The following is a 57,671-nucleotide window of genomic DNA, read 5'->3' on the forward strand; positions in this document are numbered from 1 at the left end:
CGTCACCATCCTGCCCGCGATGCTGGTGACGATCCCGTTCGGCGCGGTCATCGCCCTCCAAGTGGGCGCGCTCATCCAGCAGTTCGGCGCCCAGTCCTTCACCGGGGGCGCGAGCGTGCTCGTCCTGGTCCAGCAGGCGAGCCCGCTGATCGTGTCCCTGCTGATCTCCGGGGTCGCGGGCTCGGCGATCTGCGCGGACCTGGGCGCGCGGACGATCCGCGAGGAGCTCCAGGCCATGGAGGTCATGGGCGTCTCCCCGGTGCAGCGGCTCGTGGTCCCCCGGGTCCTGGCGGTGATGTCGGTCGGGCTGCTGCTCAACGGCCTGGTCTCGGTGGTCGGGACGCTCGGCGGCTACTTCTTCGCGGTGATCGTGCAGCACGGCACCCCGGGCGCCTACCTCGCCAGTTTCTCCGCGCTCGCCCAGCTCTCCGATCTGCTCATCGGGGAACTCAAGGCGGTGCTCTTCGGGTTCATCGCCGGAGTGGTCGCCGCCTACCGGGGACTGAACCCCAAGGGCGGCCCGAAGGGTGTGGGCGACGCCGTCAACCAGTCCGTCGTCTTCACCTTCCTGATCCTCTTCTTCGTCAACATGGTCCTGACGGCCCTGTACCTGCGGCTCGTCCCGGCGAAGGGGCTCTGACATGGCGCTCCTGGACCGGGCCCGGGGCCGCGCCCGCGAGGACACCGGACCCGGCCCGCGCGAGCCCAGCAGATGGCTGGCGTGGCTGGACCGTCCCGGCGACGAACTCCTCTTCTACGTCCGCGCCCTGCTGTGGATCCCGCGCGCGGTCCGCCGCTACCCCAAGGAGGTCCAGCGCCTGTTCGCCGAGGTCACCTTCGGCAGCGGCGGTCTGGGCGTCATCGGCGGCACGGTCGGCGTGATGATCGGCATCACCGTCTTCACCGGGACCGTCGTCGGCCTCCAGGGGTACGCGGCGCTCAGCCAGATCGGCACCGACGCCTTCACCGGGTTCGTCTCCGCGTACTTCAACACCCGCGAGATCGCCCCGCTGGTCGCCGCGCTCTCCCTCTCCACCACGGTGGGCGCCGGTTTCACCGCGCAGCTCGGCGCGATGCGCATCAACGAGGAGGTCGACGCGCTGGAGAGCATGGGCGTACGGCCCCTGCCGTACCTCGTCTCGACGCGGATCGTGGCGGGCACGGTCGCCATCGTCCCGCTGTACGGGATCGGGCTGCTGGGGTCGTTCCTGGCGTCCCGGATGGTGACCGTCCTCTTCAACAACCAGTCCACGGGCACCTACGACCACTACTTTCACCTCTTCCTCGCCCCCACCGACGTATTGCTCTCCTTCCTCAAGGTGCTGGTCTTCAGCGTCCTGGTGCTCATGGCGCACTGCTACTACGGCTACCGCGCCACGGGCGGCCCGGCCGGCGTCGGCGTGGCCGTGGGCCGGTCGGTGCGGACCGCGATCGTGCTGATCAGCGTCGCCGACTTCTTCCTCAGCCTGGCGCTGTGGGGCGCCACGACCACGGTGAAGGTGGCGGGATGAGCGCGCCCGTGCGGCAGAGGCCGGCCAGGGCTCCGGTGAAGGCGCGCCCGGCGGACACCGTGCTCGCCCGCCGCCGCAGACTGGCCGGGCTGCTCTACCTGCTGCTGCCGGTGCCCCTGGTCTGGCTGTCGCTCGCCTTCTACCACCACGACTTCGAGGACACGGCCCGCGTGGTCGTGGAGGCCGGTGCGGTCGGGGACGAGATGCGGCCGCAGGCGGACGTGAAGCTGCGGGGGGTGGTGATCGGCCGGGTCGAGAAGATCGACACCGACGGCGGGACCGCCCGGCTCACCCTCGCCATGAAACCGGGGCAACTGCGCCGGGTGCCCTCGGACGTGTCGGCCCAGCTGCTGCCCACCACACTCTTCGGCCAGCGCTATGTGGCGCTCGTACCGCCCGCGCGGCCCTCCGCGCGGGCGCTGGCCCCCGGCAGCGTCATCCCCAAGGACCGCAGCCGCAACGCCGTCGAGCTGGAGACGGCGCTCGACCACCTGCTGCCCGTGCTCACCGCCGTACAGCCGCAGAAGCTGTCGGCGACGCTGACGGCGGTCGCGGACGCGCTGCGCGGACGCGGCGACCGGCTCGGCGCCACCCTGGAGCAACTCGACGGCTATCTGGGCGAGTTCAACCCGCTGCTGCCCGTGCTCAACCGGGACGTCAAGGAGTTCGTCCGGGTCGGTGAGGGGTACGCGCGGGCGGCGCCCGACATCGTCGACGCGCTCTACGACGCGACCACCACCAGCGCCACCCTCGCCGCCGAGCAACGGCGACTGGCGGCGGTGTACGGATCGGTGACCACCTCGTCGAGGGACCTCACCACCTGGATCCGGCAGAACCGCGACAACCTCATCCGGGTCACGGCCGCGAGCCGCCCCTCCCTCCAGATCTTCGGCCGGTACGCGCCCGCCTTCCCCTGCACCCTCAAGACCCTGGCCGACTTCGTCCCCGCCATGGACCGGGCGCTGGGCAAGGGCACCGACGAGCCGGGGCTGCACGTGGACGTGACGGTCGTCCCGGACCGGGGCGCCTACCGGCCCGGCCACGACACCCCGCGCTACACCGCCACCGGCGGCCCCGCCTGCTACCCGGTGCCCTACGGCGGCGGCCCGGCGTCCGGGCGGGCCCCCACCAGCGCCGCCGCGCCCCTCGCGACGGTCGGCGGCGGCCTCGGCGTCGCCAACTCGCCGCAGGAGAACACCCTGGTGAACGAGGTGCTCGCGGCCGGCGAGAGGCGGACCCCGGACACCCTGCCCGACTGGTCGAGCGTGCTCGCGGGACCGGTGCTGCGCGGCACGGACGTGAGGCTGCGGTGAACGCGGAGACCAACGGGAGGAGGACGGAGGTGAGGACGAGGTGAGCCGCGCGCCCCTCACCGGGCCGCTGATCAAGTCGGCGGTCTTCGTCCTGGTCACCGTGGTGGCCACCGCCGTGCTCGCCCTGAGCATCAGCGACACGGACGTGGGCGGCAAGGACACGTACAAGGCGTGGTTCACCGACGCCACCGGGCTCGGCGAGGGCGACTCGGTCCGTATCGCGGGCGTCGAGGTCGGGCAGGTCGAGTCCGTCGAGATCGTCCAACGCCGGTACGCGCAGGTGCGGTTCTCCGTCCGGCGGGGCCGGACCCTGCCCGCCTCCAGCACCGCGGCGATCAAGTACCTCAACATGGTCGGCCAGCGCTATGTCGCGCTGGAGCGCGGCACCGGCCCGGTCGGAGAGCCGCCGCTGCGGCCGGGCGGGACGATCCCGCCGCGCCGCACCTCGCCCGCCCTCGACCTCACCCAGCTCTTCAACGGTTTCCAGCCGCTCTTCCAGGGGCTCTCCCCGGCCGAGACCAACAAGCTGGCCGGCTCGGTCGTCCAGGTCCTCCAGGGCGAGGGCCCCACCGTGGACAGCCTGGTCACCAGCATCGGGTCGGTCACCAGCACGCTGGCCGCGAAGGACGCGGTGATCGGATCGGTCGTCGACAACCTCACCACCGTGCTGCGGACCGTCAACACCCGCGAGAGCCGGCTCACCGGCCTCATCGACACCCTCGACGAGCTGGTCTCGGGCCTCTCCGGCGACCGCAGGCCCATCGGGCGGGCGGTCAGCTCACTGGCGGCGCTGACCACCAGCACCGCGGGACTGCTGACCGAGGGCAGAGAGCCGCTGCGCGAGAGCGTCGACCAGCTCGGCCGGGTCTCCGCCACCCTCGCCGACAACGGCCCGCTGCTGGAGGAGTTCCTGCGCCGCACCCCCGCCAAGATGCGGGCCCTGACCCGCGCCGCCTCGTACGGCAGCTGGCTCAACCTCTACCTCTGCGAGGCGAGGGTCACCGGCGTCACCACCGACGACGGCAGCCCGCCCCCCACCGGCCTCGCGCTCAAGGACCAGAGGTGCCGCCGATGACCCCCGTACGCGTCCGTGGCCGACGCCCCCCGAAGCCCGCCCGCAGACCCCTGGCCGAACGGCACCCCGTGGCGATCGCCGTCGTCGGGCTGCTCACCATGGCCCTTGTCGGACTGCTCGTCTACGACGTCGAGGCGCTGCCCTTCGTCGGCGGCGGCACCCGCTACACCGCCGACTTCAAGGAGTCGGCCGGACTGCACCCCGGCGACGAGGTCCGGATCGCGGGCGTGAAGGTCGGCGAGGTCAAGGCGGTCGGGCTCGACGGGCCCAAGGTGAAGGTGGACTTCACCGTCAAGGACGCCTGGGTCGGCGACGCCAGCACCGTCGGCATCGCCATCAGGACGCTCCTCGGCTCCAAATACCTCGCGGTCGACCCGCGCGGCACCGGCGCCCAGGACCCGCACCGGCGCATCCCGATCACCCGCACGACCTCCCCGTACGACGTGCTCGACGCACTCGGCGGACTGGGCGAGACGGTCGGGGAACTCGACACGCGCACCCTCGCCAAGAGCTTCGAGACGCTCGAAGCCACCTTCCGGAGCACCCCGCCGAACGTCCACCGGGCGGTCACCGGTCTGGCCGATCTGTCGCTGGCCATCGCGAGCCGCGACGAGCAGATCACCCGGCTCCTCAAGGGCACCGACCAGGTCACCAGAACCCTGGACGGAAAGAAGGACCGGGTGCGCGACCTGCTCACCGAGGGCGGACGTCTCCTCGCCGAGGTCGGCTACCGCAGGGACGCCATCCACGGACTGCTCACCGGCGCGCAGGACCTGAGCGTCCAGCTCGGCGGCGTCGTCGCGGACAACCGGGCCAGGCTCGGCCCCGCGCTCGACTCACTGGGCCGCGTCACGGCCGTGCTCTCCAGGAACAAGGCGAGCCTCGACCGCATCCTGGCGCAGGCGGGCCCGTACTACCGGCTGGTCGGCAACACCCTCGGCAACGGCCACTGGATGGACAGCTATCTGTGCGGCCTCGTCCCCAAGACGTACCTGCCCCCGGGCACCACACCGCCCCGGGGCTGCATGCCACCGAAACCGGCGAAGGGGAGCGGCAGTTGAGACCTCCACGCATCACGCTGCCCCCGGCGCGCAGGGTCCTCGTCCTCGGCGTCACCCTCGTCCTGCTGGTCGCGGCCACCGTCTCGGCCGTCGCCGTGCGCGTCCTGGGCGACGACGGCTCGCTGCGCCTCACCGCCTACTTCGACCGGACGGTCGGCGTGCACGAAGGGTCGGACCTGCGCGTCCTGGGCGTACGGGTCGGCAGCGTCGGCCGCATCCGCCCCGAGGGCACGCGGGTGCGGATGAGTCTGCGCGTGGACAAGGGCGTACGGATCCCCCAGCTCGTCCAGGCGGTCGTGGTCGCCCCCAGCGTCGTCTCCGGCCGCTTCGTGCAGCTCAGCCCCGCCTACAGCGGCAGCGGACCGGTCCTCGCGGACGGCGCGGTCATCCCGCGCGAGCGGACCGCGACCCCCATGGAGGTCGACGAACTCGCCCGGAGCGTCAGCGGTCTTGTCGACGCCCTCGGGCCCAAGGGCGCCAACAGCAAGGGCGCGCTCTCCGGCCTCATCGACACCGCCGCCAAGAACCTCAAGGGCAACGGCGACGCCGTCGGCCGTACCGTCCAGCAGCTCGGCGGCGCCGCCAAGGTCCTCGGCGGCTCCAGCGCCGACCTGGTCAGGACCGTGCGTCAGCTCCAGTCGTTCATCACCATGCTGAAGGAGAACGACGGCACGGTCCGCACCACCGAGCGGCAGCTCTCCGACGTCACCACCTTCCTCGCGGGCGAGAAGGACGACCTCGCCGCCGCGCTGCGACAGCTCGGGACCGCCCTCGGCCAGGTGAAGACCTTCATCCGCGACAACCGGGGCAGGCTCAAGCAGCAGGTCGACCGGCTCGCCACCCTCACCCGGTCGCTCGTCGACCAGCGCGCCTCCCTGGGCGAGGCACTGGACACCCTGCCGCTGGCCGCCGCCAACCTGGAGAACGCCTACAACCCGGCCACCCGCACCATCGACGGCCGCGCCGACCTCAACGAACTGGGCGTGCTGCCGCTGCCCGCCGCCGAGACGTACGGGAACGGCACACCGGGGGCCGGGCGATGAGGCGGGGCGCGGCGCGGGCCGGGCTCGCGCTGTGCGCGGCGGCCGTCGTCACCGGGCTCGCGATCGTGCCGGGCGGGCTCGGGCCGCCGTCGTTCCGGGGCATCCAGGACCTGCCGCTGCCCGGCGGCGCCGACCTCGGCAGCCACCCGTACCGCGTCACCGCCGTCTTCAAGGACGTCACCAGTCTCTTCCCCCAGTCCGCGGTGAAGGTCAACGACGTTCCCGTCGGCCGGGTCGAGAAGATCACGGTGGGCGGCGACGACTGGCTGGCCCGGGTGACCATGCGGGTCAACGCCAAGGTGCGCCTGCCCGCCGACGCCTACGCCAACCTGGAGCAGTCCAGCCTGCTCGGCGAGAAGTACGTCCAGCTCGTCGCCCCCCAGGGCCTGGCCCCCCGCCCCGACCTCGACACCACCACCGGCCCCCGCGCCGCCTCCGCCCCGCGTGACCTCGCGCCGCTGGCGGACGGCGCCGTCATCCCGCTCGCGCGCACCAACCGCAACGCGGAGGTCGAGGAGGTCTTCGGCGCCCTGTCGATGCTGCTGAACGGCGGCGGAGTCCAGCAGATCAACACCATCACCCGCGAACTCAACCGCGCCCTCGACGGCCGCCAGTCCTCGGCCCGCTCCGTCCTCTCCCGGATCGCCGCCTTCGCCAAGAACCTCGACGCGCACCGCGGCGACCTCACCGACGCGCTCGGCGCCCTCGACCGCCTGTCGTCCACCGTGGCCGGCCGGGACGCCCGGATCGGTACGGTCCTGGACCGGCTGGGCCCCGGCCTCACGGTCCTCCGCGACCAGCGCGGCTCGCTCGTCACCATGCTCAGGTCCCTCGACACGCTCTCCACGGCGGCCGTCGCGACCGTCGACCGCACCCGGGCCGACCTGGTGGCCGATCTGCGCGCGCTCGCCCCCACCCTGAAGGGTTTGGCCGACGCGGGCCGGAACCTGCCGGCCTCGCTCCAGGTCCTGATGACCTTCCCGTTCACCGACGAGGTGCTGAGCGGCGTGAAGGGCGACTACCTGAACGTGTACCTCAAGGTCGCCGCCGCCCCCGGCACGATGATCCTGCCCGAGCACGGCACGCCCGCACCGACCGGGAACGCCCTGCCGCTGCCCTCCGTCGGGGGAGGCGGTGCCCGGTGATCACCCTCGGCACCCACGTCAAGAACCTCGCCTTCCTGCTGCTCGGCGCGCTGGTGCTCGGCTACATCGCGGTGACCTACGCGGACCTCGGACGCCTCGTCGGCGCGCCCGGCTCGTACACCGTGCGCGTCCAACTCGCCGAGACCGGCGGGCTGTTCACCGGATCCGGCGTCACCTACCGGGGAGTCGACGTCGGCCGGGTCCGCGGCATCGCGCTGACCCGGGACGGCGTGGAGGCGCGCCTCGACATCGACGACGGCACCCCGCCGATCCCCGCCGACCTGGACGCCAAGGTGGCCGGTCTCTCGGCGGTGGGCGAGCAGTACCTCGACCTCGCCCCCCGCACCGACCGCGGCCCCTACCTCCGCGACGGCGACACCATCGCCCGCCGGGACACCAGCACACCCGCCCCCATCACCCGGCTCCTGACCGGCATCGACTCCCTGGCCGCCTCGGTGCCGACGGACGAACTGCGGACGGCCGTCGACGAACTCGGCAAGGCCTTCGCCAACCAGGGCACCAACCTCCAGGTGCTCCTGGACGCGGGCAGCCAGTTCCTCAACGCCGCCGACCAGGCCCTGCCCGCCACCGGCCGACTGCTCACCGACGGGGAGACCGTGCTGAGAACCCAGGCCGACAGCACCCGCGCCCTCACCTCCTTCGCCACCGGGGCCCGCGCCCTCGCCCGGCGTCTGAAGGACTCCGACTCCGATCTGCGCCGCGTCATCGAGGAAACACCGGACACCGCCGAGGAGTTCACCGCGCTGCTGCGGGACACCGACCCCGCTCTGAGCGTGCTGCTCGCCAATCTGACCACCACCTCCGAACTCCTGGTCACCCGGCAGCACGGCACCGAGGAGTTGATGGTGCGGCTGCCCCGGGTGGCCGCCGCGGGCTCCAGCGCGGTCGGCCCGGGCGCCGTGGACTTCGGCATGGTCACCACCTTCTTCAAGCCCCTGCCCTGTACGACGGGGTACGAGGGCACCCCCTACCGGGACGGCCTCGACACCTCCCCGGGCACCCGGGTCAACACCGGGGCGCGCTGCACCTCCCCGGCCGCGAGCGGCCAGAACGTCCGGGGCTCGGGCAACGCCCCCAGGAGCCCGGTGCCCGCCCCGGCCGTACCGGGTTCGCTGTCGGGGCTGTCGGGGCTGTCGGGGCTGTCGGGGCTGTCGGGGCTGTCGGGTTCGCCGACGGGTTCGACGGCGGGCTCCGCCGGGGCAACGGGCGTACTGGGCGCGCCCTCCGTACCGCCGCGCAGCCCCGCGGACCTCGCCGGGCTGCTGGGGCTGGGGGAGTGAGGGCATGAGAGGCATAAGAGGACGACGGCTCGCTCTGTCCCTGGGGCTGGTGCTCGCCCTGGCCCTGTGCGGGGTGTCCGGGTGGACGTACGCCCGCGCCCGGGGCGACGCCGATCTCGCGTACGCGCACAGCCGCGACGCGGCGCTCGCCGACGGCCGCCGCCACCTCGCCCGGCTGAACTCCCTCGACGCCCGCGACGTCGACGCGGACCTGGCCGGCTGGCTGGAGGCGACGACCGGCCCGCTCGGCGACGAACTGCGCGCGACCCGCGCCAAGAGCGCCCAGGTCCTCAAGGAGCAGGGCACCACGACCCACGCCGAGGTCACCGACGCGGCTCTCACCGAGCTCGACACGCGCTCCGGAACGGCCCGGCTCATCGCGACCGTACGCGTCGAGGCGCGCCCCCGCACGGGCGCCCCGGCCACCGACCGCAAACGCTTCGAGGCGGGCCTCGCGCGCACGGGCCACGGCTGGAAGCTCACCTCCCTGACCGCCGTCGCGGTCGGGACGGGCTGAGGGAGGCGGCGATGACCACGACCGAGGAGCAGCCCACGGCCCCCGCCGACGACGGGGCCCCCGCCGACGACGGGGCCCCCGCCCGCCGCCCGCGCCGCTCCCTGCTCCTGCTGCCGCTGCTCGTCGCGGCCCTGCTGGCGGCGAGCGCCGTCCTGCTGCTGCTCGCCGCGCAGTCCGGGCACTCCCCGGCCACCGCCAACCGCGCCCTGACCGACCGCGCCGCGACCGACGAGGTGCTCGCGGAGGTGGGGACGGCGGCGGCCCGCGTGTTCAGCTACGACCCGGCCACCCTGACCCGCACCCACGACGACGCGCGCGCAACTCTGCGCGGGCAGGCGGCGAAGGAGTACGACGCGCTCTTCGCGCAGGTCCGCCGGCGCGTGGCGGAACAGCGGCTGACGCTCACCACCCGGGTCATCCGCGCCGGGGTGACCCGGCTCACGGCCACCCGCGCGGAGCTGCTGCTCTTCCTCGACCAGACCAGTGTGCGGCGCGGCGGCAGCGCGACGACGGTGGCCGCACAGCTCTCGGTGTCCGCCGCGCGTGAGGGCGGCCACTGGCGGATCACAGCGATCAAGGCCCGTTAGGGCGAGAGGGGAGGTGCCATGGCACGGAGGACATCGGCGGCGCGCGGACGGCCGCCGCTGACGGCCGCGGCCGGGCTCGCGGCGGCGCTGGCCTGCGCGTTCGCGGTATGGACGGGCAGTTCCTGGTACGCGCAGGCGCACGACGAGCGGGCCGCGTTCGCCCGTACCAGGGACGAGGTGCTGCAAGCCGGAGAGCAGGGCGTGCAGAACATGAACACCCTCGACCACGGCGATCTGACCCATGGCCTCGACCTCTGGGAGGAGTCGGCCACCGGCGACCTGCTCAAGGAACTCAAGGACAGCAGGAAGCAGTTCGCGCAGCAGGTCGAGAAGGCCGGGACCACGACCACCGCCAAGGTGCTCTCCGGGGCGGTCACCGAACTCGACGAACGGGCGGGCCGGGCCCGGGTGATGGTCGCGACCCGCGTCACCGTGGTCGCCGCCGACCACCGGACCAGCACCAAGGACAGCCGGATGCTGGGCGAACTCACCCGCACCCCGGAGGGCTGGAAACTCAGCCGGCTGGGCCAGGCCCCGGTCGGCGACGCGGCCGCCCCCTCCACCACCCCGTCCGTCCCCTCCACCACCCCGTCCGCCCCCTCCACCACCCCGTCCGCCGGGACGCCCACCCCCAGCGGCAGCTGATCCGGAGGCCCGCGATGTCGACCACCCGTCACCTCGTCAACCGGCAGCGCCGCCTGGCCGCGGCCCGCCCGCCCGCCTCCCGGCCGACCGGCCCGGGGGCGGCCGATCCGGGACCCGCCCCGCCCGGACAGCACCGGGCCGGACGCACCCCCGGGCGTACCGCCCGCGGAAGGACCCGACCGGGCCCCCGGCCCGCGACCCGGCCGGGGGCCGGGAACCGGTTCCCGCCCTGGCCCACGGCCCTCACCGCCCTGGCCGTGCTGCTCGCCGCGTTCTCCGTCCTCGCGTACGCCCGGGGCGGACACGGCGAGAAGGACGGCGCCGGCCGCAACACCGCGCTGGCCGACACCGCCCGGACCAGCGAGGTGAAGGGCGCGGTCGAGGAGGCCGTGCAGGGGATCTTCTCGTACGACCACACCGACCCCGCCAGGACCGAGGCGGCGGCCGCGCGCCGGCTGACCGGCGCGGCCGTCACGCAGTACCGGGGCCTGATGGGGCCGGTCCGCGAGCAGGGACCCCAGCAGAAACTCGTGCTGACCACCACGGTCACCGACAGCGGCGTCGAGGTCGTCGACGGGGACCGGGCCCGCGTCCTGGTCTTCGCCGACCAGGCCAGTACCCGGACCGGCAAGGGCGGCGGCACCACCGTCGCCGCCGCCATGTTCGCCGTCGACGCGGTCCGCCGCGACGGCATCTGGCGGATCGCCTCCCTCGACACCTTCCAGCGGGACCCAGGGGCCCCGGCCGGCCAGGGCAAGGAGTGAGAGCCGTGTTCCCCCGACAGCTGAAGCGGGCGGCGGCGCGCCTCGCGCTGCTCGCCGCCGTCACCCTGCCGGCCACCGCGTGCGGCTCCTCGGCGCAGCCGCCGCCGGAGGTGGACTGGGCGGGGGGCGTCTGCGCACACCTTGCCGACAGCGGGGCCGGACTCGCGGTGCCCACGGTCGACCGGACGCAACCGGTACGGGCCAAGGACCAGATGGTCACCTTCCTCACCGCGCTGTCCCAGCGGCTCGGGGCGCTGCGCGCGGACCTCCAGAAGGACGGAGCGCCACCGGTCGACGGTGGCGCGAGCACGCTGGACACGGCCCTCGCCCGGCTGGACCGGGCGCGTACGTCGGTGGGCGCCGCGGTGACCACGCTCTCCCGGGCCAGGGTCACGGACGAGAGGTCGCTGAAGTCGGCGCTGGACGCGGCGGGTTCGTCCCTGCAGGCGGTGAACGCCTACAAGGGGCCCGCCGACGACCTCCGGACCGACCCGAAGCTGAGGAAGGCGTTCGACGACAACCCGGACTGCACGGCGGCCGTCAAGGCGGCCGGGGGCGGGGAGGGGACGCGCGATGGTTCATGAAACGGACGGCGGTACGGGACGCTCCGGGGCCGAGCGCTCCGGGGGCGACCGTCCCGGGTCCGCGCGCGGCGGTACCGAGGGCCTCGGACCTGAGCGCCTCCACCCCGAGCACCTCGAACCTGAGCACCTCGAACCTGAGCACCTCGAACCTGAGCACCTCCGACGCGAGCGCCTTGACCCCGAACGCCTCGGCCCCGAGCACCTCGAACCCGACCGCCTCGGCCCCGACCCGCGCGAGAGTCTGCGGGATCTGTCGTCGGGGCAGCGGCTCGCCGTCCTCGTCGCGGCGGGGGCCGTCGCCGTCGGGCTCCTCGTGCACACCGGTGCCACCTTCCTGCACCTCGCCCCCCGCAACGCGGCCACCGACGCCATCGGTGACACGGTCAACGCGTACATGGCGCCCGAGTTCTCCCAGAGCTGGCAGCTCTTCGCGCCCGACATCACCCGCACCATGACGGCGGTCGCCGCCCGCGTCGAACTGCGCGAGGCGGACGGCACGACCCGCACCGGCCCCTGGCGGGACCTGACCGCGCGGGACCTCGCCGAGCTGCGCGGCAACCCCCTGCCCAGCCGCATCCGCCAGCAACTCGCCACCGCCTGGACGAAGATGCTCGCCTCGCACGACCCCCAACAGCGGCCCATCGGCCTGGCCGGACTCGACAGCGAGCAGTACCTCAAGCGCCTCGCCCTGTCCCGGATGCCCGCCACCCCGCCGGGCGCGCACCTGGAGCGGATCCAGTTCCGCTCGACCGACACCACCGTCCCGCCCCCGCCCTGGAAGACACACGCCCCCCGCACCGCCCCGGTGGTGCGCGTCTACCCGTGGTGGCCGGTGGGCGCCGCCGACTTCGCCGAGGGACGTACGTCATGAGACCTCAACCGGCCGCCGGAAAGGCGGAGTCGACGCTCGACCGAATGCTGGGGCGGGCGTGCGACCCGCGCGTGTGGGCCCACCAGAGCGCGGCCGTACGCATCGGCCTGGCCGGGATCTGGCTGCTGCTGCTCGTCCACGAGTTCTGGCGGCGCCGGCGGATCTGGGGGCCGGACGCCCCGTGGAGCTGGCGCCTCGCGGAGCACGCGCTCGACCGGAGCCATGGGTTCAGCGTGCTGCGCTGGTCCGGGAGCGCGCTGTGGTTCGAGGTGTTCTACCTGCTCTCGGCGGCCGTCGCGGTGGCGCTCCTGCTCGGCTGGCGCACCCGGACCACCTCCCTGCTCTTCCTCGTCGCCGTCCTCTCCCTCGACCACCGCAACGAGAACGTGCTCAACGCGGGCGACACCATCTTCCGCATCACCGCCGTCTACCTCGTCTTCACCCGGTGCGCCCAGGTGTGGTCGCTGGACGCACGCCGACGCGAACGCGTCCCGGGCCCCGGCCCGAGCCCGGACCCGGACGACCGGGACCGTACGGGCGTGGCGTTGTGGGCGGGCTGCGGCCTGGTCCTCCTCTGGGCGACGCTCCCGGGGCTGCTCGGCGGCGGCTGGGCGCTGCTGCTGTGGGGCTGCTGGGCGGGCCAGGCGGTGTGGCGCGGGGTGCGCGGCCGCCCGGGAGCGCGTCGCACCCTGGAGCTGATCGGCCATCTGCTGCACAACGGCGCGGTGGCGATGATGATGATCCAGCTGTGCCTGCTGTACGCGTCGGCCGGCTGGTACAAGATCCAGGGCGCGCCCTGGCAGGACGGGACCGCCGTGTACTGGTCGGCCGGGCTGGACTGGCTGGAGCCGTACCCCGCGCTCTCCCACGCCCTCTCCTCGCACGCCCTGACCGTCCTCGCCCTGACGTACGGAACCGTGCTCGTCCAGGTCGCGTTCCCGTTCAGCCTGCTCGACCGGCGGGTCAAGAACGTGCTGCTGGCGCTGCTGTTCGCCGAGCACATCGGCATCGGGCTGCTGCTCGGACTGCCGTACTTCTCCCTCTCGATGATCGCGGCCGACCTGGTGTTCCTGCCGACCGGGTTCCTGGTGGCGGCGGGGGAGCGGGCGGGCGCGCTGCGGCGGCGCCTGACGCGTGACAGACGGCCGGCCCCCGACGCCCGGGGCGCGGAGGCCGGCCTGGCGGCCCGCTCGGAGGAAAGGGAGGCGGTCACCCCTTCTTGGCGAGCGTCATGCTGATTGTGTTGCCGGGACCCGAGGTGAAGGCGCTCAGGACGTCGTTGAGCATCCCGCAGCTCTTCAGCGGGGGCAGGGTGTAGGTGCCCTTGAGCTTGCCGCCGCTCAACGGGTCGAACCTGCCGTCCGAGGCGAGGTTGACGTCGGCGGGGGTGCCGCTCTTGCAGTCCGCGCCGCCGCCCAGCGGGATGCCGAAGACGGCTATCTCCGGGAGCTTCACGTACATGCTGGACCTGGTGGTGAGGTCACCGGCGGTGTTGAGCGTGCCGTTCGTCCGGCCCACCTGCTGGAACTCGATCTTCGCGGTCGCCGGGAGGAACCCGAGGATCGAGAACTTCCCGGAGGTCGGGTTCAGCGTCAGATCGGCGTTGTACGTGCCCGAGGCGAGGTCGAAGTCCGCCTCGATCCCCCCGGCCAGCGCGGCGGTCCCGTTCGCGGCCTTGATGGTCGAGCTACCGGTGAGGCCGTAGCTCAGGTGGACGGGCGGGTTGGGGTTCGTCGGGTTGGTGGGGTTCGTGGGGTTGGTCGGGTTGGTCGGGTTGGTCGGGTCAGTGGGGTTGGTCGGGTTCGTGGGGTTGGTCGGATCGGTTGGGTTCGTCGGGTTGGTGGGGCTGGTGGGATCTGTCGGGTTGGTGGGGTTCGTTGGGTTGGTTGGGTCGGTCGGGTTGGTTGGGTCAGTCGGGTTCGTGGGATCCGTGGGGTTGGTCGGGTTCGTGGGATCTGTTGGGTTGGTCGGGTTCGTGGGGTCGTTCTCCACGACCTTGAAGCGGTGCAGCGTCTTGTCCGTCGACGTCAGGGTGCATGCCGCGTCGAACGTGTCCTTGCCCGTGACCAGTTGCACCGGCTTGCCGTTGGCGTCCCGCGCGATCATGTCGTGCAGCGAGATGTTGTTGACGTCGATGCTGCCGTCGCCGGTCCGGTCGAAGGTCAGCGAGGGCGCGTGGCCGGTGGCCATGACCGCGAAGTCCGCGGGCGGGCTGGGGATGTTGCCCTTGGCCACGTCGTTCTCGACCTTGATCCCGGAGAGCGGTCCGGACGGGGTGTTCACCGTGACGTCGGCGGTCGCCTTGCCCTCCAGGGTCCTGGCGCCGACCAGTCCGAGGCCCTGCGCGGCCCGGGAGCTCACCAACGTGTTCGCGTCGATTTCGAAGGCCGGGGTCGCCTGGCCCTTCGGGATCTCGGACGGGATGTCGGCCGTGATGGTGATCTTGATCGGATCGGCGCCGATCAGGGGGAAGACGCAGGAGTAGTCCTGCACCAGCTGGGCGGGTGCCGCCGTCGCCGTCCCCGCCGCGGTGACCGACACCGTGGTGGCGACCACACCGATGGCCGCGGTGACGGCCAGCGTGGACAGTGTCCCCTTGGTCCGCTTCCTCTGCATTCTCATGAGTTGCCTCTCGCAGTGGTGAAACCATCGTTTCCGGACCGGAAACTACTGAGCGGTAAGGTGGGGGTCAAGGTGAAAATCGGTACCCGGCGACCGTGAATTGCTAATTGGCAGAGCCTGATGAATCGGGTGGTCTTTTTTCGTTGTCCGGTGCGTGTTCTTCCCTGCGTACGGACGTGATTCGGACGCGATTCGGGCGCAGGGGGAACGGGCGTGAAAGGGCCGTTGACCGCACTTCCCCGACTCCGTACTTTCCTGGGAGTATGGGAGTCCCCAAAAGCAGGTCCACGGTGAAATACGCGTTCGGCGCTCCGGCGGCCCTCGCGCTGGCGGGCGGCGCGCTCCTCTCGTACGGCGCGGGCGGCGCGGCGGCCGTGGAGGCGCGGCTCTCGCAGACGTACACGTGCGCGTTTCCGCTGATCGGGGCGGATCCGCTCACCGTGGCGATCACCGCCGAACTGCCCGCCACGGTCCCGGTGAACACCCAGACGGGCGCGATACGGATCGACGCGCTGTCGACGGTGAGCTCACGGGCGGCCCAGGGCCTCGGGCTCGTGGGGGCGAAGAGCGTGGAGGGCGTCGCCCTGGCCAGTGCCACGGTGAACCTGCCGGGCGGCGACCAGCTCGACGTCGGCGTGGACACCACCGTGGCGAAGGCCGACATCCCCAGTCCGCCCAGGGACTTCGCGGTCAAGGCATCCGGCACGGCCCCCTCCCTCTCCTTCCGCAGGCCCGGCGCGGCCACCATCGACGTCAACGCCCTCACGCTGAAGCTGACGGCCCGGGACGCGGCGGGCAGGGTCGTCCGGCTGCCGCCCTACGGGGACGTGTTCGAAGCGCCGTGCACGCTCAAGCCGGCCGACCAGAACAAGACGCTGCACCGGTTCACCATCACCGGCGCCGACCCCACGGGCCCCACGCCCTCCGACCCGGGCACCCCCACCCCCACCGGCCCCTCCCCGACCGGCTCCGCGACGGCCGGACCGACCCCGACCGGTCCGACCCCGACCGGCCCCAGCCCCACCGGCCCCGGCGGCACCGCGGGCCCCACCGCGACAGCAGGCGGTCCGGGCGGCGCGTCCGTCCCGCCACCGGGGACGGCCGGCGACACGACCGGCGCCTCCGGCGGCACCGGCCTGGTCACCCACGTCAACGGCCCCCGCGGCGGCGGCGGAAGCCTCGCGGGCACCGGTGCCGCCACCGCGGGTTGGCTGCTCACCGGGGCCGGAGTGCTCGGCGCGGCGGGCATCGTGGCCTTCCACTACGCACCGCGCCGCATCCGCGGCGAGAGCGACGACACCGCCGCGTGAGCGGTCCGCGCGCACGGCCGCGTCGCGTACGGCCCCTATGCGTACGGCCTGCGCGTGAGGCCCCGCACGTACGGCCCTGCGCGTAAGGCCGTGCGCGCCGTCGGCTGGGACAGCTTCCGGCCCGGCTCGGCCCGGCCCGGACCGACCGGCCCGGCCCCGCTCACTCCGCCCGGGCCGCCGCACGCCGTCGCAGCACCAGCCACACCGCCGCACCGGCCAGGACGAGCCCGGCGAGGGCGACGACCGTCCAGTTCACCGTGGCGTAGCCGACCTCGGCGCTCTCGACCAGGTCGCCCGTCGTGTCGGCGGCCGTCACCTCGACGTTCCCCCAGTCCACGAGGGGTGGACCGACCCACTTCTGGGTCACTTCGACGCGCTGGCCCGGCAGCAGTTCGGCGGGCAGCCGCCGGCCCGGCGGTTCGAAGGCGGTATGTCCGAACACCCCCTTCGCGCGCAGGGTCACCTGTGGCGAGAGCATCACGTTCCCGCTGTTCACCAGCGCGTACGAGATGGTCGCGGCGCGGCCGGTCCCCGGCACCAGCGGAGCGGAGTAGCGGAAGCGCACGTCGTCGATCCGCAGCCCGCGTACACGGGCGCCGTTCACCTTCAGATAGACGCGGGCGCCGACGGCCTGCTGGACCGCGACGCCGTTCCCGTCGGAGCGGCCCAGCCGGGTGTCCAGGGCGACGATCGCCCCCGGGTGGTCGCCGGGCTCGGCGCCCGCGGGCACGGTGAGCGTGAACGGGACGGTGACCTGACCACCGCCGGGAACGGTCACCTCGGTACGGTCCAGGCGCGTCCAGGCCCCGACGCCGGTCATCCGCTCGGCCTTGTTCCGTACGGCGAAACCGCCGTCGCGCGGGGTGTTGTAACCGTCCGTCCCGTACAACTGGAAGGTTGCCGTCCGGGCGTCGAGGTTCTTGATCGTGACCTTGTCGCGGACGGTGGCTCCCCGGTCGGCGGCCATCCGGAAGTACGCACGGGCCGGGGCTTCGGGCGCGCCCCGGCGCACCGGGAACACCGACCAGCGGCCGTTGTCGGCGGCGTGCGCGGACGGCGCGGGCAGCGCGGCGAAGAGCGCGAGCAGCCCGAGGACGACGAGGAGCGGCGCCGGGCGCCGAGGAGTGCTGCGGTGGCTCATACGGTTCCCCTCATGGGGCCGGAAGCAAACGGGGACGGAAGTGGGCCGGTCGCTGGGTGCGACCGGCCCGGGGGAGGCGCGACTCACGTCAGGGTGAGGGTGAGCACGGCCTTGTAGTCGCCTGCGGCGGTCGTCGCGGGGATGTCGAGCGAGAGCGCGCTGTCCACGGTGAACCGGCCGCCCGTGGCGGGGCCGTCGGGCGCTCCGGCCAGGGTGGCGCCCACGGTGCCGACGGGGCCCTCGGTCCCGGCCACGCAGTTGCTCTTGGAGCCCGGCGCGGAGACGCACGAGGGCTTCCAGCGCAGCTTGTCGGCCGTGATCGAACCGGCCGTACCGGTGAAGTCGGTGACCTTGCCGGTCAGCGACCAGCCGCTGGCGCCGTTGCGCTCGTCCTTGACGGTGACGGTCTGGAGGTTGCCGCTGGAGACGCCGCCCACGCCCTGGTCCACGGCGGACAGGGCCACGTTGTCACCGGGCTGGCTCATGGAGAGCGTGCCGGCCGCGGCTTTCACCTGGGTGCTCAGGTTCTGCTGGGCGGTCGAACCCGAGGGCGCGGTGGGGTCGGTTGGGTTGGTCGGGTCCGTCGGGTTGGTGGGATTCGTGGGGTTGGTGGGGTTGGTGGGGTTGGTGGGGTTGGTGGGGTTGGTGGGGTTCGTTGGGTTCGTTGGGTTCGTGGGGTCGGTCGGGTTCGTGGGGTTGGTGGGGTTCTTCGGCACGACCTTGAAGCTCGCGAGGACCTTCTGCGTCGACTTCAGCGTGCACGGCGCGTCGAACGTGTCCTTGCCCGTGACCAGCTGGATCGGCTTGCCGTTGGCGTCGCGCACGATCATGTCGTGCAGACCGATCCCGTCCACCTCGATCCGCGCGTCACCCGGGGTGTTGAAGGTGAGCGAGGGGGCGCTGCCCTTGGCGTTGACCGTGAAGTCGGCCGGCGGGCTCGGAATGCCGGTCTTCTCGACCGTGTTCTCCACCCCGATTCCGGAGAGCGGGCCGTCCGGCGTGTATACCGTGACGCTCGCCCTCGCCATGCCTTCGAGCGTCTTGCCGCCGACCAGACCGAGGCCCTGCGCCGCCCGCGAACTGACCTTCGTGGCCGCGTTGACCGCGAATGCCGGGGACGGCGTGCCCGCCTCGATCTCGGTCGGGATCTCGGCCGTGATGGTGGCCTCGATCGGGTCGTTGCCGATCAGCGGGAATACGCACTCGTACTGCTGGACGAGTTTCGCCGGTGCGGCTTGCGCGGCCCCGGCTCCCGCGAAGCCGAGAAATCCCGCGACGACACCGCCGACGGCGGTGACGGCCAGGGCGGTTCGCGCCCCGGACTTCCTTTGCCGAGCTCCCATGAGGTACCTCTTGTGTGTTGTACGGACAGGGAAGTTCCGCGTTTCGGATGCGTAAACTACTTGCGAGTAGGGAGACGGTCAAGGCGCCGGATATGCAAGGCTGTCCAGGGTTCCGGTCATTCCCGTTTCTTGTCACCGCGGTGAGTACGGCCATGCCCTTTCTTGTCTCTGCGGCACACATGCTCACCCGCATGACACATTCTGGAATATGGCCGGAAGAGAACTGGAAGGAAGGGTGAATGGAAAAACGGCATTCCGGAATCCCGGAGGTCGGCGGGGGGTCTGTCCGTACTCCGCGCTGCCGCCCCGTAGGGGTGTCCGGCGAGGGCCGTTGCGGCCTCGGCGTGATTGCAATATGACGGCACGTCAGATATGACGGAATGTCAGGGAAGGTGGAGCCCATGGGGAAGCCGGGACGGCCGAGGACGGCGCGGCGGGGCGTGAGGCGCCCTGGCAGCCGCTCCGCCCGGTCGGTATGGTCGGCCCCGGCCGAACGGCAGCCGAGCGTGTCGGCCCGCAAGAGACCACGCCTGCCCTCATCGCCCCGGGGCGCCTTCGCGCGTCCCCGCCCCACCGTGCGTCCCCGCCCCACCGTGCGACCCCGCACCACCGCAACTCCCGGCAGCGGCAAGAACTCCGGCACCAGCGCACGTCCCCGTATCAGCGCACCTCCCGGCAGTGGCACGAGCTCCACCGGCGGCCCGGAACCGTCGGACGGCCCACCCCCCGGCCGTCCGGCGGCCCCGCCGCCCCCGCGCTCTCCGCTGCCGTCACCCCCCTCGCGGCACCATCGGTCTGATTCGGAGTGTTCATGACGCCCGTAGCGCCGAACCCTGAACTTGTCATCGGAGTGAGCCCGTTGGGCGTCCCCGACCCGCGTCCGGTCGCCGCGGTCCGCCGGGCGGGCGGCCTCGGAGTGCTGGATCTCGGGACGGGCGACCGCCGGGCCAGAGAAGCCCTCGCGAGCGCACACCGCTGGACGTCCGGCGCCTTCGGCGTCCGGGTCGGGCCCTCCTGCGCGCTGACGCCCGAGGAGGTGGCCGAGGAGTGCGGCGGCGCCCTGCCGCCCGTGGTGCTGCTCGCCCCCGGCGCCGACTGGAAGATCGCCCAACTGGGCGCGCCGACCCGGGTACTGGCCGAGGCCGGCGACCGCGACGAGGCGCGCCGGGCCGCGGCCGACGGCGCGTACGGTCTGGTGGCGCGGGGCAGCGAGTGCGGGGGCCGCGGCGGTGAACTGGGCACCTTCGTCCTGCTCCAGGCGCTGCTCGCCGACCCGGCGTACGAGCTGCCCGTATGGGCCTGCGGGGGTGTCGGCCCGCGTACGGCGGCGGCCGCCGTGGCGGGCGGCGCGGCCGGGGTCGTCCTCGACACCCAGCTGGCGCTGCTCGCGGAGTCCGGGATCACGGACGAGGCGGCCGCCGCGCTGCGGACGATGGACGGGTCCGAGACGACCGTCGTGGACGGGGTGCGGGCGCTGCGCAACGCCCGCACCGGTCTGCACCTGCCCGTGGGGCAGGACGGGTTCCTCGCCGCCGTGTTCGCGGACCGGTGGGGCACTGTGGCCGGTGCCGTACGCGGGGTGCGCGAGGCGATCCTCGCCGCCGCCACCGATCCGGCCGCGGCCCGGACCCTGGCGGCCGGCTCCCCCCTGGCGCGGGCGCTCGGCACCCGGCTGCCGGTCGTGCAGGGCCCCATGACCCGGGTCAGCGACCGGGCGGCCTTCGCGGCGGCCGTGGCGCGTGAGGGGGCGCTGCCGATGCTGGCGCTCGCCCTCTCCGACGGCGAGCAGAGCCGCGCCCTCCTCGAACGCACCCGCGACGAACTGGGCGAACGGCCCTGGGGCGTGGGCATCCTCGGCTTCACCGACAGCCGCCTGCGGGCGGAGCAACTGGCCGCCGTGCGGGCCGTCCGGCCCACCCACGCCATCATCGCCGGGGGCCGCCCCTCCCAGGCGGCCGACCTGGAAGCGGCCGGCATCCGGACGTTCCTGCACGTGCCGTCGGCGACGCTGCTCAACCAGTTCATTGACATGGGCATGCGTAAGTTTGTCTTCGAAGGCGCCGAATGCGGCGGACACGTCGGGCCGCGCAACAGCTTTCCGCTCTGGGAGGCGCAACTCGCGGCGGTCGAGGAGTACGTGGCGCGCGCACCCGGCGCCGCGGGCGACTTCCAGGTGCTGCTCGCGGGCGGCATCCACGACGAGCGCTCCTCGGCCATGGCCGCCGCGCTCACCGCCCCGCTCGCGGCGCGCGGGGTCGCGGTCGGCGTCCTGATGGGGACCGCCTACCTCTTCACGGCCGAGGCGGTCGCGTGCGGCGCGATCCAGCCCGTCTTCCAGCGCCAGGTGATCGCCGCCGGGGCCACCGCGCTCCTGGAGAGCGCCCCGGGCCACGCCACCCGCTGTGTCGCCAGCCCGTACACCGCCGACTACGCGGCCGCCCGCGCCCGCCTGCGCGCCGACGGCACCCCCGACCGCCGGGCCTGGGAGGAGCTGGAGCGGCTGAACATCGGGCGGCTGCGGATCGCCAGCAAGGGCGTCGAGCGCGACGGGACGGAACTCAGGCCCGTCTCCGAGCAACGCCAGCTCGACGCGGGGATGTTCATGGCCGGGGAGGTGGCCGTGCTGCGCTCGGCGGCCACCACCGTGGGCGCTCTGCACGACGCCGTGAGCCGGGGCGCCGCCGCCTTCGCCGAGCGGCGGGCGGCCGAGCTGCGCGGCACACCGCGCCCGGCCGGGGAGGCGGCCGGGATGGCGGCCGAGGAGCCCGCCGCGCGGCCGCTGGACATCGCCGTCGTGGGCATGGCCTGCATGTTCCCGCAGGCCCCCGACCTCGCCACCTACTGGGCGAACGTCGTCGGCGGCCGCGACGCGGTCACCGAGGTCCCCGCCGACCGCTGGGACCAGGAGATCTACCACGACCCCACCGGCGAGCGCCCGAACACCACCGCGTCCCGGTGGGGAGGCTTCCTGCCGCCGATCCCCTTCGACCCGTTCGCCTACGGCATCCCGCCCGCCTCGCTCGGCAGCATCGAACCCGTACAGCTCCTCGCCCTCGAAGCCGCGCGGCGGGCCCTCAACGACGCCGGGTACGGCGGCCGGCCCTTCGACCGCTCCCGTACGTCCGTGGTCTTCGGCGCGGAGTCCGGCAGCGACCTGTCCGGCGCCACCACCCTGCGCACGGTCCTGCCCGCCTACCTCGGGGAGATACCGCCCGCCGTCGAGGAGCAGTTGCCCCAGCTCACCGAGGACTCCTTCCCCGGCATGCTCGCCAACGTCATCGCGGGCCGCATCGCCAACCGCCTCGACCTCGGCGGCGCCAACTACACCGTCGACGCGGCCTGCGCCTCCTCGCTCGCCGCGCTGGACGTGGCCTGCAAGGAACTCGCCTCCGGCACCAGCGAGATGGTGCTCTGCGGCGGCGCCGACCTGCACAACGGCATCAACGACTACCTGCTCTTCTCCTCCGTCCGCGCCCTCTCCCCGAGCGGCCGCTCCCGTACGTTCGACGCCTCCGCCGACGGCACCGTGCTCGGCGAGGGCGTGGCGTGCGTCGTGCTGAAGCGGCTGGCCGACGCCGAGCGGGACGGCGACCGCGTGTACGCCGTGGTCAAGGGCGTCGGCAGCGCGAGCGACGGCCGCTCCCTCGGACTCACCGCGCCCCGGCCCGAAGGCCAGCGGGCCGCGCTGGAACGGGCCTACCGGGCGGCCGGGATCTCGCCCGCCCGGGTCGGCCTGGTCGAGGCGCACGGCACCGGGACCGTGGTGGGCGACCGCACCGAACTCGCCACGCTGACGGAGGTGTTCACCGAGGCGGGCGCGGCGCCCGGCGGCTGCGTCCTCGGCTCCGTCAAGTCCCAGCTGGGCCACACCAAGTGCGCGGCGGGCCTGGCGGGCCTGATCAAGGCGGCGATGGCCCTGCACACCGGCATCACCCCGCCGACCCTCCACCTGAAGGAGCCGAACGCCGCCTGGTCGCCCGGGACCAGCCCCTTCGCCTTTCACGCCGAGGCCCGGCCGTGGGCGGCCCCGGCGGCCGAACGGATCGCCGGGGTGAGCGCGTTCGGCTTCGGCGGCACCAACTTCCACGCGGTGCTCACCGCCCACGCCGAGACCGCGCCCCCGGAGCGGGGGTACGAGACGTGGCCGGCCGAACTGTTCCTGTTCCGCGGCACGGACACGGCGGCGGCCGGACGAGAGGCGGAGTGGCTGCTGGGCGAGCTGGGGCAACCGGACGCACCGGGCGCCGGACCGAGGCTGCGGGACGTGGCGCTGACAGCGGCCCGGCGCGCCGCGAGCCGGCCGGGCGCGGTGCGGATCGCGGTGGTGGCGGAGAGTGTGGAGGACCTGCGCGGGCTGCTGCGGAAGGCGGCGGCGGGGGAGCGGGGCCGGGGGGTGTACCTGGCGGCCACGCCCCCGACCGACAGCCACGACACGCTTGGGGGCGGCGCTCCCGGAGCCCCTGAGGGCGGCGCCCTTGAACCCGTCGGCGGTGCCGCTCCCGAAGCGTCCGGTGGCGTCGCCCCCGGCGCCCAGGGCTTCGGCGGCGCCGATCCCGAAGCCCTCGGTGGTGCCGTCCCCGAAGCCCTCGGTGGTGCCGATCCCCAAGCCCCCGGCGGCGGCGCCTCCGAAGCCGGCGGCGGCGCCGATAGCCGAGCCCGTGGCATCGCGCCCGAAGCCACCGGTGGCGTCGCCCTCGAATTCGGCGGTGCCGACCCTCGAGCCCCCGGCGGTGCCGCTCCCGAAGCCCCTGGTGGCGCGGTCCCCAAAGTCGCCTTCCTCTTCCCCGGGCAGGGCAGTCAGCGCCCCGGCATGCTCGCCGAGCTACTGGTCGCCTTTCCCGAGGCCGCGCAGCCGGTGCGGCAGGGCGGGGCGTACGTCTCCGCGCTCTATCCGCCGCGGGCCTTCGGCCCGGACGCGGCCGCGCGGCAGCAGGAGGCGCTCAAGGACACGCGCATGGCCCAACCCGCCCTCGGCGCCGTCGGGTTGACGGTCAGTCGCGTATTGGAGTCCGTCGGTGTACGCCCCGACATGGCGGCCGGACACTCCTACGGCGAGCTGGTGGCCCTCGCCGCCGCCGGGGCCCTGGCCCCGGACGCGCTGCTCGATCTCAGCTCCCGCCGGGCCGAGGCCATCCTCGGCTCGCTCGGGGACGACCCCGGCACCATGGCCGCGGTCACCGCCGCCCCCGCCGACGTGGAGCGCGTCCTCGCGGCGGCCGGGCTGGAGGGCCGGGTCGTGGCCGCCAACCGCAACGGCCCGCGCCAGACCATCGTCTCCGGCCCGACCGCCCTGGTCGACGAGGCGATGGAGCACTTCCGGAGCGCCGGACACGACGTCCGGCGCATCCCGGTCGCCTGCGCCTTCCACAGCCCGCTGGTCGCGGGCGCGGGCGAACGGTTCGCCCCGGCCCTGGCCCGGCACACCGTCAGGGCGCCGGAGTTCCCGGTGTGGGCCAACCGGACGGCCGCCGCCTATCCGGCCGCGCCCGGCGGTGTACGCGCCGAACTGGCCGCGCAGATCGGCTCCCCGGTGCGCTTCGCCGAGCAGGTCGAGGCGATGTACGCGGCGGGGGCGCGGATCTTCGTCGAGGCCGGCCCGGGCACCGTGCTCACCGGTCTGGTCGGCCGGATCCTGGGCGACCGGCCGCACGTGGCGGTCGCCTGCGAGCCCCGGCCCGGCGCCGGGCTGCGCGGACTGCTGGAGTCGCTGGCCCGGCTCGCGGTCGCCGGTGTGCCGGTACACGCCGGGCGGCTCCTCCACGGCCGGGGCGCGGTGACGGAGCGGCCCGAACCGCCCGGCTGGACCGTGGACGGCCAGCTCGTGCGCACCCGGTCCGGCGACCTGCTGCCCGGAGCCCTGCGACCGGCCCGACGGGTCAGTCTGGAGACGAGCACGGTGACGCGAGACGGCGACGCACAGCACGAACTCATCGCGGACTTCCTGCGCACCACGCGCGAGCTGGTCGCGGCCCAACGGGACGTCCTGCTCACCCACTTGGGGGCGACGGGCCGCGCCGCGTCCCCGCCGCCCGTTCCACCTCGTACGGAAGCCGTCACGCAGGCAGCCGCACCCGTGGCCGTGGCCGTGGCCGTGGCCGAGGAGACCGCGTCGGTGGAGGAGCCGCGTCCGGTGGTCGTGGACGTCGAGCAGGCCGTGCTCACCGTCATCAGCGAACGCACCGGCTACCCGGTCGACATGATCGAACCCGACCTCGACCTCGAAGCGGACCTGAGCATCGACTCCATCAAACGCACCGAGATCGTCGGCGAGCTGGCCCGCCACCTCGCCGGGACCCGCACCTTCGACGACGCCGAGATGGAGGAGCTGTCCCGGGCCCGGACGGTCGCCGCGATCACGGCGTGGATCGCCGGGCACGAGACGCCGTCCGAGGCGGCGCGGGGTTCCGCAGACGCGCCCGCCTCGACGCCCGCGCCCGCCGCGCCCGCCCACGCCCCCGCCCCGACGCCCGTGCCCGCCACCCCGGCCGAAGCCCGACCCGTACCGGTACGCGCACCCGCACCTGAACCCGAACCCGAACCCGAGCCCATCCAAGGTGTGCCCCCGCGCCGCTTCCTCCTGGAGGAGACCCCCCTCGCCCTGCCGTCCACCCCACCGGACGCCTCCCTCAGGGGCAGGCGCTTCGCCCTGCTCGGGGGCGGGGCGACCGCCGAGGAGCTGGCGGCCCGGCTGGTGGAGCGGGGCGCCGAGGTCGTCGGTCACGACACGGACCGGCGGCTCGACGCCGCCGACGGCCCTCTCGACGGGGTCTTCCACCTGGGCGCCGTCGTCCCCGCGGCCCCCTCCGACGGCGGTCCGCCGCTGCTCCCCGGGGCCTTCGAGGTCGTCCGCGCCGCCCTGCGCCTGCGGCCGCGCGTGCTGATCTGCGGCAGGACCGCGCCCGGCGCCGGCGAGGAGACGGGGGCCGGGCTGCCCGGCCTGTTCCGGACCATCGGGCGCGAGTACGACGACGTCATCGCCCGGGTCGTCGACCTCGACCCGGCCGAAACGGCCGCGCGGCGGGCCGACTTCCTGCTGGCCGAGCTGTACGCCGAGGACCGCGCCCCCGTCGTCGCGCGCACCGCCGCCGGGCGGTACGGCCACACCCTCGTGGAGAGGCCCCTCGGCGCCCTGGCACGGACGGGGGCGGGGCCCGCCGGGGACGGGGCCGCCGAAGCGGCGGCCCTCGGGCTCGGCCGTGACAGCGTCGTCCTGCTCGCGGGGGGCGCACGCGGCATCACCGCGGATGTCGCGCTGACGCTCGCGGCCGCCTCCCGCTGCCGGATCGAACTCCTCGGCAGGACCCCGCTCCCCGCCGGACCCGAGGACCCGGAGCTCGCGGGCGCCGCCGACGCGACCGCGCTGCGGGCGCTGCTGGCCGCCCGCGGCGACCTGACCCCCGCGGCGATCGCCCGCGAGGCCGGGAACGTGCTGGCGGCCCGCGAGGTCGCCCGCACCCTGGACCGGCTGGAGTGGCTCGGCAGCCCGGCCGCGTACCGCGTCGCCGACATGCGCGACGGCGCGGCCGTGGCCCAGGCCGTCAAGGAGATCCAGGCCGAGCACGGGCGCGTCGACCTGGTGGTGTACGCGGCGGGCGTCATCGAGGACCGGCTCATCGAGGAGAAGGACCCCGAGTCGTTCCGGCGGGTGTACGCCACGAAGGTGGACGGCGCCCGCGCGCTGCTCGACGCCGCGTCCCAGCTCGCGCACGGCCCCCGGACGGCGGTGCTGTTCGGCAGCGTCTCCGCCGTACTCGGCAACCGGGGACAGGGCGACTACGCCGCCGCCAACGACGCGCTCGCGGTCCTCGGCGAGCGGTGGGCGCGGCGCACCGGACGGCGGGCGCTGACCGTGCACTGGGGGCCGTGGGCGCCGTCGGCGGAGCACGGCGGCATGGTCACCCGGCACCTCGCGCGGGAGTACGCCCGGCGCGGGGTCGCCCTCATCGACCGCGAGGAGGGGGCGCTCGCCCTGCTGCGGGAGCTGGCCTGGGGCGACGCGTCGGCCACCTCCGTCGTCTACACGGCATCGGGCTGGTGACATGGCCGAACAGACGTCAGGCGCGAACGATGTGAGGGAGCGTCAAGTCCCGGTGGCGATCGTCGGGATGGCCGTCCTGCTGCCCGGAGCCGAGGACCTGGACGCGTACTGGCGCAACCTCGTCGACGGGGTCGACGCCGTACGGGAGGTGCCCGAGGGGCGCTGGGACCCGGTGTACTACCGGCCCGGCGACCCGGGCGGGGCCGCGGACCGGATCTACTGCCGGCGCGGCGGCTTCGTGGACGGCCTCGCCGCGATCGACGCGGCCCGCTTCGGTCTCATGCCGAGCTCGGTCGCGGGCACCGAGCCCGACCAGCTCATCGCGCTCTCGGTCGCGGCCCGCGCGCTCGCCGACGCGGGCGGCGAGGAACGGCTGCCCGACCGCGCCCGGGTCGGCGTGGTCCTCGGCCGCGGCGGCTACCTGGGCCCGGGCCTGGTCCGCCTCGACCAACGGGTGCGCACCGCCCACCAGTTGACCCGCACCCTGGGGGAGCTCCTGCCCCACCTCGGCCCCGGTCAGCTCGAGCGGGTGCGGGCCGCCTTCACCGAGACGCTGGGGCCCGAGCAGCCGGAGTCCGCGATCGGACTCGTCCCCAACCTGGCGGCCTCGCGGATCGCCAACCGTCTCGACCTGCGGGGCCCGGCCTACACGGTGGACGCCGCCTGCGCGTCCTCGCTCATCGCGGTCGACCAGGCCGTGGGCGAACTGGCCTCGGGGCGCTGCGACCTGATGCTGGCGGGCGGGGTCCACCACTGCCACGACATCACGCTGTGGAGCGTCTTCGCGCAGTTGCGCGCCCTCTCGCCGAGCGAGCGCAGCCGCCCCTTCCACGCGGCGGCCGACGGCATCCTCATCGGCGAGGGCACGGGCGTGGTCGCCCTCAAGCGCCTCGCGGACGCCGAACGCGACGGTGACCGCGTGTACGCCGTGATCCGGGGCACCGGGGTGGCGGGTGACGGCCGCGCCGCCGGGCTGATGAACCCCGACCCGGGCGGTCAGGCCCGCGCGGTCCGCCAGGCCTGGCGGGCGGCCGGCCTCGACCCCCGCGATCCTGCCTCCCTCGGCCTCCTGGAGGCCCACGGCACCGGCACCCCGGCGGGCGACGCGGCGGAACTCGCCACCCTGGCCGAGGTGTTCGGTCCGGGTGCGGACAGTGCGGCCGACGCCCCCGTCATCGGCTCGGTGAAGTCGATGATCGGCCACTGCATGCCCGCGGCGGGCGTCGCCGGGCTGGTGAAGGCGGCCCTGGCCGTGCACCACGCGACCCTGCTGCCGACCCTGCACTGCGAGGACCCGCACCCCGCCCTCGCCCGCACCCGGTTCCGTCCCGCGCCCACCGCCCGCCCCTGGGAGGGACCGCTGCGCCGGGCCGCCGTCAACGCCTTCGGGTTCGGCGGGATCAACGCCCACGTGATCCTGGAACAGGCGCCGGACGCCGTGTCCGCCCCCCGCCGCGCGGCCGTACACGAACCGGAACGGGTGCTGCGCCTGACCGCCGCCACCCCGCAGGACCTGGCGCGGCTCCTGGACGCGGACGACACGACGGTACGGGAGCGGGGCGCGCCCTCCCCGTACGAACCGGACACACCCGCGGCCACCCGCCTCGGCATCGTCGACCCGACCGCGAAACGGCTGGCCCTCGCCCGCCGCGCGGTGGCCCAGGGCCGCCCCTGGCGCGGTCGCGGCGATGTGTGGTTCGCGCCGCGCCCGCTGCTCGGCGAGTCGGGCGGCGGCAAGGTGGCGTTCGTCTTCCCCGGTCTGGAGGCCGAGTTCGCGCCCCGGGTGGACGAGGTGGCCGAGCACTACGGGCTGCGGCTGCCCGGCCGTACGTACTCCGGGGCGACCGACGTCGCCCGGCACGGCCTCGGAGTGCTGCGCGTCGGCCGGGTTCTCGACGAGGCCCTGCGGGCGCTGGGCGTCCAGCCCGACGGGGTGGCCGGGCACAGCGTGGGGGAGTGGACCGCGATGATCGCGGGCGGGATGTTCGCCGCCGACAGGGCCGACGACTTCTTCGCCTCCTTCGACCCCGACTCGCTGAAGGTGCCGGGCCTGGCGTTCGCGGCGGTCGGCGCACCGGCGGCCGTGGTGGACCGCGCGCTCGCCGACTGGCCCGGTCTGGTCCTCTCGCACGACAACTCGCCCGGCCAGTCGATGGTGTGCGGACCCGAGCGGCCCGTGGAGGAGTTCGCCGCGAAGCTCCGGGCCGAGCGCGTGATCTGCCAGGTGCTCCCCTTCCGCTCCGGCTTCCACACCCCCATGCTCGCCCCGTACCTCGGTCCGCTGCGGCGGGGTGTGGACGCGGCGGAGATCCTGCCGCAGCGGGTCCCGGTCTGGTCCGGGACCACGGCGGCCCCCTTCCCGGCCGGTCCCGACGAGGTCCGCGCGCTGTTCGTCCGCCACCTCCTGGAGCCGGTGCGGTTCCGGCCGCTCGTCGAGGCGCTGTACGCGGCGGGCTTCCGCGCCTTCGTCCAGGCCGGCACCGGACGGCTCACCTCCCTGATCGACGACACCCTCAAGACCCGCGACCACCTAGCCCTCTCCGCCAACTCGCCCCGGCGCGGCGGACTGGCGCAACTGCTGCGGGTGGAGACGGGGCTGTGGGCGGAGGGGTACGCGCTGAAGCCCCGCCGGCCGGGTGGCGCGGCGCGCCCCGCCGCCCGGCCGGACAGGCCGCGGTCCGCCCCCATCCCCCTCGACCTCACCGCCGCGCTGGTCCCGCTCGACCCGCACCGCCTGCACGCGTTACGGGACGAACTGCGCCCTCGTGGCGAGGAAGCCGAAGTCCCGCGTGCCGCAGGCGGGCTGGGGGAGGCCGTGGCCCGGAGCCACCCCGTCGCCGCCGAGCTGGACGCGCTGCTGCGGGAGACCGCGGACAGCGTCGCGGCCGTCCTGGAGGCGGCGGGCCCACCCCGGGCGACCGGCGCTCCGGGCCCCGGCGGCCTCCGCCCGGACGTGCAGTCCGCGAGCGGCGCCACCGCCCCGCCCCCCGAGCACCGCACCCGGATCCGCGTCTCCACCGAGACCATGCCCTACCTCCTCGACCACTGCTTCTTCCCGCAGCGCCCGGGCTGGCCCGAACCGGCGGACCGGCATCCGGTCGTCCCCGCCACCACCGTCCTGCACCACGTGATGGCCGCCGCCGAGCGGGCCGCGCCCGGGCGGCGGGCCGTCGCCGTGCACGACGTCCGGCTGGAGAAGTGGGTCAACGCCATCCCGGCCGTGGACGTGACCGTCACCGCCCGGCCACAGGGCCCCGGCCGGTGGGCCGTCGCCTTCGGCCCGTACGCCCGCGCGACCGTCGAGCTCGCCCCCGGCCACCCCGCCCCGGCGCCCGCCCCGCCGCTGGACACCGCCGGCGAGCGCCCGCCGGACCACGCGGCGGCCGAGCTGTACCGGGACCGGTGGATGTTCCACGGGCCCGCCTTCCAGGGTGTCACCGCGCTGACGGGGATCGGGCCCGGCCACGTCCGGGGCACGATCACCACGCCGCCCGCGCCGGGAGCGCTCCTGGACAACGTGGGCCAGCTCCTCGGCTACTGGCTGATGGCGACCCGCGCCTCCCGGACCGTGGTCTTCCCCGTGGCCCTGGAGCGGGCGCGGTTCTTCGGGCCGCACCCGCCCGTCGGCACGCCCGTCCGCTGCCACGCGGTCATCACCTCGCTCACCGAGGACACCCTCCTCGCCGACGCCCGGCTGACCCTGCCCGACGGGACGGTGTGGGCGGAGCTCACCGGCTGGCGCGACCGCCGCTTCTCCGGGCTCGACGCGCGCAGGTCCGGCGGCTACCCCGAGCACCTGGCCCTCGCCGAGGCCCGGCCCGGCGGCTGGTGCCTGCTGCGGGACCAGTGGCCGGACCCGGCCTCCCGCGACCTGCTCATGCGGACGCAGCTGGGGCGGGCCGAGCGCGAGGCGTACGCCACGAAGCCGCCGCGCGGCCGGCGGCAGTGGCTGCTCGGCCGGATCGCCGCCAAGGACGCGGTACGGCGGTGGCTGTGGGAGCACGGCGAGGGCGCGGTGTTCCCGGCCGAGATCGAGATCGTGAACGAGGCGTCGGGACGGCCGCGCGCGGTGGGACGGCACGGCCGTACCCTCCCGCCGCTGGAGCTGTCCCTGGCCCACCGGGGCGATCTGGCGGTCGCGCTGGTACGCCCGCCGGGGCCCGGCCCGTATCCGTACGGCGTCGGCATCGACGTCGAGGAGATCGCCGACCGCACCCCCGAGACCCACCGCGTCGCCCTCGGCCCCCGCGAACGCGCCCTCCTGGAGCGGCTCGTGGCCGCGACAGGGGAGTCCCGGGCGCGGTGGTTCACGCGCTTCTGGGCGGCCAAGGAGGCCGTCGCCAAGGCGGCGGCCACCGGGCTCGGCGGCCGGCCGCACGCCTTCGAGGTGACCGGCGCGGCCCCCGACGCCCTCACCGTCACCGTCGACGGCCGCCGCCACCACGTCCCCTGCGCCCTCGTCACCGACACCCATGTCGTGGCCTGGACCACGTCCGCGCCGCCCACCGAGGAGAGTGCCCCGTGACCACCAGCGAACGGCCGCCCGCCCCCGCCCCGCTCGCCCCGCCCCCCGACGAGGAGACCGTCCTGGCCGAGATCGCCCAGGCGATCGTGACGGTGCTCGGGGACTACGCCCCCGACCCCGCCGACATCCGCCCCGACACCCTCTTCGGGGACGACCTGGAGCTGGAGAGCATCGACCTCGTCATGCTCTCCGGACACCTGGAGGAGCGGTACGGGGAACGGGTCAACTTCGCCGAGTTCGTCGCCGGTCTGGAGATCGACGAGATCATCGCGCTCACCGTCGGCCGGCTCGTCGCCCATGTGGTGCGGTGCCTCGGCGAGGCCCCCGGACCGGGGACCGCGCGATGGTGATGATCCGCGCCAACGGGCTCGGGCTGCACGTCCAGCGGCTCGCCCCCAGGGACCGCCCGCCGCGGGGGACGGCCGTGTTCATCCACGGCGCCTTCATCGACAGCCTCGCCAGCTACTACTTCACCCTCGGCCCGGTCTTCGCCGCCGCCGGGTACGAGGCCGTCATGTACGACCTGCGCGGGCACGGCCGCAGCGAACGCCCGCCCACCGGCTACACCCTGGAGCACTTCACCGCCGACCTCGACGCGCTGCTCGACGAGCTGGACATCGATCACCCCGTCCACCTCGTCGGCAACTCCTTCGGCGGCACGGTCGCGCTCGACTACGTCGTGCACCGGCCCGAACGCGTCGCCACCGTCACCGTGATCGAGTCCGGGCCCGCCAGCCGCACCTGGTCGGACACCATGGCGGCGGCCCTGCGGCACGCCGTGGGCATGCCGGAGGACGACGCGCTGCTGTGGTTCACCGAGCAGTACGGCACGCTCTCCTCGACCCGGACCGGCGACGCCCGCCACGACGCCCACATCCGCCGGCTCGGCCAGGCCGCCGGGCGCCTGGTGCGCTCCACCACCATCGCCGAGGACATCCCCGGCGGCCGGGTCCTCACCGACGGGCAACTGGGCCGGGTGCGCTGCCCGGTCCTGCTCATCAACGGCCAGGAGGGACTGGTGGCCGCCGAGGCCGCGCGGCTGCGGTCGCTGCTGCCGCGGTGCCGGGTCGCGGTGGTGCCCGGGCAGAAGCACTCGGTCCTGGTCGAGGCGTCCGACGCGGTCGGCGAACTCGCCCTGAGCTGGATCCGCGACCACCCGGCCGCCCTGCCCGGGCCCACCGCCGCGGCCTCGGCACCGGGCGAACCGGGGCCGGTCCGGTGAGCCGATTCCTGTTCGTGGTGCCGCCGCTGACGGGCCACGTCAACCCGGCCGCCGCCGTCGCCGCGGAACTCGGCGCCCGCGGCCACGAGGTGGCCTGGGCGGGCCGCCCGGAAGTCGTGGAGCGGCTCGTGCCGGACCGGCCGGTGGTGTACGCGTGCGCGGGCCCCGACGGCATCGGCGGACGGCCGCCGGAGCTGCGCGGGGTCGCGGCCCTGAAGTTCCTCTGGGCACGGTTCCTCGGCCCCCTCGCCGAGGCGATGGCGCCCGGGGTGGCGGCGGCGATCACCGCCTTCCGGCCGGACGTGGTCGTCGCCGACCAGCAGACCGTGGCGGGCGCCCTGGTCGCCGAACGGCTCGGGGTGCCGTTCGCGACCTCCTCGACCACCTCGGCCGAACTCACCGACAGCATGGCCGGGATGCCCGGCGTGCACAGCTGGCTCACCGGGCTCCTGCACGAGCTGCGCCAACGCATCGGCGACCCGGCCGCCGGCCACGACCCGCGCTTCTCCCCGCTGCTCACCCTCGCCTTCACCACCCCCGAGCTGACCGGCCCGTACACCACCCCCGACACCGATCTGCGCTTCGTGGGCCCGGCGCTGGCCGCCCGGCGCTCGGCCACCGGCGGTCTCCCCCGGCAGTGGCTGGACCTGGCACCCGGGACACCGGCCGTGCTGATCACCCTGGGCACGGCCAACACCGACGCGGGCGGACGCTTCCTCGCCGAGAGCGTCGCGGCGGTGCGCGCCCGCGCCGGACGGCTGCGGGCGGTGGTCTGCGACCCGGGCGGACTGCTCGGAGCGGTGCCGCCGGGACCCGGCGTCCTGGTCGCCGCCGAGCTGCCGCAGGTCGCGCTGCTGGAGCGGATGTCGGCGGTGGTCTGCCACGCGGGCCACAACACCGTCACCGAGGCGCTGTGGCACGGGGTGCCGCTGGTGGTCGCCCCGATCCGGGACGACCAGCCGGTCGTGGCGGCCCAGGTGGTGGGCGCCGGGGCCGGGGTGCGGGTGAAGTTCGCGCGGGCCGGGCGCGAGCAGATCGGCGCGGCCCTGGACGCGGTGGTGACCGGGCCGGGCCACCGGGAGGCGGCCCGGCGGATCCGGGACGCCTTCCGCGCCGCCGGCGGCGAGTCGGCCGCCGCCACCCACCTGGAGAAGCTCGCCGCCGCCGAACAGCCCCGGTAGCCCCCACCCCCGTAGAGAGGGACGCACATGCCCGACAGCGAACGGATCGCCGGTCTCCGCCCGTCGTACCAGGAGGAGCTGGCCCGTGGCACGGCCCGCTTCTTCCTCCCGCCGCGCACCGACTGCCCGTGGTGCCTGGGCCGCGACCTGCGCCGCAAGTTCCGCACCACGGACCTCATCCAGGGCAAGCCCGGCCACTTCGTCCTGGACGAGTGCCGGGGCTGCGGGCACGTCTTCCAGAACCCGCGGCTGAGCCAGGAGGGCCTGGACTTCTACTACCGGGACTTCTACGACGGCCTCGGCGCGGAGACCACCGCCAAGATGTTCGAGGGCAACGGCAGCAGGAAGCGCTTCCGGCGCAGCGCCCGCGCGCTGCGCCGGGTCGCCGCGCCGCGCCGGTGGCTGGACGTCGGCACCTCGCTCGGCCACTTCTGCGCCGCCGCCAAGGAGGTGCTGCCCGATACCGCGTTCGACGGCCTCGACATGGGCGAGGGCGTCGAAGCCGCCGCCAAGGAGGGCCGGGTCGAGGTGGCCTACCGGGGCCTGTTCGTGGAGCTCGCCGACGAGATGGCGGGCCGTTACGACGCGGTCAGCATGTTCCACTACCTGGAGCACACCCCCGACCCGCACCGCGAACTCGCCGCCGCGCACACGGCGCTGGCCCCCGGCGGCCGGCTGCTGATCGAGGTCCCCGACCCCCGGTCGTGGTCGGGGCGGCTGCTCGGCCGGCGCTGGCTGCCCTGGTTCCAGCCCCAGCACCTCAACATGGTCCCGATGGGCAACCTGTGCCGGCGGCTGCGCGAGCTGGGCTTCACCGTCGAGGTGGCCGAGCGGCGCGACGCGCACATCCCCGCCGACCTGGTGTGCGCCGCCTGGTTCCTGTTCGACCGGCTGCTGCCGCGCGACGACGCCCCCTGGCGGCCCCGCAGGCCGGGCCCCGCCGCGCGGGCCGCGCGGTTCACGCTGGTGTGGGCGGCCGTGCCGGTGCTGGTCGCGGTGTTCGCCCTGGACCAGCTGCTCAACCCGCTGCTGCGGCGGACCCGGTTCTCCAACGCGTACCGGGTCATCGCCCGCCGGGACGGGTGAGCGCCGTTCAGCCGCCGGAGAGCACCTGCGCCAGGTCGTAGGAGACCGGTTCCTCCAGCTGGGTGTACGTACAGCTGTCGGGGGACCGGTCCGGGCGCCAGCGGCGGAACTGGGCGGTGTGCCGGAAGCGGTCGCCCTCCATGTGGTCGTAGGCCACCTCGCACACCCGCTCCGGCCGCAGCGCCACCCACGACAGGTCCTTCTTGCCCGTCCAGCGGCTCTGCGCGCCCGGCAGCCGCGCGCCCGCGTGGGCGGCCTCGTCCAGCCACGCGGCCCACGGGTGCCCGCCGCCCACCGGGTCGTCCATCAGCAGCGGCGCCAGCTCCTCGATCAGCTCGGCCCGGCGCTTCATCGGGAAGGCCGCGCAGACCCCGACGTGCTGGAGGGCGCCCGAGCCGTCGTACAGGCCCAGCAGCAGGGAGCCGAGGACGGGTCCGCTCTTGTGGAAGCGGTAGCCCGCCACCACCACGTCGGCCGTACGCTCGTGCTTGATCTTGTACATCAGCCGGGCGTCCTGGCGGTAGCGCAGGTCCAGCGGCTTGGCCACCACCCCGTCGAGCCCGGCGCCCTCGTACCGCTCGAACCACTCCCGGGCCTGCTCGATGTCGGTGGTGGCGGGCGCCAGGTGCACCGGCGGGGCGACGCCCTCCAGGGCCCCGGTCAGAGCCGTCCGGCGCTCGCTCAGCGGGGTGTCGAGCAGCGACGCGTCCCCCAGCGCCAGCAGGTCGAAGGCGATGAAGCTGGCGGGGGTGCGCTCCGCCAGCAGGGTCACCCGGGAGTCGGCCGGGTGGATGCGCTCGGTGAGCCGGTCGAAGTCGAGGCGGCCCCCGTGGACGATGACGATCTCGCCGTCCACCACACAGCGCTCGGGCAGCCGCTCCTTCAGGGCCCGGGCGAGCTCGGGGAAGTAGCGGGTGAGCGGCTTGCCGTTGCGGCTGCCGATGACGATCTCGTCGCGGTCGCGGTGCACGATCGCGCGGAAGCCGTCCCACTTCGCCTCGTACTGCATCCCGGGCGGAATCCTGGCCACCGACTTGGCGAGCATCGGCTTCACAGGTGGCATCACCGGCAGATCCATACCGTAGATTCTCGCCGGATCAGTCCGATATGCGCCATTTACGGCACGCGCCTACCGTGGCCTGCATGGGCACGAGCAAGGGCGAGGCCGTGGAGCTGGACGTGGCCGGACGGGCCGTTAGGCTGTCCAACCCGAACAAGGTGTACTTCCCGGAGCGCGGCTACACCAAGCTGGACGTGGCCACGTACTACCTGGCCGTCGCCGACGGGATCACCCGCGCCCTGCGCGACCGCCCCACCACCCTGGAGCGCTACCCGGACGGCGTGGACGGCGAGTCCTTCTTCCAGAAGCGGGCCCCCAAGAATTTGCCCGAGTGGATCCCGACCGCCCGGATCTCCTTCCCCAGCGGCCGCCACGCCGACGAGATCTGCCCGACCGAGGCCGGCGCCGTGCTGTGGGCCGCCAATCTGGGCTGCCTCACCTTCCACCCGTGGCCGGTGCGGCGCGAGGCCACCGACCACCCGGACGAACTCCGCATCGACCTCGACCCCCAGCCCGGCACCGGCTTCGACGACGCCGTCCCGGTCGCCCACGAACTGCGCGCCCTGCTGGAGGAGTCGGGCATCAGGGGCTGGCCCAAGACCTCCGGCGGCCGGGGCATCCACGTCTTCGTCCCCATCGAGCCGCGCTGGACCTTCACCGAGGTGCGCCGCTGCGCCATCGCCGTCGGGCGGGAGCTGGAGCGGCGCATGGCGGGCAAGGTCACCACCGCGTGGTGGAAGGAGGAGCGCGGCGAGCGGATCTTCGTCGACTACAACCAGACGGCCCGCGACCGCACCATCGCCTCCGCCTACTCGGTCCGCCCCAAACCGCACGCCCCGGTCTCCGCGCCGCTGCGCTGGGAGGAGCTGGACGCCGTCCGCCCCGAGGACTTCGACCTGCGGACCATGCCCGCGCGGTACGCCGAAGTGGGGGACGTCCACGCGGACATGGAAAACCACGCCTTCGGCCTGGAGCCGCTCCTCGAACTCGCCGCCCGCGACGAGCACGACCACCGGCTGGGCGACCTGCCGTATCCGCCGGACTATCCCAAGATGCCGGGGGAGCCCCTGCGGGTGCAGCCGAGCCGGGCCAGGAAGAAGGACGCCTAGGGCGCGGGGCGAGGGTTTCGCCCGCCCCGCGAGGCCCCGCGCACCGGCCGGTCCCGGTCCCGGTCCCGGCTCGGCCCCGGTCCCGGTCCCGGTCCCGGTCCCGATCCCGGTCCCGGCTCGGCCCCGCCCGGCTCGTATCGCCTCGCCGCGCTACGCCGTGGGCGGCCGGCGCTCGGCCGGGGGCAGCAGGAGTATCTCCAGCGCCTGGGCGCACGCGCGCGCCTGTGCCAGGAACCAGGCGGCGCGCTCGTCCGTCATCACCGAGGGCGCGGCCCGCAGGGACAGGGCGAAGCGGGCGTGGCCGGCCCGGTCGAGGACCGGCACGGCCAGGGTGCGCGTCCCGTACGCGGCGCCGTACGCGCCCGGGACCGTCTCGCTCTCCTCGCGCGCGAAGCCGTCGGCCCGGACGTCCGCCAACTCCTCGCCCGGCGCCGGGTGTTCGTCCGGGCCCGGCCAGGCGAGCAGCACCCGGCCCGGCGCGGTCGACCGCAGCGGGCGGCGCAGCCCCGCCATCGGGGGCACCGGGCCGCCCGCGACGATCACCGCGTGCGGGCCGCTGCGCAGCGCGAGGTCGGCGACGGCGCCGGTCCGCGCGGCCAGGTCGGCGAGCTCGGGGGCGGCCAGATGGAGTCCGCGCTGGTGGTAGGAGAGGCGGCCGAGCTCGGTCATGGCGGGGCCGAGCCGGTAGCGCGCGGTGCGGACGTCCTGCTCCAGGAAGCCCGCCCCGACGAGCGTGCGGGCCAGCCGGTGGGCGGTGGAGACGGGTAACCCCAGGCGCCGGGAGAGATCGGACGCGCTGAGGTCGGGGCCGTTGTCGTGGAAGGAGTGCAGCACCTCCAGGGCGCGCTGCACGGCCTGCGCGCCGGTCGGGGTACGCACCGTGGTGGCCTCGGTCATATCGGCTCCCTGACGGGTCGTGATCGACGAAGGGCTCCACACTACGGCCGGGTGTTCTGGTCGCTCAGGGCAACGGGGAAGGCGGCCGGAACCGCTCACGTGCCGTGGTCGGCAGGCCGTAATCGGCCAAAGACCGGGCGCCGGGGCAAGATCGCTTGACGCGGGCGGGGGAGGGCGTTCAACGATCATTGACCGGACGTTGATCCGGCCCCGCCAGCATGGATGGCATGTCGATCAACACCACCGTCGCCGGGCCGGAGTTCGCCTGGCAGGAGACCGCGTTGTGCGCCCAGGCGGGGCCCGAGTTCTTCTTCCCGGCCCCCGGCAGCTCGACGCGGGAGGCCAAGCAGCTCTGCGGCGGCTGCGAGGGACGCCAGGCCTGCCTGGAGTACGCGCTGGCGAACGACGAGCGGTTCGGCGTCTGGGGCGGCCTCTCCGAGCAGGAGAGACTCCAGCTCCAGCGCAGCCGCGGGCTGCGGCGCGGCCGGGCCTGAGGGGGTCGAGCCACGAACCCGGCCGGCTCAGGAACGGCCGGGTTCCTCCGGCGGACGCGCGTGCCCGTTCGGGGGCGGGCCGCGCGTCCGCACCCCCCCTTTCCACCCCGGCGCCGCCCACCGGATCCGGTCGGTTCCGGTGCAGCCTGCCCCACAAACCCTGGCACGTCCGGTCCCGTCCGGTCATGCTGGGCGGGTCGGGGAGCCGGGGGCACGGCATGGGGGGGCGTGGTGCGGAGAGCGGGCACGGCGGAGCGCGCGTACGACTACATCGTGGTGGGAGCGGGGTCGGCGGGCTGTGTGCTCGCGGCACGGCTCTCCGAGGACCCCGGTGTCCGGGTCGCGCTCGTCGAGTCCGGACCGCGCGACCGCAACCCCGGCATCCGTGTCCCGGCCGCCTTCCCCCGACTCTTCAAGACCGCCTACGACTGGGACTTCACCACCGTCGGCCAGGAGGCGCTGGACGGACGCGCGCTCTACTGGCCGCGCGGCCACACCCTCGGCGGCTCCTCGTCCATCAACGCCATGATGTGGGTCCGCGGCCACCGCGCCGACTACGACGCCTGGGGCGAGGCGGCCGGGCCCGCGTGGGCGTACGACGCGTTCGTGCGGTACTTCCGCCGGGCCGAGCGCTGGACGGGCCCGGCGCCCCAGGACTCGGTGTACGGCACCCGCGGGCCGCTGTGGATCTCGCCCCTGCGCGACCCCAGCCCCCTCACCCTCGCCTTCCTCGCCGCCTGCCACGACCGCGGCCTGACGGGGCTGAGGGAACTCAACGGCCCCGACCACTCCGGATACGCGACGACCCCCGTCAACCAGCGCGACGGGCGCCGGTGGAGCGCCGCCGACGGCTACCTCCGGCCCGCCGCGCACCGCCCCAACCTGGACGTGCTCACCCGCACCCGGGTGCACGGGCTGGAGTTCGAGGGCCGCCGGGTCACCGGGGTCAGGACCCAGGGCGCCCCGGGCACCCTCACCGCCCGCCGCGAGGTGATCCTCAGCGCGGGCGCCATCGGCTCGCCGCAGCTGCTGATGCTCTCGGGCATCGGCGACCCGGAGCACCTGCGGCGGGCGGGGGTCGAGGTCAGGGTGGCCTCCCGGGACGTCGGCCGGCATCTCCAGGACCATCTCGCGTACGCCGTGACCGTGCGCTGCCCCCGGCCCGTCACGCTCACCGGCGCGGACACGCTCCCCAACCTCGGCCGCTTCCTGCTGCGCGGCCGGGGCCCGCTGACCTCCAACCTGGCGGAGGCGGTCGCGTTCGTGCGCACCCGGCCGGACCTGGTGGCGCCCGACATCGAGCTGGTCTTCGCCCCGGTGCCGTTCGTCGGCCACGGGCTCACCCCGCCCACCGAGCACGGCCTGACCGTCGGGGTGGTCCTGCTCCAGCCCGACGGCGAGGGCCGCGTCGAGCTGGCCGGGCCGTCCGCCGCCGCCCCGCCGCGGATCGACCCCGGCTATCTGAGCGCCGAGGACGACCTGCGCCGGCTGCTGGTGGGGGTGCGCCGGGCGGAGCAGCTGCTGGCCACCCCGGCGCTGGCCGAGCACACCTCGGGGCCGCTGGCGCCCTACCCCGGGGTGGTCGACGACGAGAAGCTGGCCGCGGCGGTGCGCGCCTCGGCCGAGTCGCTGTACCACCCGGTCGGCACCTGCCGGATGGGCGCCGACGCGGGCTCGGTCACCGACCCCCGCCTGCGGGTGCGCGGCACGGAGGGGCTGCGGGTGGTCGACGCCTCCGTCATGCCGAGGATCACCCGCGGCCACACGCACGCCCCGACCGTCGCCCTCGCCGAGAAGGCGGCGGAGCTGATCCGCCAGGACGCGCGCCGGCCGTCACGGAGCACGTGAGGGCGCGCGGCAGCTCTCGGGGAGGTACGTGAGGAAGCGCCGGAGCCGTGCGTGCGCCGGGGCGCGCGGGGCCGTCAGGCCTTGCCGCGTGCCACCAGCCGGGCCTTGCGCGCGGCGAGCTTCTCGTCGAACTTGCTCGCCTCCGCGTCCAGACCGCCCATGTACAGGCCGAGCTCCTCCTGCGCCTTCAGCCCCTCCGGGCCGAGCCCGTCGATGTCCAGGACCTTCAGGAAGCGCAGCACGGGCTGGAGCACGTCGTCGTGGTGGATGCGCAGGTTGTAGATCTCGCCTATCGCCATCTGCGCGGCGGCCCGCTCGAAGCCGGGCATGTTGTGGCCGGGCATCCGGAAGTCCACGACCACGTCGCGTACCGCCCGCATGGTCAGGTCGGGGGCGAGTTCGAAGGCCGCGCCCAGCAGGTTGCGGTAGAAGACCATGTGCAGGTTCTCGTCGGTCGCGATCCGCGCCAGCATGCGGTCACAGACCGGGTCGCCCGACTGGTGGCCGGTGTTGCGGTGCGAGATGCGGGTGGCCAGCTCCTGGAAGGCCACGTACGCCACCGAGTGCAGCATCGAGTGGCGGTTGTCGGACTCGAAGCCCTCCGCCATGTGCGCCATGCGGAACCGCTCCAGCTGGTCCGGGTCCACGGCGCGCGAGGCGAGCAGGTAGTCGCGCATCACGATGCCGTGCCGGCCCTCCTCGGCGGTCCAGCGGTGCACCCAGGTGCCCCAGGCGCCGTCCCGGCCGAAGAGGCTGGCGATCTCGTGGTGGTAGCTGGGCAGGTTGTCCTCGGTGAGGAGGTTCACCACGAGCGCGATCCGGCCGATGTCGGTGACCTTGGACTGCTGCGGCTCCCATGCCTCGCCGTCCTCGAAGAGGCCGGGGAAGTTGCGGGCGTCCGACCACGGCACGTAGTCGTGCGGCATCCAGTCCTTGGCCACCTTCAGGTGCCGGTTGAGCTCTTTCTCGACGACCTCTTCCAACGCGTACAGCAGCCGGGCGTCGGTCCACACGTCCGAACTGCCGAGGTGGGGGGAGGTGATCGTCACGAGGGTGCTCCAGGGGGACGGGGAAGGGGGACGGGTACCTACGCCTACGTAGGTTACGAGACCGTAGGTTAAGCGCGCGGTAGGCCCCGAGCCAAGTCCCGCCTTCCCCCCATACCGCTACCCTCCGTAGTCCACACAGCTCAGGACGGGCCGGAGAGAGACAAGTCCGACATCCTTACTGGCCGTCGCGCACCTCCTCGGCGGTGGTGTCGCGCAGCTCGCCGTCGAGCAGCAGCCACCGGGTGACGCCGATCGACTCCAGGAACGGCACGTCGTGCCCGGCCACGATCAGCGCCCCCTCGAAGGCGGCCAGCGCCTCGGTGAGCCGCCGTACGCTCGCCATGTCCAGGTTGTTCGTCGGCTCGTCCAGCATCAGCAGCTGCGGCGCGGGCTCGGCGAGCAGCAGCGCGGCGAGCGAGGCCCGGAAGCGCTCGCCCCCCGAGAGCGTCCCGGCCGGCCGGTCCGCCCGGGCCCCCTTGAACAGGAAGCGGGCCAGCCGCGCCCGGACCGCGTTGGCGGTGGCGCCCGGCGCGTACCGCGCCACGTTCTCCACCACGCTGAGCTCGTCGTCCAGCACGTCCAGGCGCTGCGGCAGGAACCGCAGCGGCACGTGCGCCACCGCCTCCCCGGCCGCCGGGGCGAGCTGCCCGGCCAGGGTGCGCAGCAGGGTCGTCTTGCCGGCCCCGTTGCGGCCGACGAGCGCGATCCGCTCCGGCCCGTGGATGTCCAGACTGCCCAGCGCCCGCTCCGCGTACGGCAGGCGCAGCTCGCGCAGGGTCAGCACGCTCCGGCCCGGGTGGACCTTGGTGTACGGGAGTTCGACGCGGATCTCGTCGTCGTCCCGGACCGCCTCCACGGCCTCGTTCAGCCGGTCCCGGGCCTGGGCGAGGCGCTCGGTCTGGAGGATGCGGTGCTTGCCCGCCGACACCTGGGCCTCGCTCCGGCGGCCATTGGCGATGATCTTCGGGACCCGCTTGTTCTCATAGCTCTTCTGGCCGAACCGCTGACGCCTCGCCAACTTGACGTGCGCGTCGGTCAGTTCGCGCTTCTGGCGCTGCACGTCGGCCTCGGCCGTGCGCACCATCCGCTCGGCCGCCTCCTGCTCCACGGCCAGCGCCTCCTCGTACGCCGAGAAGTTGCCGCCGTACCAGGAGACCTCGCCCTCGCGCAGATCCGCGATCTGGTCGACCAAGTCGAGGAGTTCACGGTCGTGGCTGACCACCACCATCACCCCCGGCCAGGCGGCCACCGCGTCGTAGAGCCGCCGCCGGGCCCGCCGGTCGAGGTTGTTGGTGGGCTCGTCCAGCAGCAGGACGTCGGGGCGGCGCAGCAGCAGCGCGGCCAGGCGCAGCAGCACCGACTCGCCGCCGGAGAGCTCCCCGATGGTCCGGTCGAGGCCGACGCCGTCGAGGCCGAGCTGTCCGAGCGCGGCCCGGGCCCGCTCCTCCACGTCCCAGTCGTCGCCGACCGCCGTGAAGTGCTCCTCGCTCGTGTCGCCCGCCTCGATGGCGTGCAGCGCCGCCCGTGCCCGGTCGATGCCGAGGGCCTCGTCGACCCGCATCCCGGTGGCCATGGTCAGGTTCTGCGGCAGGTACCCGATCTCGCCCGTGACGACGACCCGCCCGCCGGTGGGGGTGAGTTCGCCGGCGAGCAGCCGCAGCAGCGTCGATTTCCCGGAGCCGTTGAGGCCGATCAGCCCGGTGCGGCCGTGGCCGACGGCGAGCTGGAGGCCGTCGAGGACGGCCGTGCCGTCGGGCCAGGTGAAGGAGAGGTCGAAGCAGCTGATGTGCGTCGAGGACGCGGAGTACGTAGACATGGATGTCTCCCTGTTGCGCGGAAGAGGGGCGGGGGCAACGGGAACTGAGACACCGGTGTCAGGGCAGCGGGGGAGAAGAAGAAGGGCCCTGGTCGTGGAGGACGGCTCGGAGGCAGGTCACACCGCGCGCGCGACACGGAAGGGAGTGCGCGAAACGGTGTCTCAGGTGCCTCAGACGAGCAACGTCCTACTCCGATCGACGACGACAGGGCCGAGAAGAACGTACGACGGGGCGCCCGCGGGCCGCAAACGATTTAACGGCACGGCGCGCCGCGCGGGGCGGGCCTCCGGGTCAGCAGGCGTCGCGCAGCAGCGCGGTGAGGTCCCCGTCGAGGTCGAGGTAGTGGTGCTCGTGGCCCGCGGGCACCATCAGCTGGGTGCGCTTGAGGAAGCGGCGCAGCTCCGAGGTGCGGATGTGCACCATCGCGGTGCCCTCCGGCGCGTGGAACTCCACGACCGTACGGTCGAACCCGTACGGCCGGACCCGCACGTCGCCCATGCCCGCGGAGGTCTCCACCCCCGTCTCCAGCAGTTCGCGCGAGAACGCCCAGCAGACCTCCACGCCTTCGAGGGTGGCGGGCGCGGGGAAGACCATCCGCACGGCGAACGGGTCCTCGCGGTCGTAGCTCAGCGTCGCGGGGACGGTCTGGACCCGCGGGTCGGAGGCGATCAGGCGGGCCTCGACGGCTTGCTCGATGACAGTGGACAACGCCCTGTTCCCCTAACCTCACGACCGGGTACTTCTCTTCCTGCTGCTCACGAAGACGGCAGAAGACACGGGTGCGTGCACACGAGCCGGGGGTGAGCTGTGTCACCTGATCGCTACGTGTGCGTCACTTACCGGTGCGTCACCGCCGGGTCCCGCGCGCTGTCCAACGAGCTCCGGATTGATGGCGATACGGTCGAATTTCGCCCTCTGGACGGCCTTCGCGGGGCCGACTAGCTTCCAGCGCCATGAAGCTCATGGGGAAGACGAGACGCATGCTGTCGGTGGGGCTCGGCGTGGCGGCGCTGGCGGGCGCGCTGACGGCGCCGGCCCAGGCGCACGGCCACGACGGGGACCGCCCGGCACCGGCCTGGCAGCCGGCACCGACCGGTACGGACGCCCGGTTCCGGGGGCTCGCGGCGGTCAGCCGGAGCACGGCGTGGGTGGCCGGCTCGAAGGGCACGGTGCTGCGCACCACCGACGGCGGGCGCACCTGGCGCGATGTGTCCCCTCCCGGCGCGGACGGGCTGGAGTTCCGGGACGTGGAGGCCTTCGACCGGCGGAGGGCCGTGGTGCTCGCCATCGGGGAGGGCGAGGCGTCCCGGGTCTACCGGACCGAGGACGGCGGAACCACCTGGAAGGAGTCGTTCCGCAATCCCGACCCCCGCGCCTTCTACGACTGCCTCACCTTCTTCGACCACCGCCACGGGCTGGCCGTCTCCGACCCGGTCGACGGCAGGTACCGCGTCCTGTCCACGGCCGACGGCGGCCGCTCCTGGAAGGTGCTGCCCACCACCGGTATGCCGCGGGCGCTGCCGGGCGAGGCCTCGTTCGCGGCGAGCGGCCAGTGCCTGGTCAGCTCAGGCCCACGCGATGTGTGGCTCGCCACCGGGGGCGCCACGACCGCCCGCGTCCTGCACTCCGCGGACCGCGGGACGACCTGGACGGCGACCGATTCGGCGATCCCGGCCGGTGACGCGGCGCGCGGTGTCTTCGGGCTCGCCTTCCGCGACCGTACGCACGGGATCGCGGTCGGCGGCGACTATCGGGCCGGTCAGACCTCGCCCCGCGCCGCCGAGGTCACCCGGGACGGCGGTCGCACCTGGTCCCCGGCCGCGGCCCCGGTCGCCGCCTACCGCTCCGGCGTCGCCTGGCTGCCGCACAGCCGGTCGGCCGCGCTCGCGGTGGGCCCCACCGGCACCGACGCGACCACCGACGGGGGCCGCACCTGGCGGACCGTCGGCACCGGCTCGTACGACACCGTGGACTGCGCGCCGGACGGCGGCTGCTGGGCGGCGGGGGAGAAGGGCCGGGTGGCCCGGTGGGCGCGCGGGGCACACCGGGGCCAGGGCGTGTCGCCCTAGCCGGTGGGCAGTTCCTGCCGGTAGGCGTCGAGTCCCGGGGCCACCTTGGTCGCCAGGAACTCGGTGATCCGGTACGCGCACACGCCGTTGACGCTGAAGGGGTCGGTCGCCGTGAGCGCCTCGATCGCCGCGCGGTCGTCCCCGACGGCCAGGATGACCCCGCCCTCGCGGGGCTCCTTGCGGCCGGAGGCGATGAACACACCCGCCTCGTACTGTGCGTTCAGCCAGCTGACATGGGCGTCGAGCAGTTCGTCGACGCGGGCCAGGGGAGCCGTGTAGGTCAGGTCCAGTATGAACATGATCGGCAGGCTACTCCCGGCCCCTTCGTCCGCAGACCCTAGGGTGAGGGCATGGTGACGCTCACGGAGATCCCCGAGGACTGGCCCGCCGACGAGGCGGGGGCGCTGGCCGTGCAGGACGGACTGCGCGGCCGCGTCGTGCTCGACGAGCCCGGCCCGCCGCCCGGCACCGGGCTGGTCACGGGGGTCGACGTGGCGTACGACGACGAGCGGGACGTCGTCGCGGCGGCGGCCGTCGTCCTGGACGCGGCCACCCTGGAGGTCGTCGAGGAGTCCACCGCGGTCGGCCGGGTCGCCTTCCCGTACGTGCCGGGGCTGCTCGCCTTCCGGGAGATCCCCACGGTCCTGGCGGCGCTGGGCGCCCTGAGCACCGGTCCGGGCCTGGTGGTCTGCGACGGGTACGGGCTCGCCCACCCGCGCCGCTTCGGCCTCGCCTCCCACCTCGGTGTGCTCACCGGGCTCCCGGTGATCGGCGTCGCCAAGAACCCGTTCGCCTTCGCCCACGAGGAGCCCGGCGCCCGGCGCGGGGAGGCCTCGGCGCTGGTGGACGCGGACGGCGAGGAGGTGGGCCGGGCGCTGCGCACCCGCGACGGCGTCAAGCCGGTGTTCGTCTCCGTCGGCCACCGGGTGAGCCTGGACAACGCCTGCGCCCACACCCTCCGGCTCACCCCGCGCTACCGGCTGCCGGAGTCGACCCGGCGCGCGGACGCGCTGTGCCGCGAGGCACTGCGCACCGCGCTCCGGCCCGTACGGGACACGCCCTAGCGGGCGTCGGCCACCCGGAAGCGGATGCCGGCCTGCTGGATCCGGGCCAGCAGGGCGTCACCCATCGCGGTGACCGTCGTCAACTGCCCGGCCAGGTCCGGCAGTTCGTCGAAGGCGAGGCTGAGCGCCCCCTCGGCGAGGATCTTGGCCGTCTCGTCGTACCCCGGGTCGCCGCCCGACACCTCGGTGAACACCCGCCGCCCGCCGCCCTCGCCGACGAACCGCAGCGAGAACCAGCTGCGGTCGCGGCGCTCCTGGTCGGGTCCGCTGCCCGGCTCGTAACGGCTGATCAGCCACCGCCGCGCGGCGGGCAGTTGGGCGACGCCGAGCGCCGCGCCCGCCCCGGCCACCGCGCCGAGCGCCGTCGGCAGCCGCCGCACCGCGGCGAAGTGGCGGTAGCGGAAGTCGGGGCCGTAGCGCTCGCTCGCCGAGGCCGAGCGGGCCACCACCACCGGGTCCAGGACCGGCAGCGGCAGCGCCCAGGCGCCGGTCTCACGGCTGAAGTGCGGAGTGCCGAGGGGCGCCCTGGCCCGGCGCCCGACCAGGCGCGGCTCGTGCAGCCGCCGCTCCCGGGCCGCCCTGAGCTGCTGCGCGCCGCGGCCCATCGCGGTGAGCGCGGAGGCGAACGTACCGCCGGAGAACATCGCGTTGGAGCGTACGAACCCGTCCACCCGCAGCGGTACGCCCTTGGGGAGTTGCTGGACCGTGTAGTACACGCCCAGATCGCACGGCACCGAGTCGAAGCCGCAGGCGTGCACCAGCCGCGCACCGGTCTCCCGGGCCCGCGCGTCATGGCGTACGTACATGGTGTCCACGAACTCCGGCTCGCCGGTCAGGTCGAGGTAGTCGGTCCCCGCCTCCGCGCACGCGGCGACCAGGCCCTCGCCGTACCAGACGTAGGGGCCGACCGTGGTGGCCACCACCCGCGCGGACCCGGCGAGGGCGCGCAGCGCGTCGGGGTCGGCGGAGTCCGCCGTGATCAGGGGCAGCGCGGCGCACGCCGGGTCGATCGCGGCGAGCTCCTCGCGCAGCGCCTCCAGCTTGGCGGCGGACCGCCCCGCCAGCGCCCAGCGGCACCCCTCGGGCGCGTGCGCGGCCAGGTACCTCGCCGTGAGGGTGCCCACGAACCCGGTGGCCCCGAAGAGGACGATGTCGTACGGCCGCGCCGCCCGCCGGGACTCCCGCTCCGGCCGCGTCCGCTCCGCCCGCTCTGCACGTTCTGCGTCTTCCAAGGAGCTGCCCTCCGCTTCTGCCCCGGCCGCGCTCCCGCGCCGTTGTCGGTGGCTGAGGCTAGCGTGAGAAGCGGTGCCGTGGGCGATCAAGGGCGGCGGGAAGTCCGCCCGCAGTCCGCTCGGCGAAAACCAAGCGCTTGCTCGCGCCAGGGTCTTGTGCGGAGTGGAACGTGTTCTTAGCATCACTGCTGTTACATCAGTTGTGTCACAGTGCTGGGGGCTCGATGACAGGTTCGGGGAACGGCCCGCTCACCGGGGTGCGCGTGGTCGAGCTGGCGGGGATCGGGCCCGGCCCGTTCGCGGCCATGCTCCTGGCCGACCTCGGCGCGGACGTGGTCCGGGTCGACCGCCCGGGCGGCGCGGGTCTGGCCATCGACCCGGCGCATGACCTGACCAACCGCAACAAGCGCTCCGTACTGATCGACCTGAAGGCGCCGGACGGCCCCGCACGCGTCCTGGACCTGGTGGAGAAGGCCGACATCCTCGTCGAGGGCTACCGCCCCGGTGTCGCCGAGCGTCTCGGCGTCGGGCCCGGGGAGTGCCTGGCCCGCAACCCCGCTCTGGTCTACGGACGGATGACCGGCTGGGGCCAGGAAGGACCGCTCGCGGCCCGCGCCGGGCACGACATCGCGTACATCGCCGTCACCGGCACCCTCGGCATGATCGGCCGGCCGGACGAGGGGCCGACCGTCCCCGCCAACCTGGTGGGCGACTACGCGGGCGGCTCGCTCTACCTCGTCGTCGGCGTCCTCGCCGCCCTCCAGCACGTCCGCGCCACGGGCGAGGGGCAGGTCGTGGACGCCGCGATCGTGGACGGCGCCGCCCACCTCGCCACCATGATCCACGGCATGCTGGCGGCCGGCGGCTGGCAGGACCGGCGCGGCGCCAACCTCCTCGACGGCGGCTGCCCGTTCTACGGCACGTACGAGACCGCCGACGGCCAGTACATGGCGGTCGGCGCCCTGGAGCAGCAGTTCTACGAGGAGTTCATCCAGCTGCTCGGGCTCGACGCCGTGGCCCCGGCCCGCAAGGACCTCGCCCGCTGGGAGGAGCTGCGCACCGCCATCGCCGAGCGGTTCCGCACCCGTACCCGCGAGGAGTGGACGGCCGTCTTCGCCGGGTCGGACGCGTGCGTGGCGCCGGTGCTCTCGCTGCGCGAGGCTCCCGCCCATCCTCACCTCGCCGCCCGCGCCACCTTCATCGAGCACGGCGGCCTCACCCAGCCCGCGCCCGCGCCCCGCTTCTCGGCCACCCCCGGCGCCGTCCGCCGTCCGCCCGCCCGGCCCGGCGCCGACACCGCCGAGGTCGCCCGCGACTGGGGCGTGCCGGAGCTCGCCGGGACCGGGAACGCCGAGCCCACCAAGGAGAACGACCGTTGAAACGGCAGATCTTCACCGCCGAGCACGACGCCTTCCGCGAGACCGTCCGCACCTTCCTCGCCAAGGAGGTCCTGCCGCACTACGAGCAGTGGGAGAAGGACGGCATCGTCTCGCGCGAGGCCTGGCTGGCCGCCGGACGCCAGGGCCTGCTCGGGCTCGCCGTGGACGAGGAGTACGGGGGCGGCGGCACCGCCGACTTCCGCTACAGCGCGGTCCTCGCCGAGGAGTTCACCCGCGCGGGCACCTCGGGCCTGGCGATCGGGCTGCACAACGACATCATCGGGCCCTATCTGACCGGGCTCGCCACCGAGGAGCAGAAGCGGCGCTGGCTGCCCGGCTTCTGCGACGGCTCCCTGATCACGGCGATCGCCATGACCGAGCCCGGTGCCGGATCCGACCTCCAGGGCATCGCCACCCGCGCCGAGGACCGGGGCGATTACTGGCTGCTCAACGGCTCCAAGACGTTCATCTCCAACGGCATCCTCGCGGACCTGGTGATCGTCGTGGCGAGGACGACCCCCGAGGGCGGCGCCCACGGCCTGTCCCTGCTCGTGGTGGAGCGGGGCATGGCGGGCTTCGAGCGGGGCCGCAACCTGGCGAAGATCGGCCAGAAGTCGCAGGACACCGCCGAGCTGTTCTTCACCGACGTGCGGGTCCCCAAGGAGAACCTCCTCGGGGAGCTCAACGGCGCCTTCGTCCATCTGATGACCAATCTGGCGCAGGAGCGCATGGCCATCGCCGTCGCCGGGATCGCCGCCGCCGAACACCTGCTGGAGATCACCACCCAGTACGTGAAGGAGCGCGAGGCCTTTGGGCGCCCGCTCGCCACCAAGCAGCACATCCGTTTCGAGATCGCTGAGCTGGCCACCGAGTGCGCCGTCACCCGCGCGTTCCTCGACCGCTGCATCGAGGATCACTCGAACGGGGAGCTCGACGCCGTGCACGCCTCGATGGCCAAGTGGTGGGCCACCGAGCTCCAGAAGCGCGCCGCCGACCGATGTCTGCAACTGCACGGCGGGTACGGCTATATGAGCGAGTACCGCGTCGCCAGGGCTTTCACGGACGGACGCGTCCAGACCATCTACGGCGGGACGACCGAGATCATGAAGGAGATCATCGGTCGTTCCCTGCTCGGCTAACCCTCTGAAAGGCTTTTCCGTGAGCACCGAAGCGTATGTGTACGACGCGATCCGCACCCCGCGCGGGCGGGGCAAGGCCAACGGCTCCCTGCACGGCACCAAGCCGATCGATCTGGTCGTCGGCCTGATCCACGAGCTGCGGGGGCGCTTTTCGGACCTCGACCCGGCGGCGATCGACGACATCGTCCTCGGCGTGGTCGGCCCGGTCGGCGACCAGGGCTCCGACATCGCCCGGATCGCGGCGATCGCCGCCGGGCTGCCGGACACCGTCGCGGGAGTCCAGGAGAACCGCTTCTGTGCCTCGGGCCTGGAGGCGGTCAACATGGCCGCCGCCAAGGTCCGTTCGGGCTGGGAGGACCTGGTGCTCGCGGGCGGCGTCGAGTCGATGTCGCGGGTGCCGATGGCCTCGGACGGCGGCGCCTGGTTCGCCGACCCGATGACCAACTTCGACACCAACTTCGCCCCCCAGGGCATCGGCGCCGACCTCATCGCCACCGTCGAGGGCTTCACGCGCCGCGACGTCGACGAGTACGCGGCGCTCTCCCAGGAGCGGGCCGCCGAGGCCTGGAAGGACGGCCGTTTCGCCCGTTCCGTCGTCCCGGTCAGGGACCGCAACGGCCTGGTCGTCCTCGACCACGACGAGCACATGCGCCCCGGCACCACGGCCGACTCGCTCGCCTCCCTCAAGCCGTCGTTCGCCGCCATCGGCGACATGGGCGGCTTCGACGCGGTGGCGCTCCAGAAGTACCACTGGGTGGAGAAGATCGACCACGTCCACCATGCGGGCAACTCCTCCGGCATCGTCGACGGCGCGGCCCTGGTCGCCATCGGCTCGCGCGAGGTCGGCGAGCGCTACGGCATGACCCCGCGCGCCCGCATCGTCTCCGCGGCGGTCTCCGGCTCCGAGCCGACGATCATGCTCACCGGTCCCGCCCCCGCCACCCGCAAGGCGCTCGCCAAGGCCGGGCTCACCATCGACGACATCGACCTCGTCGAGATCAACGAGGCGTTCGCCGGCGTGGTGCTGCGCTTCGCCCGGGACATGGGCCTGCCGCTCGACAAGATCAACGTCAATGGCGGCGCCATCGCCATGGGCCACCCGCTCGGCGCCACCGGCGCGATGATCCTCGGCACCCTCGTCGACGAGCTGGAGCGCCGCGACCGGCGCTATGGCCTCGCCACGCTCTGCGTGGGCGGCGGGATGGGCATCGCCACCGTCGTCGAGCGTCTCTGACCGTCCTCTTCCCGGCCAACCCGTTACGGAGCACCATCACATGGCAGTCATGTCGACGAGTACCACCATCCGCTGGGAACAGGACGAGAGCGGCGTCGTCACCCTCGTCCTCGACGACCCCGACCAGTCCGCCAACACGATGAACCGCGCCTTCAAGGAGTCGATCGCGGCGATCGCGGAGCGCGCCGAGGCCGAGAAGGACTCCATCCGGGGCATCATCTACACCTCCGCCAAGAAGACCTTCTTCGCGGGCGGCGACCTCAAGGACATGATCCAGGTCGGCCCCGAGAACGCCCAGCAGGCGTTCGAGACCGGTATGGCGATCAAGAAGGCGCTGCGTCGCATCGAGACCCTGGGCAAGCCGGTCGTCGCCGCCATCAACGGCGCCGCGCTCGGCGGCGGTTACGAGATCGCGCTCGCCAGCCACCACCGGATCGCCCTCGACGCCCCCGGCTCCAAGATCGGCCTGCCCGAGGTCACCCTGGGCCTGCTCCCGGCGGGCGGCGGCGTGACCCGTACCGTACGGCTGATGGGCATCGCGGACGCGCTGCTCAAGGTGCTTCTCCAGGGCACCCAGTACTCCCCGCGCCGCGCGCTGGAGAACGGCCTGGTCCACGAGGTCGCCGCCACGCCCGAGGAGATGCTCGCCAAGGCCCGCGCCTTCATCGACGCCCACCCCGAGTCCCAGCAGCCCTGGGACGTGCCGGGCTACCGCATCCCGGGCGGCACCCCGTCGAACCCGAAGTTCGCCGCCAACCTCCCCGCCTTCCCGGCCAACCTCAAGAAGCAGCTGAACGGCGCCCCCTACCCGGCGCCGCGCAACATCCTCGCCGCCGCCGTCGAGGGCTCCCAGGTCGACTTCGAGACCGCCCAGACCATCGAGGCCCGCTACTTCACCGAGCTGGTCACCGGGCAGACCGCGAAGAACATGATCCAGGCGTTCTTCTTCGACCTCCAGGCCGTCAACTCGGGCGCCAACCGTCCCCAGGGCATCCCCGCGCGCCCGGTCCGCAAGGTCGCCGTCCTCGGCGCCGGCATGATGGGCGCGGGCATCGCCTACGCGTGCGCCCGGGCCGGCATCGAGGTCGTCCTCAAGGACGTCTCGCCGGACGCCGCCCAGAAGGGCAAGGCGTACTCGGAGAAGCTCCTCGCCAAGGCGCTCTCGCGGGGCCGCACCACCGAGGCCCAGCGCGACGAGCTGCTCGCCCGCATCACCCCGACCGCCACCGCGCGGGACCTGGCGGGCTGCGACGCGGTGATCGAGGCGGTCTACGAGAGCACCGAACTCAAGCACCGGGTGTTCCAGGAGATCCAGGACATCGTCGAGCCGGACGCGCTGCTCTGCTCCAACACCTCCACCCTGCCGATCACCGGCCTCGCCGAGGGCGTGACGCGCCAGGCCGACTTCATCGGGCTGCACTTCTTCTCGCCCGTCGACAAGATGCCGCTGGTCGAGATCATCCGGGGCGAGCGCACCGGCGACGAGGCCCTGGCCCGCGCCTTCGACCTGGTCCGCCAGATCAAGAAGACCCCGATCGTGGTCAACGACTCGCGCGGCTTCTTCACCTCGCGCGTCATCGGCCAGTTCATCAACGAGGGCGTCGCGATGCTCGGCGAGGGCGTCGAGCCCGCCTCCATCGAACAGGCGGCGGGCCAGGCGGGCTACCCCGCCAAGGTGCTCTCCCTGATGGACGAGCTGACCCTGACCCTGCCGCGCAAGATCCGCGACGAGACGCGGCGCGCGGTCGAGGAGGCGGGCGGCGTCTGGCCCGGCCACCCGGCGGACGCGGTCATCGACCGCATGGTGGACGAGTTCGGCCGCCCCGGCCGCAGCGGCGGCGCGGGCTTCTACGAGTACGACGGCGACGGCAGGCGCGTACGGCTGTGGCCGGGGCTGCGCGAGCACTTCGCCAAGCCGGGCGCGGACGTGCCCTTCGAGGACATGAAGGAGCGGATGCTCTTCGCGGAGGCGCTCGACACCGTGCGCCTCTTCGAGGAGGGCGTGCTCACCTCGGTCGCCGACGCCAACATCGGCTCCATCATGGGCATCGGCTTCCCCGCCTGGACGGGCGGCGTGATCCAGTACATCAACGGGTACGTGGGCGGCCCCGGGGGAGCGACCGGTCTGCCGGGGTTCGTCGCCCGCGCCCGCGAGCTGGCCGAGCGCTACGGCGACCGCTTCCTGCCGCCCGCGCTGCTGGTGGAGAAGGCGGAGAAGGGCGAGAAGTTCACCGACGCGTGAGGGGGGCGGCGGGCGGGGGAGGCGATCCCCCGCCCGCCGGTCCGCCGGTCCGCCCACCCGTCGGTCAGTCGTCCCGCCAGTCCGCCGGCCCGCCCGTCAGTCCGCTTGGCTCTCCGCGCGGAACGCCGCCCGCAGCTCCTCCCTGAGCGAGCGCTGGAAGGCGGTGACCAGCGCCTGCACCACCATGGGCTGCATATGGGCCGACAGCGACCGCATCGCCGCCACATGGTCGGGGTCCGACTCCCGCTCCCGGTACGGGTTCCACACCTCGTCCCGGAACAGCCGCGTCAGCTCGTGCGCGGCCGAGCGGGTGTGCTCCAAAAGCACCGTCCGGGCCGCCAGGATCGTCTCGTGCGCGATCGGCACGTCGAGCAACTGCACCCCGAGTGCCAGCAGCCCGGGGTCGACCAGGAACGCGTCGCCCCCGCCCTCGGTCCGATCGAGGACGTTCATCGCGGCCAGCCGGTCGAGGTCGGTGTCGGACAGCGCCCGCCCCGCCCTGCGCTCCAGCTCGGCCCGGGTCGTCTCCTCGGCCGCGTCCGGCGCCCAGGAGGCGACCACGGCCCGGTGGATGGCCAGATCGTGCGCGCTGAGGCCGGGCGGCAACTGCTCCAGGTACCGCTCGATCGCGGCCAGCGTCATCCCGTGGTGCTGCAACTCCTCGATCAGCGCGAGCCGGGACAGATGCGCCGGGCCGTAGAGGCCGACGCGCCGGGGGCCGATCGCGGGGGGCGGCAGCAGACCGCGGGTGCTGTAGAAACGGATGGTGCGCACGGTGACCCCGGCCCGCGCGGCCAGTTCGTCGACCGTCAGGGTCGGCTCCTCGGTCTCCGTCGCCATGGCGGTGCCTCGTTTCCCCGGGTGCGCGGACTGCGACGCAACAGTATTGCTGTCTCATCACTGTTGTCACCCACCCGGGGAACGGCCCGCAGGCCGGCTCAGCCGCCCGCGACCAGCGGGTAGTGGTCGGAGAGGTCGGTGTAGGTGTAGCTCTTGCCCCAGCTGCTGACCGTCCAGGGTGCCGACTGCTCCTTGACCACGGTGTTGTTCCAGCCGGAGGGACGGGCGTGCCCCTGGTAGTGCAGGACGTGGTCGAGGTCCTCGCGCGGCTCGCCGGGGTAGCGGTAGGCGGCGATCGAGTTCTCCACGGTGTCGAACGAGTACGGGTGGCCGGTGCGCGAGTCCGCGGCGGCCAGCCCGCCGTCGGCGAGCATCGAGGCGTACTCGGAGCTGTGGGAGTCGACGTTGAGGTCACCGGCGAGCATGACCTCCTCGCCGGCCGGGATGTTCTTCGCGTCCAGGAACGCCTTGACGGCCTTGAGCTGGAGCGAGCGGTCCCTGGCGGCCTCGCCCGCGCCGCACCCGGAGTCGGTGGACTGGAGGTGTGTGCCGACGACGTGCACCTTGGTGCCGTTGACGTTCAGCACGACGTAGGCGATGCCCTTGTTGGACCACCAGTCCGCGCCGCAGGCGTCCTTGAAGATCACCTGCTCCTTGCGCAGGATCGGCCACTTGCTGAGCACGGTGACGCCCCCGTCCTCGGGGGTGGTCGAGGAGTACGAGCCGCTCGTCGCGTCCCAGCCGTCCTTGCTCCGTCCGACCACGGGCGTCTGGTACGGGTACTGGGCGGCGGCGGTCCGCTTCAGCGCGTCCGAGGAGGCGTTGTCGAACGCCTCCTGGAGGACCACCACGTCGTTGCCCCGGAAGAAGGAGGCGGCCGGTATCGCCTGGGCCCGGTGCTCCTGGCCCCAGTTCGGATAGAGGCCGGTGCTCATGAGGAAGGTGTTGTAGGTGAGGACCTTCAGCCGGGGCGCGTCCGAGGCGGTGGTGGCGGCCGAGGCGGACGGGGTGGCGGCGGCCAGCGCGGCGGCGGTGAGCGCGGCGGCGAGGGCCGCGCCGGGGACACGGCGGAGCGCGGAGTGCGGCACTGGAACTCCCGTGGGTGGAGTGGGGGGTTGGACTGGCGCGCACATCAAACCAGCCACAGTTACTTCGGGGTAACCGTCTGGTGGCGCCTTTCTTGCCGGGGCCGGAACGCGCGGGCGCTCGTGCTCCGGCGCGTGGGTGCCCGGCCCGTGACCGCGTGTGGTGACAGGTGGGGAATTGTGTGATCTGTCATCTGGTAACTCTGGATACATGATCGAGAGCCGCACGCCGTCCGTCCCCGCCCCGCCTGCGCCCGGCGGTGTCCTGTGGAGCCTCGCCGGCGACGTGCGGACGCTCCTGACGCTGCCCGCCGCCCTCGCCCTCCAGGTCGCGCACCCGGCCGTGGGCGCCGGGGTCGACGAGCACTCCGTGTTCCGCACCGACCCCTGGGGGCGCGGCGAGCGGTCCCTGCGCTCGCTCCAGCTGTGGGTGTACGGCGGCGAGGCGGCCGCCGAGGAGGGGCGGCGGCTGCGCCGGCTGCACCGGACCATCCGGGGCACCGACACCCGGGGCCGCGGCTACCACGCCCTGACCCCCGCCAACTACGCCTGGGTGCACGCCACCGGCTACCCCGTCTTCGCCCACTCCCAGAAGTATCTGAACCGCCCTCTCACCGAGGCCCAGGAGCGGCTGATGTACGCGGAGTGGCTCCAGGTCGGACGCGTCCTGGGCATCCACGACCGGGACATGCCGCAGACCATCGAGGAGTTCTGGCCGTACTACCGCAAGGTGCTGGCCGACGAGATCGCCACCAACACGGTGGTGGAGGAGCTCATATCCGTCGACGTGCGGGTCCCCGCCCCCGACCGGGGCCCGCTCCCCGTCCGGCTGCTGCTCCGGCTGCTGTGGCCGGTCCTGCTGCCCCGTATCGCGCGCTTCCGGCGGTTCGTGACCCTCGGGTTCCTGCCGCCGGACGCCCGCGAGGCGCTGGGCCTGGAGTGGACCGACGCACAGGAGCGACGGCTGCGCCGGTTCGGCCGTGTGGTGCGGGCCGTCGTGCCCGTCCTGCCCGAGCGGCTGCGCTACCTTCCGCTCGCCCGCGAGGCGAGGGCGCGGGCCCGGGGCGCCGGGCCGCGACGGTTCAGGCCGACGCCCGTACGACCAGCGCCGTCTCCGTGATGACCGGCGCCGGGGGGATCCCCGTCCCGGCGTCCGGGCCCCGCAGCAGCAGCCGGGCCATCAGCCGGCCCATCCCCTCGATGTCCTGGCGGACCGTGGTCAGCGGCGGGTCGGTGGTCTCGGCCACCCCGCGCAGATCGTCGAAACCCACCAGGGCCACGTCCTCGGGCACCCGGCGCCCCCGCTCGCGCAGGGTCCGCAGCGCGCCCGAGGCCATCAGGTCGTTCGCGGCGAACACCGCGTCCAGGTCCGGGCAGCGGTCGAGCAGCCGGGCCATCGCGCGGGCCCCGCTCCCGGCCGTGAAGGCGCCCTCCTCGACCAGCTCGGCGCCGGGCAGCACGTCGTGGAACCCCTCCAGCCGGTCCGTCGCCGAGGTCTGGTCGCGCGGGCCCGCGATATGGGCGATCCGGGTCCGGCCGAGCCCGAGCAGATGGCGCACGGCCCGGCGGGCGCCTCCCCGGTTGTCGGCGTCCACGTACGGGACGGGCTCCTCGCCCGGCGCCAGCGGCCAGCCCGGTCGGCCCCCGTACACCGTCGGCATCCCCGTCCTGCGGGCGATGGCGGGCAGCGGGTCGTCGGTGTGCAGCGAGAAGGCGAGCGCGCCGTCGACGTGGCCGCCCGCGAGATAACGGGCGATCCGGTCGTAGTCGCCCGGTCCCTCCACCAGGAGCAGCACCAACTGCGTGTCGTGCGCGGTGAGTTCCCTGCTGATGCCCCGGATCTGCTCGGAGAAGAACGGGTCGGAGAAGATCCGGATCTCCGGCTCGGGGATGATCACGGCGACGGCGCCGGTGCGGCGGGTGACCAGGGTCCTGGCCGCGTGGTTCGGCACGTACCCCAGCTCCGCGACGGCACGGCGCACCCTGTCGGCGAGCGGCGGCCGGACGCCCGCGCCCCCGTTGACGACCCGGGAGGCCGTGGCCCGCGAGACGCCGGCGCGCGCGGCGACGGCCTCCAGCGTGGGGCGGGAGCCCGGGTGCTGCTCGATCACGGCGGACGCTCCTCGTACGCGCGGCGGTGGCGTGGTGCCCCGCACAGCGTATGCGGCGCGCAGAGCCCGGCCACGGGTGCGTGAACCCGCGAATCCCGCGCCCCCGAAGGGGCGCGG

General features: G+C 74.0%; 45 protein-coding genes (1 of these 45 running past the window's edge). 32 read left to right on the plus strand and 13 right to left on the minus strand.

Annotated features, from left to right (window positions below):
• The 15 genes from ABZ404_RS05940 to ABZ404_RS06010 form a co-directional block, all read left to right on the plus strand.
• Positions 1–640, plus strand: the 3' portion of a protein-coding gene (locus tag ABZ404_RS05940) for an ABC transporter permease (RefSeq protein ID WP_358835665.1). The gene continues 179 nt to the left of window position 1, outside the view; only the last 640 of its 819 coding nucleotides appear in the window; its start codon lies beyond the left edge, outside the window; it ends in the stop codon at positions 638–640.
• A gap of 1 nt (position 641) precedes the next feature.
• On the plus strand, positions 642–1,511 hold the full coding sequence (locus ABZ404_RS05945; RefSeq protein ID WP_358835666.1) for an ABC transporter permease: 870 nt from the start codon (positions 642–644) through the stop codon (positions 1,509–1,511).
• Positions 1,508–2,824 (plus strand): MCE family protein, encoded by a 1,317-nt coding sequence (locus ABZ404_RS05950; protein WP_358835667.1) that lies wholly within the window; start codon positions 1,508–1,510, stop codon positions 2,822–2,824. The genes ABZ404_RS05945 and ABZ404_RS05950 overlap by 4 nt, the downstream gene beginning before the upstream one ends.
• A gap of 40 nt (positions 2,825–2,864) precedes the next feature.
• A complete protein-coding gene (locus ABZ404_RS05955; RefSeq protein ID WP_358835668.1) occupies positions 2,865–3,899 on the plus strand; it encodes an MCE family protein in 1,035 nt (344 codons plus the stop codon).
• Positions 3,896–4,960 (plus strand): MCE family protein, encoded by a 1,065-nt coding sequence (locus tag ABZ404_RS05960; RefSeq protein WP_358835669.1) that lies wholly within the window; start codon positions 3,896–3,898, stop codon positions 4,958–4,960. The genes ABZ404_RS05955 and ABZ404_RS05960 overlap by 4 nt, the downstream gene beginning before the upstream one ends.
• A gap of 62 nt (positions 4,961–5,022) precedes the next feature.
• Positions 5,023–6,003: an MCE family protein gene (locus ABZ404_RS05965; RefSeq protein ID WP_358835674.1), complete on the plus strand. Its 981-nt coding sequence runs from the start codon at positions 5,023–5,025 to the stop codon at positions 6,001–6,003.
• Complete coding sequence (locus ABZ404_RS05970) at positions 6,000–7,148, plus strand: MCE family protein (RefSeq protein ID WP_358835670.1); 1,149 nt, start codon at positions 6,000–6,002, stop codon at positions 7,146–7,148. Before ABZ404_RS05965 ends, ABZ404_RS05970 begins: the two co-directional genes overlap by 4 nt.
• Entirely contained in the window at positions 7,145–8,449 is a 1,305-nt protein-coding gene (locus ABZ404_RS05975) for an MlaD family protein (RefSeq protein WP_358835671.1), read from the plus strand. Before ABZ404_RS05970 ends, ABZ404_RS05975 begins: the two co-directional genes overlap by 4 nt.
• Positions 8,450–8,453: 4 nt before the next feature.
• Positions 8,454–8,966 (plus strand): hypothetical protein, encoded by a 513-nt coding sequence (locus ABZ404_RS05980; protein WP_358835672.1) that lies wholly within the window; start codon positions 8,454–8,456, stop codon positions 8,964–8,966.
• Positions 8,967–8,977: 11 nt separating this feature from the next.
• Positions 8,978–9,553 carry a hypothetical protein gene (locus ABZ404_RS05985; protein WP_358835673.1) on the plus strand — a complete coding sequence of 192 codons (576 nt, stop codon included), beginning with the start codon at positions 8,978–8,980 and terminating at the stop codon, positions 9,551–9,553.
• A gap of 18 nt (positions 9,554–9,571) precedes the next feature.
• Complete coding sequence (locus ABZ404_RS05990; RefSeq protein ID WP_358990160.1) at positions 9,572–10,198, plus strand: hypothetical protein; 627 nt, start codon at positions 9,572–9,574, stop codon at positions 10,196–10,198.
• Positions 10,199–10,212: 14 nt separating this feature from the next.
• Positions 10,213–10,962 (plus strand): hypothetical protein, encoded by a 750-nt coding sequence (locus tag ABZ404_RS05995; protein WP_358990163.1) that lies wholly within the window; start codon positions 10,213–10,215, stop codon positions 10,960–10,962.
• 5 nt (positions 10,963–10,967) lie between these two features.
• Entirely contained in the window at positions 10,968–11,546 is a 579-nt protein-coding gene (locus ABZ404_RS06000) for a hypothetical protein (RefSeq protein ID WP_358836997.1), read from the plus strand.
• Positions 11,536–12,417: a DUF5819 family protein gene (locus ABZ404_RS06005; RefSeq protein WP_358836998.1), complete on the plus strand. Its 882-nt coding sequence runs from the start codon at positions 11,536–11,538 to the stop codon at positions 12,415–12,417. Before ABZ404_RS06000 ends, ABZ404_RS06005 begins: the two co-directional genes overlap by 11 nt.
• Positions 12,414–13,655, plus strand: a complete 1,242-nt coding sequence (locus ABZ404_RS06010; protein WP_358836999.1) for an HTTM domain-containing protein — start codon at positions 12,414–12,416, stop codon at positions 13,653–13,655. Before ABZ404_RS06005 ends, ABZ404_RS06010 begins: the two co-directional genes overlap by 4 nt.
• Here the strand turns inward: ABZ404_RS06010 and ABZ404_RS06015 are convergent.
• Complete coding sequence (locus ABZ404_RS06015; protein WP_358837000.1) at positions 13,627–15,039, minus strand: DUF6801 domain-containing protein; 1,413 nt, start codon at positions 15,037–15,039, stop codon at positions 13,627–13,629. The two genes, ABZ404_RS06010 and ABZ404_RS06015, sit on opposite strands and share 29 nt — an antisense overlap.
• A gap of 263 nt (positions 15,040–15,302) precedes the next feature.
• Here ABZ404_RS06015 and ABZ404_RS06020 point away from each other — a divergent pair, with 263 nt between their 5' ends.
• On the plus strand, positions 15,303–16,349 hold the full coding sequence (locus ABZ404_RS06020; RefSeq protein ID WP_358837001.1) for a DUF6801 domain-containing protein: 1,047 nt from the start codon (positions 15,303–15,305) through the stop codon (positions 16,347–16,349).
• A 160-nt stretch (positions 16,350–16,509) separates the two neighbouring features.
• Here ABZ404_RS06020 and ABZ404_RS06025 read toward each other — a convergent pair whose 3' ends face one another.
• Together ABZ404_RS06025 and ABZ404_RS06030 are read right to left on the minus strand one after the other, a co-directional pair.
• Positions 16,510–17,490, minus strand: a complete 981-nt coding sequence (locus ABZ404_RS06025; RefSeq protein WP_358837002.1) for a DUF916 domain-containing protein — start codon at positions 17,488–17,490, stop codon at positions 16,510–16,512.
• A gap of 83 nt (positions 17,491–17,573) precedes the next feature.
• A complete protein-coding gene (locus ABZ404_RS06030; RefSeq protein WP_358837780.1) occupies positions 17,574–18,833 on the minus strand; it encodes a DUF6801 domain-containing protein in 1,260 nt (419 codons plus the stop codon).
• Positions 18,834–19,644: 811 nt separating this feature from the next.
• On the opposite strand from ABZ404_RS06030, the gene ABZ404_RS06035 reads away from it, so the two are divergent.
• Genes ABZ404_RS06035 through ABZ404_RS06060 form a run of 6 tightly spaced genes read left to right on the plus strand, consistent with a single transcriptional unit; the run spans position 19,645 to position 34,885 of the window.
• Entirely contained in the window at positions 19,645–26,871 is a 7,227-nt protein-coding gene (locus ABZ404_RS06035) for an SDR family NAD(P)-dependent oxidoreductase (RefSeq protein ID WP_358990166.1), read from the plus strand.
• Positions 26,872–26,902: 31 nt separating this feature from the next.
• Positions 26,903–31,396, plus strand: a complete 4,494-nt coding sequence (locus ABZ404_RS06040) for a beta-ketoacyl synthase N-terminal-like domain-containing protein (protein WP_358833167.1) — start codon at positions 26,903–26,905, stop codon at positions 31,394–31,396.
• Entirely contained in the window at positions 31,393–31,746 is a 354-nt protein-coding gene (locus ABZ404_RS06045; protein WP_358833168.1) for a phosphopantetheine-binding protein, read from the plus strand. The genes ABZ404_RS06040 and ABZ404_RS06045 overlap by 4 nt, the downstream gene beginning before the upstream one ends.
• Entirely contained in the window at positions 31,740–32,618 is an 879-nt protein-coding gene (locus ABZ404_RS06050) for an alpha/beta hydrolase (protein ID WP_358833169.1), read from the plus strand. Before ABZ404_RS06045 ends, ABZ404_RS06050 begins: the two co-directional genes overlap by 7 nt.
• Positions 32,615–33,799 (plus strand): glycosyltransferase, encoded by a 1,185-nt coding sequence (locus ABZ404_RS06055; protein ID WP_358833170.1) that lies wholly within the window; start codon positions 32,615–32,617, stop codon positions 33,797–33,799. The genes ABZ404_RS06050 and ABZ404_RS06055 overlap by 4 nt, the downstream gene beginning before the upstream one ends.
• 27 nt (positions 33,800–33,826) lie before the next feature.
• Entirely contained in the window at positions 33,827–34,885 is a 1,059-nt protein-coding gene (locus tag ABZ404_RS06060; RefSeq protein WP_358833171.1) for a class I SAM-dependent methyltransferase, read from the plus strand.
• Between the two features lie 7 nt (positions 34,886–34,892).
• Here ABZ404_RS06060 and ABZ404_RS06065 read toward each other — a convergent pair whose 3' ends face one another.
• Positions 34,893–35,963 carry an ATP-dependent DNA ligase gene (locus ABZ404_RS06065; protein ID WP_358833172.1) on the minus strand — a complete coding sequence of 357 codons (1,071 nt, stop codon included), beginning with the start codon at positions 35,961–35,963 and terminating at the stop codon, positions 34,893–34,895.
• Between the two features lie 65 nt (positions 35,964–36,028).
• Here ABZ404_RS06065 and ligD point away from each other — a divergent pair, with 65 nt between their 5' ends.
• The gene (gene ligD / locus ABZ404_RS06070; RefSeq protein WP_358833173.1) at positions 36,029–37,054 is read left to right on the plus strand and encodes a non-homologous end-joining DNA ligase; all 1,026 of its coding nucleotides are present in this window, start codon (positions 36,029–36,031) and stop codon (positions 37,052–37,054) included.
• Between the two features lie 150 nt (positions 37,055–37,204).
• Here ligD and ABZ404_RS06075 read toward each other — a convergent pair whose 3' ends face one another.
• Positions 37,205–37,951, minus strand: coding sequence for an IclR family transcriptional regulator (locus ABZ404_RS06075; protein ID WP_358833174.1), 747 nt, complete (start codon positions 37,949–37,951; stop codon positions 37,205–37,207).
• 227 nt (positions 37,952–38,178) lie between these two features.
• Here ABZ404_RS06075 and ABZ404_RS06080 point away from each other — a divergent pair, with 227 nt between their 5' ends.
• Both ABZ404_RS06080 and ABZ404_RS06085 read left to right on the plus strand, forming a co-directional pair.
• Positions 38,179–38,445, plus strand: coding sequence for a WhiB family transcriptional regulator (locus ABZ404_RS06080; RefSeq protein WP_358833175.1), 267 nt, complete (start codon positions 38,179–38,181; stop codon positions 38,443–38,445).
• A gap of 228 nt (positions 38,446–38,673) precedes the next feature.
• Positions 38,674–40,293: a GMC family oxidoreductase N-terminal domain-containing protein gene (locus ABZ404_RS06085; protein WP_358833176.1), complete on the plus strand. Its 1,620-nt coding sequence runs from the start codon at positions 38,674–38,676 to the stop codon at positions 40,291–40,293.
• Positions 40,294–40,367: 74 nt separating this feature from the next.
• Here the strand turns inward: ABZ404_RS06085 and ABZ404_RS06090 are convergent, their stop codons facing one another.
• The 3 genes from ABZ404_RS06090 to ABZ404_RS06100 form a co-directional block, all read right to left on the minus strand.
• Positions 40,368–41,342, minus strand: coding sequence for an acyl-ACP desaturase (locus tag ABZ404_RS06090; protein WP_358833177.1), 975 nt, complete (start codon positions 41,340–41,342; stop codon positions 40,368–40,370).
• 175 nt (positions 41,343–41,517) lie between these two features.
• On the minus strand, positions 41,518–43,158 hold the full coding sequence (locus ABZ404_RS06095) for an ATP-binding cassette domain-containing protein (protein ID WP_358833178.1): 1,641 nt from the start codon (positions 43,156–43,158) through the stop codon (positions 41,518–41,520).
• 292 nt (positions 43,159–43,450) lie between these two features.
• A complete protein-coding gene (locus ABZ404_RS06100; RefSeq protein ID WP_358833179.1) occupies positions 43,451–43,867 on the minus strand; it encodes an SsgA family sporulation/cell division regulator in 417 nt (138 codons plus the stop codon).
• Between the two features lie 245 nt (positions 43,868–44,112).
• Here ABZ404_RS06100 and ABZ404_RS06105 point away from each other — a divergent pair, with 245 nt between their 5' ends.
• The gene (locus tag ABZ404_RS06105) at positions 44,113–45,228 is read left to right on the plus strand and encodes an oxidoreductase (protein ID WP_358833180.1); all 1,116 of its coding nucleotides are present in this window, start codon (positions 44,113–44,115) and stop codon (positions 45,226–45,228) included.
• Here the strand turns inward: ABZ404_RS06105 and ABZ404_RS06110 are convergent.
• Positions 45,225–45,527, minus strand: coding sequence for a YciI family protein (locus tag ABZ404_RS06110; RefSeq protein WP_358833181.1), 303 nt, complete (start codon positions 45,525–45,527; stop codon positions 45,225–45,227). The two genes, ABZ404_RS06105 and ABZ404_RS06110, sit on opposite strands and share 4 nt — an antisense overlap.
• A gap of 51 nt (positions 45,528–45,578) precedes the next feature.
• On the opposite strand from ABZ404_RS06110, the gene ABZ404_RS06115 reads away from it, so the two are divergent.
• Complete coding sequence (locus ABZ404_RS06115; protein WP_358833182.1) at positions 45,579–46,292, plus strand: endonuclease V; 714 nt, start codon at positions 45,579–45,581, stop codon at positions 46,290–46,292.
• On the opposite strand, the gene ABZ404_RS06120 is transcribed toward ABZ404_RS06115, so the two are convergent.
• Complete coding sequence (locus ABZ404_RS06120) at positions 46,289–47,443, minus strand: saccharopine dehydrogenase NADP-binding domain-containing protein (protein WP_358833188.1); 1,155 nt, start codon at positions 47,441–47,443, stop codon at positions 46,289–46,291. The genes ABZ404_RS06115 and ABZ404_RS06120 overlap by 4 nt on opposite strands.
• A 305-nt stretch (positions 47,444–47,748) precedes the next feature.
• On the opposite strand from ABZ404_RS06120, the gene ABZ404_RS06125 reads away from it, so the two are divergent.
• Genes ABZ404_RS06125 through ABZ404_RS06140 form a run of 4 tightly spaced genes read left to right on the plus strand, consistent with a single transcriptional unit; the run spans position 47,749 to position 53,518 of the window.
• The gene (locus tag ABZ404_RS06125; RefSeq protein WP_358833183.1) at positions 47,749–48,903 is read left to right on the plus strand and encodes a CaiB/BaiF CoA-transferase family protein; all 1,155 of its coding nucleotides are present in this window, start codon (positions 47,749–47,751) and stop codon (positions 48,901–48,903) included.
• Positions 48,900–50,042 (plus strand): acyl-CoA dehydrogenase family protein, encoded by a 1,143-nt coding sequence (locus tag ABZ404_RS06130; protein ID WP_358833184.1) that lies wholly within the window; start codon positions 48,900–48,902, stop codon positions 50,040–50,042. Before ABZ404_RS06125 ends, ABZ404_RS06130 begins: the two co-directional genes overlap by 4 nt.
• A gap of 19 nt (positions 50,043–50,061) precedes the next feature.
• Entirely contained in the window at positions 50,062–51,276 is a 1,215-nt protein-coding gene (locus ABZ404_RS06135; protein WP_358833185.1) for an acetyl-CoA C-acetyltransferase, read from the plus strand.
• Between the two features lie 49 nt (positions 51,277–51,325).
• Positions 51,326–53,518 (plus strand): 3-hydroxyacyl-CoA dehydrogenase NAD-binding domain-containing protein, encoded by a 2,193-nt coding sequence (locus ABZ404_RS06140; RefSeq protein ID WP_358833186.1) that lies wholly within the window; start codon positions 51,326–51,328, stop codon positions 53,516–53,518.
• A gap of 96 nt (positions 53,519–53,614) precedes the next feature.
• Here ABZ404_RS06140 and ABZ404_RS06145 read toward each other — a convergent pair whose 3' ends face one another.
• Together ABZ404_RS06145 and sph are read right to left on the minus strand one after the other, a co-directional pair.
• Positions 53,615–54,358: a MerR family transcriptional regulator gene (locus ABZ404_RS06145; RefSeq protein WP_358836867.1), complete on the minus strand. Its 744-nt coding sequence runs from the start codon at positions 54,356–54,358 to the stop codon at positions 53,615–53,617.
• 98 nt (positions 54,359–54,456) lie between these two features.
• A complete protein-coding gene (gene sph, locus ABZ404_RS06150; protein WP_358836868.1) occupies positions 54,457–55,446 on the minus strand; it encodes a sphingomyelin phosphodiesterase in 990 nt (329 codons plus the stop codon).
• Positions 55,447–55,654: 208 nt separating this feature from the next.
• Here sph and ABZ404_RS06155 point away from each other — a divergent pair, with 208 nt between their 5' ends.
• Positions 55,655–56,563: an oxygenase MpaB family protein gene (locus tag ABZ404_RS06155; RefSeq protein WP_358836869.1), complete on the plus strand. Its 909-nt coding sequence runs from the start codon at positions 55,655–55,657 to the stop codon at positions 56,561–56,563.
• On the opposite strand, the gene ABZ404_RS06160 is transcribed toward ABZ404_RS06155, so the two are convergent.
• The gene (locus ABZ404_RS06160; RefSeq protein WP_358836870.1) at positions 56,526–57,554 is read right to left on the minus strand and encodes a LacI family DNA-binding transcriptional regulator; all 1,029 of its coding nucleotides are present in this window, start codon (positions 57,552–57,554) and stop codon (positions 56,526–56,528) included. The genes ABZ404_RS06155 and ABZ404_RS06160 overlap by 38 nt on opposite strands.
• Positions 57,555–57,671: the final 117 nt, after the last annotated feature.

The sequence above is a fragment of the Streptomyces sp. NPDC005878 genome (assembly GCF_040629815.1).
Taxonomy (GTDB): domain Bacteria; phylum Actinomycetota; class Actinomycetes; order Streptomycetales; family Streptomycetaceae; genus Streptomyces.

Bases quoted from the DNA above. Each gene is read 5' to 3' on its own strand.
- ABZ404_RS05960 (WP_358835669.1), top strand. From the start codon at position 3,896: ATGACCCCCGTACGCGTCCGTGGCCGACGCCCCCCGAAGCCCGCCCGC.
- ligD (WP_358833173.1), top strand. From the start codon at position 36,029: ATGGGCACGAGCAAGGGCGAGGCCGTGGAGCTGGACGTGGCCGGACGG.
- ABZ404_RS05980 (WP_358835672.1), top strand. From the start codon at position 8,454: ATGAGAGGCATAAGAGGACGACGGCTCGCTCTGTCCCTGGGGCTGGTG.
- ABZ404_RS06025 (WP_358837002.1), bottom strand. From the start codon at position 17,490: ATGAGCCACCGCAGCACTCCTCGGCGCCCGGCGCCGCTCCTCGTCGTC.
- ABZ404_RS05985 (WP_358835673.1), top strand. From the start codon at position 8,978: ATGACCACGACCGAGGAGCAGCCCACGGCCCCCGCCGACGACGGGGCC.
- ABZ404_RS06115 (WP_358833182.1), top strand. From the start codon at position 45,579: ATGGTGACGCTCACGGAGATCCCCGAGGACTGGCCCGCCGACGAGGCG.
- ABZ404_RS06005 (WP_358836998.1), top strand. From the start codon at position 11,536: ATGGTTCATGAAACGGACGGCGGTACGGGACGCTCCGGGGCCGAGCGC.
- ABZ404_RS06110 (WP_358833181.1), bottom strand. From the start codon at position 45,527: ATGTTCATACTGGACCTGACCTACACGGCTCCCCTGGCCCGCGTCGAC.
- ABZ404_RS06020 (WP_358837001.1), top strand. From the start codon at position 15,303: ATGGGAGTCCCCAAAAGCAGGTCCACGGTGAAATACGCGTTCGGCGCT.
- ABZ404_RS06155 (WP_358836869.1), top strand. From the start codon at position 55,655: ATGATCGAGAGCCGCACGCCGTCCGTCCCCGCCCCGCCTGCGCCCGGC.
- ABZ404_RS05945 (WP_358835666.1), top strand. From the start codon at position 642: ATGGCGCTCCTGGACCGGGCCCGGGGCCGCGCCCGCGAGGACACCGGA.
- ABZ404_RS05990 (WP_358990160.1), top strand. From the start codon at position 9,572: ATGGCACGGAGGACATCGGCGGCGCGCGGACGGCCGCCGCTGACGGCC.
- ABZ404_RS06095 (WP_358833178.1), bottom strand. From the start codon at position 43,158: ATGTCTACGTACTCCGCGTCCTCGACGCACATCAGCTGCTTCGACCTC.
- ABZ404_RS06060 (WP_358833171.1), top strand. From the start codon at position 33,827: ATGCCCGACAGCGAACGGATCGCCGGTCTCCGCCCGTCGTACCAGGAG.
- ABZ404_RS06140 (WP_358833186.1), top strand. From the start codon at position 51,326: ATGTCGACGAGTACCACCATCCGCTGGGAACAGGACGAGAGCGGCGTC.
- ABZ404_RS06035 (WP_358990166.1), top strand. From the start codon at position 19,645: ATGACGCCCGTAGCGCCGAACCCTGAACTTGTCATCGGAGTGAGCCCG.
- ABZ404_RS06075 (WP_358833174.1), bottom strand. From the start codon at position 37,951: ATGACCGAGGCCACCACGGTGCGTACCCCGACCGGCGCGCAGGCCGTG.
- ABZ404_RS06030 (WP_358837780.1), bottom strand. From the start codon at position 18,833: ATGGGAGCTCGGCAAAGGAAGTCCGGGGCGCGAACCGCCCTGGCCGTC.
- ABZ404_RS06145 (WP_358836867.1), bottom strand. From the start codon at position 54,358: ATGGCGACGGAGACCGAGGAGCCGACCCTGACGGTCGACGAACTGGCC.
- ABZ404_RS06080 (WP_358833175.1), top strand. From the start codon at position 38,179: ATGTCGATCAACACCACCGTCGCCGGGCCGGAGTTCGCCTGGCAGGAG.
- ABZ404_RS06050 (WP_358833169.1), top strand. From the start codon at position 31,740: ATGGTGATGATCCGCGCCAACGGGCTCGGGCTGCACGTCCAGCGGCTC.
- ABZ404_RS06015 (WP_358837000.1), bottom strand. From the start codon at position 15,039: ATGAGAATGCAGAGGAAGCGGACCAAGGGGACACTGTCCACGCTGGCC.
- ABZ404_RS05995 (WP_358990163.1), top strand. From the start codon at position 10,213: ATGTCGACCACCCGTCACCTCGTCAACCGGCAGCGCCGCCTGGCCGCG.
- ABZ404_RS06105 (WP_358833180.1), top strand. From the start codon at position 44,113: ATGAAGCTCATGGGGAAGACGAGACGCATGCTGTCGGTGGGGCTCGGC.
- ABZ404_RS05970 (WP_358835670.1), top strand. From the start codon at position 6,000: ATGAGGCGGGGCGCGGCGCGGGCCGGGCTCGCGCTGTGCGCGGCGGCC.
- ABZ404_RS06125 (WP_358833183.1), top strand. From the start codon at position 47,749: ATGACAGGTTCGGGGAACGGCCCGCTCACCGGGGTGCGCGTGGTCGAG.
- ABZ404_RS05950 (WP_358835667.1), top strand. From the start codon at position 1,508: ATGAGCGCGCCCGTGCGGCAGAGGCCGGCCAGGGCTCCGGTGAAGGCG.
- ABZ404_RS06010 (WP_358836999.1), top strand. From the start codon at position 12,414: ATGAGACCTCAACCGGCCGCCGGAAAGGCGGAGTCGACGCTCGACCGA.
- ABZ404_RS06065 (WP_358833172.1), bottom strand. From the start codon at position 35,963: ATGGATCTGCCGGTGATGCCACCTGTGAAGCCGATGCTCGCCAAGTCG.